This window comes from Colwellia sp. BRX8-4, assembly GCF_014077345.1.
Classification (GTDB): Bacteria; Pseudomonadota; Gammaproteobacteria; order Enterobacterales; family Alteromonadaceae; genus Colwellia_A.
In genome coordinates this window covers 173,015-230,685 of the sequence record NZ_JACGVS010000004.1, presented here as the reverse complement: position 1 = coordinate 230,685, position 57,671 = coordinate 173,015, and the positions used below count along the sequence as shown (strand labels likewise).

The following is a 57,671-nucleotide window of genomic DNA, read 5'->3' as shown; positions in this document are numbered from 1 at the left end:
ATATTTAAATTATGGAACGATATTACTAATGACTAAATTTAATTGCTCTGTAGTCGTTACTGGCACATTATTAAGTTCAGCTTTGAAATCACCTGATTTAATACCAGCGCCGCCTGAAGCAGAAACGACTGCATAAATGTGTACCACATCGACATCACTCAACTTAGCTTGTGGCGTCATTGCACTTGCATCATTAAGTACTATGGTTATGGGTAAATCACTCGCGACTAATTTAACGGCGGCAAGAGGCATACGCCCCCGAGAAGTATCTGCAGATATAGCATAAATGAAAACCGTTTTATCATCACCCACTGACAGCAAGGTTTGTATTTCATCGCTTAATGTGACGTTAACCGTTAGCTTGGGACCAGCAATACTTGGTTCGATTTGACTGCTGGCATCGTCGGTCATATTGGGTTGGGCAATACGCTTTTTCGCTTCATCAATAACTTCAAGCAATGCTTGCTTATTGACATTCTTTTTATCTGAATCAACAACACGTTGCCAATGAGAAATAGCCACTTGATACTTACCAGCAACAAAACTATGCATACCGAGTAATATATTTGTGGAAGGATCACTCGGGTCTATCGCTAAAGCCTGATCAATAAATCCTTGCACCCTTGCATCAATTTTTTGCTCGTTCTTATAGTAAATCGCTTGGGCTTTAGCACCAAACACATCGGCTTGCGGGCCTTCAATACGTAAGACTTGGTCATAAGCTTTTACTGCACTGTCAAATTCACCGACGGTGACTAAAGATTGACCTAAAGCGTACCAAGCATCTGAGTTGTCTGGTTCGGTTTTAGTGACATCCATTAAGCGTTTTAATTCATTAATAGTTTGTTGTTCCGCATTAGCCGATTGCTGCATTGGCTCTTGAGGCGTCATTGTTGTCAATTTTTCATAAGTGCCTATTTCAGCATATAGATAAAAACTAAAAGCTAAAATAAAAACAGACAAGCCAACAGGCCAAGCCATAGCTAATACTTTCGTTTCTTGTGGCGTTTTATCTGCAAGATCTTGATTTTCCATGTCTTGCAATAAAGTATTATCGAGCTCTGTTAGTAAATATTGGTAATTCTCATCATCAATATTATTTTGCTGAAAATCTTTTTCTATCTCAGCTTTATGTTCGTGGTATAAGCGCACATTAGTTTCGTCACGCTGAGTATCATCAATCGAGATGTTGTTTTGGTGTTGTTTAATAAATGGTGCCCACACTACTGCTAAAATCAGCAATAAAAAGACAATAATGATAAAGATTAATTCCATGAGACAGCCTTATTTATGCTTTAGAATTTGATCAAGCTTATTTTTTTGATCATTGCTTAATGGTTGTTGGGCATTTTTAACTGGCTTTCGACGAAGAATAATAACGACGACTATCACACCAATAAATAATAGCCCTGCAGGGCCGTACCATAAAAGATAAGTTAAGCTAGAGACCCTAGGGCGATATAAAACAAACTCACCGTAGCGTGACACCATAAAATCAACAATTTCCATATCAGCCTTACCTTGTTGAAGCATGTCATAAACTTCACGGCGAAGATCTGCGGCAATAGGTGAATTAGAATCAGCCAAATTTTGATTCTGACATTTAGGGCAACGTAATTCTTTATTAAGGGCATTAAAACGAATTTCGGTGACCTTATCTTTAAAGACATAAGTATCAACCGGGCTGGCTAGAACAAATGAACTCAGCAAGGTAACAGTCGTTAAAAATACAGCAACTAACAATTTATTGAACATCATTACTGGCTTCCTTTGCTCGTTGACGAAGCTATAAATTCTGCTTCTATTTGAGTGATAAGTGGCTCAAATTCGTTTTGCCAAACTTGTGGAGTTAATGGACCCGCATAACGTTTGCGAATAATATTACTGTGGTCCACCACAAAAGTTTCTGGTGCTGCGTATACACCTAAATTAACACTTAATTTTCCCTCTTCGTCAAAGGCCGAGAATTGATAAGGATTACCTAGCTGGGTTAACCACTTTGCCGCATCAACACGTTGATCATCATAATTTAAACCATAAATAGTAAAACGATTTGTTTTAGACAATTCGTTCAAGTATTCGTGCTCATAACGACACGATGGACACCAAGTTCCCCAAACATTCACCAGTTTTATACCCGGTTTAAAGTCAGCTGTCGTAACAGTTCGATCAGCGTTTAATACCGAGTGTAAACTGAACTCAGGGAATTTTTTGCCAATCAACGCCGAAGGTAGTTCAGTCGGATTAAGCGATAAACCGCGAAATAAAATAGCCCCTAAAGCAATAAACAATATCAGTGGAATTAAACGAATTAACTTACCCATTACGCATTTCCCTGATTATTTGTTGCTAGTTCATCAGCGCTAGCTGTGTTTATTGACTTTTTATTGGTGGTCTTACTGACTTTTTTACGACGGTAGCGCTTGTCTAATATCGCTAAAAACCCACCAAACGACATAAATATTGCACCCAACCATATCCAACGAACAAAGGGTTTGTAATGAACACGAACTGCCCAAGCATTTCCTTCTAAGGGATCACCTAATGCCACATAAATATCACGGAATAAACCTGGGTCAATACCCGCTTCAGTCATTCCCATGGTCTGTACTAAGTATGTGCGACGTTCAGGTTTCAAAAGCGTAACAAAATCACCATTATTGTACACTTCTATCTGACCTTGTTCGGCACTGTAGTTAGCACCTTTCACTTGCTTAATACCTTTAAAAGCGATTTCATAATCGGTATCAGAAATTTGAACTTTTTCATTAATGTGCATTTTTACGTTAGTTTCACTTTCATAAACAGAGACTATCGTTACACCAACGATAGTGATCGCTATCCCCATGTGAGCACAGGTCATGCCCCACTGGCTTAATGTCAGCTTAGAAAATTTCCCTTTGTCATTACCCGAGTTTATTTGATTCGTTAATTCTTTAAGAACGACCAGAAAAACCCAACAGGCTAAGCCTATACCCATACTAACCAAGGGCACAAATTCACCACCGTATAAAAATGGGAAAGCAAGACCAACAATAACGCTGATCACTAGTGGACTCATCATTTGTTTGCGCAATTCACCTTGCTTAGCTTTTTTCCAGCGAATTAACGGACCAATTCCCATGACAACAAAAAGCAAACTCATGATCGGCACAAACACCGCATTGAAATACGGAGGCCCAACAGAAATTTTTCCTAAGCCCATAGAATCAACCAACAACGGATATAAGGTGCCCAATAAAACAGTAACCGTTGCCACAACTAAGATAATGTTACAAATTAGCAGTGCCGTTTCACGAGAATACAAGGCAAAACGACTAAACGTTTGTACTGTACTTGCTCTAAAGGCATAAAGTGTTAATGAACCACCGACCGCAATCGCCAGTAATAATAAAATAAATAAACCACGACCAGGATCTGCGGCAAATGAATGTACAGAAGTGATAACACCTGAACGTACTAAGAAAGTCCCCAATAGGCTTAAACTAAAGGCAAATATTGCTAATAACACGGTCCAATTCCTGAACGTACCACGTTTTTCAGTCACGGCTAATGAATGAATAAGTGCCGTACCAACCAACCATGGCATAAAGGAAGCATTTTCTACGGGATCCCAAAACCACCATCCGCCCCAGCCAAGTTCGTAGTAGGCCCACCAACTGCCTAAAGCGATACCTAAAGTTAAAAATATCCATGCGGCAACAGTCCAAGGTCTTGCCCATCGAGCCCAAGCAGCATCTAATTTGCCGCACATTAACGCAGCAACAGCAAAAGCAAAAGCAACAGAGAAACCGACGTAACCTAAATAAAGCATCGGCGGGTGAATAATTAAGCCAATGTCTTGCAGTAATGGGTTTAAATCGCGACCTTCTGTGGGGACCATTGGCCATAAGCGTTCAAAGGGGTTAGAAGTTAATAGCGTAAACAGCATAAAGCCAACGGCTACCATACCCAAGACAGCTAATACCCTAGCAATAAAGGCTTCGTCGATGCCTTTACTGAATTTAGCAACAGCGGCAGTCCAAGCGGTTAGTGAGAAAACCCACAACAACAGCGAACCTTCATGCCCCCCCCATACTGCACTTATTTTAAAATAATAAGGTAAATGAGAATTTGAATGACCTGCAATATATTTGACCGAAAAATCGTCAACGACAAAGCTCCAACCGAGAATAATAAGACTAATGGCTGTAAAGGCAAACATGCCAAAGGTTAAGGGTTTAGCATAGCCGACTAATCGCTCTTGATGACTTGCCAATCCTACTAATGGAATAATGCTTAAACATATTGCAAAAGCTAAACCAATTATAAGGGCGAAATGTCCTAACTCAGGGAGCATTACTTCAGGGATCATTACTTTCTCCGATTCAGCGTATTTACTGAATACAAAAATTATCAATTAAAGACACCATTAATATGGCGTTTTAGTGAGTTTGTTGTTCAATTAACGGTAAATAGCAAGTTAAAGAAAAACAATTCAAACTAAAAATTTTGGTAATTCTAGCACTATATGGTGAGTAATTTCATTAATGTAATACGAAAATAAATGATTAATTTTCTCATTGCTAGGGCTAGCCTTTACCGACCGATATAGTATGATAATACCCAACTTGGTATTACGATCTAAATCAACTCTTTATGTAGCAAATTACGTTAATATTTGTTCCATAAATTTGGTATTTAAATTATTCAAAAAGTGATTCTTTTGGCAAACTCTCAAAATATTCAACCACCGAACGAACGAACGAATAAGCAAGTATTGCTCTGTGCTAACGAATTAACGTGTATTCGTGAAGATAGAATATTATTTGAAGCACTTAATTTTTCAGTATCTAGCGGTGATATTATACAGGTGGAAGGCCCAAATGGATCAGGTAAAACTAGCTTATTACGTATTTTAGCGGGTTTATCTCAACCCTATGACGGTAGCGTGTTATTCCAACAAGAAAATATTGTTGACCATGGCGATGCCTTTCATCAAAACTTACTCTATTTAGGACATTTACCGGGTGTAAAAGGTGAAATGACCGCTCAAGAGAACCTAGTATTTAATCTTGCCTTGCATGGCAATGACATTTCAACAGCAGAAGAAACGTTAGAAAAAGTAAACTTGTTAGGTTTTGAAGATGCCCTTGCTTCACATTTAAGTGCCGGGCAGCATCGCCGTATTGCACTTGCACGTTTATGGCAAAGTACCGCGCCTATTTGGATATTAGACGAACCTTTCACCGCCATCGATAAGCGTGGTGTCAATACATTAGAGCAATTGTTTCTCGCACATGCTCAGCGTGGTGGCTGTGTTATATTGACCACACACCAAGACTTATCATATCCTGAAGATAAGGTGAAAAAAATCACTTTAGATTACCGATTTTATTAGAGATAATAACATGACAACCGTTCATAATTTATCATATACGTCCGCTTTTAGCTTAATCATCAAAAGAGATCTTACAATTGCTTTTCGTCATCGCGACGATATTATTAATCCACTGTTATTTTTTATCATTGTCGTGACTTTATTCCCGCTTGGTATTGGTCCTGAGTCGACAACTTTAGCGCGTATTGCACCTGGTATTATTTGGGTTGCGGCTTTACTTGCGACATTATTATCACTCGACCGCTTATTTAAATCTGATCACGAAGATGGTTCTTTAGAACAAATGATGCTGAGTCCTCATCCCATATTTATATTAGTACTGGCTAAAATTATTGCGCATTGGTTGGTTACTGGCTTACCCCTTATTTTTATTGCACCGTTACTTGCCGTATTATTACATTTAAATGAAAATAGCTATGGGGCATTAATGCTAACGTTATTACTCGGCACCCCCGTGCTCAGTTTATTAGGTGCTATTGGTGTTGCATTAACTGTCGGTATTAAAAAAGGTGGGGTCTTACTCAGTTTATTAGTCTTACCACTTTATATTCCAATATTGATTTTTGCGACTAGTGCCATAGATACTGCGGCAATGAACTTACCTTACAGCGGACAACTTGCTATAATTGCCGCATTGTTTTTTGGCTCGTTAACCTTAGCCCCCTTTGCTGTTAGTGCAGCATTAAAAGTGAGTACTAACTAATGTGGAAATGGCTACATCCTTATGCAAATCCTGAAGTGTCGTATCGCTTTGTCGGTAAACTATTACCTTGGATTGCAAAGATTACGATCACTTTACTCACTATTGGCATTATCTGGGCGTTAGTTTTTGCGCCAGCTGATTATCAACAAGGTGACAGTTTTAGAATTTTTTATATCCATGTGCCAACAGCTATATTATCAATGAGTATATATTTAGCTATGGCATCAGCGGCTTTTTGTAGTTTAGTCTGGCAGTTCAGGCTGGCTGATGCATCGGCGGCAGCCATGGCACCCGTGGGAGCTGTTATTACCGCTATAGCATTATTTACCGGCGCCGCTTGGGGTAAACCTATGTGGGGAACTTGGTGGATATGGGATGCGCGCTTAACGTCTGAATTAGTGCTACTTTTTCTCTATTTAGGTGTTATTGCTTTACACAATGCCTTTGAGGATAAAAACCTTGCAGGTAAAGCCGCAGGCATTCTATCACTCGTTGGCGTTGTCAATATTCCTATTATTAAGTATTCTGTCGAATGGTGGAATACCCTTCATCAAGGAGCAACCGTAAGTAAAATGAGTGCTCCCTCAATGAGTATGGATATGTTCTGGCCATTTGTTATCTGCTTTTTAGGTATCGCCATGTTGGTAACATTTGTTATTTCTATCCGTTTTCGTACCGAAATATTAGCACGTAATAGTATGCGTCCTTGGGTACGTGAATTGATCACCGCAGAGGGCATTAAATAATGCAGTTTGATAGTATTTCAGCCTTTTTTGATATGGGCGGTTATGCTTTTTTTGTTTGGTTATCTTATGGCGTTAGTGCTTTTTTATTAGCCGCGTTAATTTATAGCAGTCTTAGCAACCATAAAAAGGTTAAACAAAAAATAGCACTTCGTTTACAGCGCGAGAAGAAGTTACGCAAAGCGGCTCAACAAAATTCAGCGCAAGCAGAGCAAACTGATAGCAAGACCGCAGTTTTAAAAAATTTACCCAAAAACTCTAATAAGGTTGTTTCATGAATCCACGTCGTAAGAAACGTTTAACCATCGTTATATCTATTTTAGTCGGCCTAAGTGTCGTTGCTGGATTTGTGCTTTATGCATTAAGTCAAAATATAGATCTTTTCTATAAACCCTCTGAAATATATCAGGGTAAAGATGATACCGGCATAAAACCTATTGACGGCCAACGTCTTCGCATTGGTGGTTTAGTGGTACCTGGAAGTGTTAAGCGTGACCCATCAAGTTTAGACGTGACTTTTGAACTTGTAGATATGAGAATGCCAATAGTTTTTAATGATTCTGACCCTGTCATTAAAGTACATTATGACGGCATACTGCCTGATTTATTTCGTGAAGGCCAAGGTATAGTCGCAAATGGTATGTTAGTTAATGGCAATTTTATTGAAGCCTCTGAAGTATTAGCTAAACATGACGAGAACTACATACCGAAAGAATTAGCTGATGACATGGGTGAAAAGCATCAAAAACCCAGTTACAGTAAAGAACAGTTAGAAAAGAAAACCTACTAGTAAAAAACAAAAACGCTACACCAAGATAAATATTATATTTGTCTTGGTGTAGCGTTTTTTATTGTAAAATTTAAACGATTAATCGTTTAGCTAAGCAACATCATAAGCCGAAATAATACGATCACCGATTTTATTAAGAATGTTAATCTCACCTTCACAAACAGCAATAATCGACTTACCTTTCTTAAAGCTTTCAGGAATAACCACACGCCCTTCTGCAGATTGTAAAAATGATTCAATCTTATGTAAAAGTTCTAGGGAGTCATCACTGTAATAAATCAAGGTTACTATCTTTTCTTGGTAGATTTGCATTATTCACTCTTATTATTGTTGAGTTATAAATTTATCAAGTTAAAGTCACTTATAAACTTTATTGTTCAGCAATGGCTAAAAATAAAAAATCAGTAAACCTTGTATCCAAACAAAGTAACACAGCAAAAAACACAAAGCTAATTATACAATTAAATCAATAAGTTAAGTTAACACTAAGTTAACTCGGAGTTATCTTTAAGCAATTGTTGTATCTTGCTGTAAATTTTAAGTAAAAAAAAACCCTGAGTATAAAACCCAGGGTCGATCAAATTAGATCGTTTAACGCATCCTCAACTAGTGAGATCGGATATCCATGTGGATAAATTTTTTAAAATATTTAGAAACTGTCCAGAGAATCTATATTATTTCCAACTTTTCATTTTATGGCCCTTAAGCGCATAAAATAGAATAAATAAATAACAAGGTAACATCACAATATAACCCCCTTGTTGACCGAGTGATGAACCGCTTGCCAAGCCCCAAAATAGTGGGCCAAATGCCCCTCCTGAAATACCCATAACTAATAATGCCGAGCCCACGCTGGTTAATTTCCCCATTCCAGAGAGTGCTAATGGGAAAACAGCAGGCCAAACAATCGCATTAGCTAAACCAAGCAATGCAATAAGCATCAAGGTATCAGGTAGTTCTGCCCCTCCAAAAGGAACAAGAATTATATTAGCGATAGCGTATGAATTATTGTCACCAAAGACCACACCTAAACTTAACACCAACCCCAGCAGGGCTGAAACAGTTAAGGCTTTTTGTTGAGAAATAAAACGAGGAATTAAAAAGATACCTAATATGTAACCTACCACCATACATATCATAGTGTATGAGGTCATTATGCTGTAATTTTCAACACCTAGAGACAAGGCAAACGTACCTATTGTGTCGCCGGCTATTACTTCAACCGCAACGTAGAAAAAGATAGTTAATACACCTAATGCTAGATTGGGGTGAGATAATGCTTCTTTAATATGTCCTTTGCTATTTGCTCCTTCTTCCTCATCTTCACTGGGTAATTCTGGAAGTGATGATTTTTTCACAGCAAAACCGAGTAAACCAATGAAAATCGCCATACCTAAATAAGGAAGTACCAACGAGTTAGCCATCTCATCAATACTGGCTTGGGTTAGTACTTCGGTTGAATGACCTTCAAAGCCACTCAAAATTAAGGCGGTAAAGACTAAAGGCGCAATAACACCGGCACCTTTGTTTAAAATTCCCATAACACTAATACGTGCTGCAGCAGATTCTTCAGGTCCTAAACGGACAACATAAGGATTAACAGCTGTTTGTAATAAAGTAATACCCGAGCCCATCACTAACTGAGCAAACAAAAACAAAGCAAAAATTTGGGTTTGAGCAGCAGGAATAAATAATAAGCCAGCTACCATCATGGTGGCCATTCCCAAAGCCATACCATTTTTATAGCCTACTTTACGAATAATCGTTGCCGACGGCAGCGCAGTAAAAGTAACGGCAATGTAAAAAGAGAATAATATTAGTGATGCTTGAAATGGTGTCAGCTGGAGTATTTGTTTAAGGTAGGGCATTAATGACCCATTAAGCCATGTCGCAAAGCCTAGTATAAAAAAGAGTACCGCGACAATTGCCATAGGCAGTGCATTACTTTTTGGTTTATCACTTGTTATTATCTGTTCCATATATTCCTCAATATTTATCTTGTTATTATTGTTTTATGATAGGTTAAGTTAGTTAGTTTCTATAAATAGCTTGCCCAGAGATCCATGTCGATTTGACGGTAAAATTATCGTTAAGCTCAACAAAGTCAGCTTGACTACCTATTGTTAAACTGCCACGAATATCACTTTGCTTAATATAATTGGCTGGGTATTTTGAGGCCATTCTAAGCGCTTCATCTAAAGGTAACCTCAGGCCTAAATGAGTATTAGCTACTGCTTGCGCCATATTCAACACCGACCCTGCCAACTCCCCTGTTGTTGACGTTAACTTGCCATTTTTAAGCCGCACTTTTTTACCAACTAAAGTAAACTCAACATCGCTTGTACCTACCGGTGGCATTGCATCAGTTACTAAGAAAACCCTTCCTACTGGTTTAGTTTTCAGCGCTAATTTACAGCTCTCGTAATTAACATGATGACCATCAACAATTAAGCCACAACTTGCTTGATCATTGAGCAAAGCACAACCCGTTACACCCGGCTCTCTGCCCTGTATTGCCGACATAGCATTATACAAATGAGTAAATCCGTCAGCACCCGCTTCTAACGCTTTTTGTGCGGTGTTAAAATCAGCATTGGTGTGGCCTAAGCACACCTTAATACCCAACGAAACCATGCGAGCAATGTCATCAACATTTACCGTTTCAGGGGCAAGTGTCACCAGTATTTGCCCGATATCTTTACGTTCAAGCACTTGCCATTCTTGTGGTGAAATGGCGCGAATGTGCTCTTCGATATGTGCCCCTTTTTTAGCAACAGATAAATGTGGGCCTTCAAAGTGAATACCAATAATACCTGGTGTTTTTTCTGCCATTGCTTCTGCCATTGCTTCTGCGGCCTGTTGCATCACTGATATTTTATCGGTTATAAGGGTAGGTAACATCGCTGTAGTACCAAACTTGGCATGAGCGGCCATGATAGTTTTAATGTTTTTTAATGATGGTGAGTTGTTAAATAGTGCACCTCCACCTCCGTTGACCTGTAGATCAATAAAGCCTGGGACCACTAAACCATCAAGCACATCATCAACGTCAGAGATATTATTATCAAATGCTGTGATCTTTCCATCGGTGATCGTTAACACTTGATGGTCAATAAAATTTTGCCCATCAAATAATTTTTTAACGTAAAGACGAAATATAGTCATAGCAATGCTTGTTCCTTAAATTCTATCAATTAATTGGCTAGGCTTTACTGTAAAGCAAGTTGTTGTTTAGCGTAAATTACTGAACCAACTTCTGGTGGATGCTTTGGCTCGATCAGTTGTCGTTTAATATCTTTATCTAACCAAGGCTTTATTCTTGGTGTTAAGCCACCAATTAATGCAATGGCAGGTGGATTTTGCTTTAATAACTGCCTGGCCACATGGCTAATATATTCAGCGCCTTGTGCAACAATATCTAACGCAATTTTGTCACCTTCTTCTGCAGAGTCAAAAACCAAATTAGCCATACGGGCATAAAAAGCGGCTGGCTTACCAGCAATCACTTCGACTAATTCAACATCATCTTTGACATTTAATAACGCTAATACTTTGTCATTAATGGATGAATGAGGAATTAATCCATCGAGTGATAACAAAGATTGTTTTGCTGCCTGTAACCCAAACCATGCACCGCTACCTTTATCCCCATGAGGAAAACCATGAGCGCCAACAATATAAGGATGGCCATCAACATATGAAAAGCCACATGAACCAGTCCCCGTTATCATCACTGCACCGTCTTTACCATCGTGAGCTCCAAGACAAGCAATAAGTAAATCAGTGGCAAGATACATCTTTTTAAACGGATGCTGCCAGTTTGACATTTGCTCAAATAAAACCGGTAAATTCACCCCAGCAAGACCAACACCGGCAATTATATTACCGAGCTCACTTTCATCAATTTCGGCATTTTTAAGTGCTAATTTAGCCGACTCAGCAATTGAATTTATAGCTTGTTCATAACCGTGCAACGGGTTAGCAGGCCCCGCAATGCCAGTACCTAATATTTTATTATCATTCGACATTAGGATAGCTTTGCATTTGCTGCCACCGCCATCTATGCCTAAGAATATTTCGTTGTTGCCGCTGCTGCTCAGCATGTTGACCTCATGTCTCTATATTTATTATTTTAATCACAATGCTTAATAAACAGCCAGTGTCTAAAATGTAATCTGATTTTATCTTAACGACAAATGACAGCGTTGTCATTTGTTTTTTTAATAAAAATGCTTTTTTTATTTTTCTATTACAAAATAAATAATGAATAGTCTGATTAAGCGGGCTTTATTAACTAGCCCGCCAAGAGCGTAAACCCCAAATTAGTGGTTATTAATCGTTACTGCCCGACCTTTACGTTGTCCATCAAAGCTAATGCTGCGAACGTTTACTGTGCCCTCGATAGCTACTGGCCCTTGGTAACGAGTCCAATTGCCCGCCGATACTTGATACTCAATAGCGATACCAGGAAAAGCAATATTGGCATAAAGCTTCCCTTCTTTTACGATGGCACCTACGGTAGGTAATCGATAAAAAATATTATCATTTTCTAATTTAATTAAGGCTTTTTGACCGATAGTATTCGCAAATAATTGCCACTGTTGATCGCGCAGGGCTTTTTTCTCTGCAGTAAAAAATTTAGTTGCCTGACTGTATTTAGCCCCCTGATAATTATAAGGAACTGCCCAATCAGCTAAGTGCCATGCACGCTCGGCTAAAGCAAAGAGTCGTGGAAATAATTTATATTGCGCCGTATGGTCAGTGCGAGTATTTTCACTCCATAACTGCCCTTGGATACCGAGGAAACGATTACCTAACTTCATCGGGGTTTGGCTATCATCGGCTTGATAAGGATTGTCTTGACGGTCTAACCAAAACTCCGCATGAATAGGTAAATTGTCGGGTATGAATTGAAAGACTTTTTCGGTGTTAGTGTGGCGAGAGGCCCAATAATAACCATGTTCTTTGGGATCAGCTTCATAAGGGAAATCAAAATAAAGTACATCAGGTGATGACAGCACAACTTGCCAATCTCTATTGACTAATTGATGGGTTTTATTATGACCTCCCCACGCTAACGTATCCCAAGCGTTCGACTGAACAATAGCCGGCATATTTTCTTTGCGGGTATGCTCCATACCATCGCTCCAACCTGCGGTTTCTATGTCTAATGCTGATAAAATACCAGCAACACGCTCAATAAAATAAGCACCAAGTTCACTCATTTTTTTAACACCTTTATCGTTATTGGCAATAAAGTCTTTACAGGCTTGAGACTCTATCCAAGCGCCCGCAGTTTCATCTGCGCCAATGTGATAACGCGTTAACGGTTGACCACCATCAGCATGAATTTTCTTAACTTGAGTCATCACTTCAGTCACAAAGTCGTAAGAAGACTCTAAGCAAACGTTGATGGTATTATCATTGTAAAATTGCACGGATGAATAGACCGTTGGGTCATTAGCATCATGGAGGATAAACTGTTTTGCTTTGTCATCTTGCTCAGCTATAGCGTATTTCTTGGTACGCGCTGCCATCGCTTTAATTGCAGCACGTGAATGCCCGGGCATATCTAAAGAGGGGATCACTTGAATATGGCGAGCCGTTGCTGCTTGTAATATCTCTTGATAGTCAGCCACAGAATAATAGCCATTGATTTCACTTTTAGGGTCAATACCCGCGCCCAGTTGTGGTAATAAACAATTTTTATCGTTTAAATCAAAACAGCGCCTGCTACTCACTTCGGTTAACTCGGGGAGCGAGGGAATTTCTAATCGCCAGCCTTCATCATCACCTAAGTGTAAATGTAGCTTATTAAGTTTATAAGCTGCCATTTGATCAAGCAGCGTTAAAATAAACGTCTTATCGTGAAAGTTACGCGCAACATCAATTAACAAACCGCGAAACTCATAATGAGGTTCATCATTAACCGTTAACACAGGTACTTGCGTTGAACCTAAGGTGATTAAGCTTGATAGTGATTGCAAGCCATTAAAAACACCAGCGCCGTCAACACCTGTGATCTTAATATCTGTTGTGGTGATGTCTAATTGGTAACTGCCAATCATTTTGCTGTTGTCTTCAAGCAGTCTTAACGTGACAGGCTTGCCTTGAGTATTATTAGCAATTCCTAAGGTATCTAAGCGAGTAATGGCTACGATAACATCATCTTTGTCGACATTACCATAATCAAGATGAATACCAGAAGTAAGACTAAGCTGAGCATTATTCTTACTATAAATAACCGACTTCGGCGTAGGTATAATCACCTTGCTCACATCGAGCTTTTGCTCACCTAATTGGGTATTTCTTTGATATAAACTTGCCGCATCAAGCCACTGAGTAGAATCTTGGGCGGTGCGTTTAAACTGCTTTTCAACATCAGTGAACGGCACAACATAAGGCAGTACTTCTAATCCTGTTTCACTGTTTGAATATGGCTTGGTACTGGCTATAACGCGTGGCTGTAAATTATTTGCACTGACAATATAGTTAGGTAAAGCATCTGTTTCAGACAACGACCAAAACATAGCTCTAAACAATAAGGTTTTGGTTTCACCTGCAGTAAAGCCTTTAAACTTATCATTCAACAATATTTTATGTAAATCGCCATTAATATGAACAACAGAAAATTCATCACTTTCAAAGGATTGAATAGGCGCAATTTGGCTAAAGTGAATATGCCAATCATTACTAGTTATAGATTGAGTCGCGGTGAAACTTAGCTCAACTTCAAAGCAATTACCGTCGGCGATATTTATATCACACTTATCACTGGGTATATTGGTCAATACTTTATACTTAACATTGAGCGTTTCAGCAATCTTGTCAATATCAGTTTGAGTCGCTTTAACTAAGCGTTTAAGTAATACATCTTGCTGGGTCTTGTCATTGGTCGTAGCGGAATGAGTTGGTGATTTTTCACAGCCGAATAAATTTATGCTCGTTACCAAAAATAAGACAATGAGTTGTCTGTTCATGTTTTTCTTACTCACAAGTTTAGGTTAATCAATAGAATGCCAAAACTTCTTCGGGGTTCAGGCTCCATTGTAATTAGTCGATATTGATGTTTAGTTTTCGCTAAGGCTAATTAACTTCGCGATCCGCTGGGTAGAAAACAAACAACTATATATCGCAGCAAGAAACCCTTTGTCTTTTAATTCTTGGTAGTCTGCATCATTTAAATCTTTAAAGGCTTCTTCATCGATGGAATATAACCCCGTTACCGTGAACTCTTTAGCGTTAATAGGTTTAATCGTTAATGATTGAGAAGAGAGTAAACTTTTATCTACCATTGTATTGATAAAAAGTTGCGTTGCATTAAGCTGTGAATTAGCTCGAGCAAGATTTTCTGTGACTTGTACTAAATACTTTGTTTGCTCACCCGTATCAGTAAACAATGCTTCGCCATCGCTGTCTGATACCGTTTTACTGTCTAAATCAATACCCACAACAAAATTATTAGGTTGTTCAACAGACGACGATAATACAAAAGGGAAGTTAGTCAAATGCTGAGGAACATATAAAGCATTCCAGCCCTCTTTTTTATGAAACAAATTTTCCTGCGGCTTTAAGCCAAGTAACGCAACTAAGTGGAAACGTCCTGTTTCTGCATCCTTAATAAAAACAATAGGATATTCCGCCTGAACTTGCGGCAATTCAAAAACGGAAATAGGGGTAACATGGCTATTAGCACTATGTGCATAACTAGGGTCTACTTTTACTTTCAGTGCTTGATGCTGACTTTTATTGAGTGGCGATAAGTTAGCCATGTATTTCTCCAGTAATATTTATTTTATATTTTTATATTTTTATATTTTTTGAAAACCAAAAGCCCTTACCTTATTCAGTAAGTCTCTATTGGTTGGCAGATTATTTTGTAGCTGTTGTTTTAATTTAGCATTTTTCTTTAAAATGCTTTCAAGCATACGATGTTCATTAAACGTTGAAGCGTTATATTCTAATGCTTGTACGTAGCCCATGCCGTGCAAAACATATTGGTAGCTGTCTTGAATAAAAGGTTCAAAGGTATTTTGAAAATCATATTTACTCACCGGACGATGTTTCCAATTATCGAGTTGTTCTAATAAACTTTCTGGTACGGAATTTAGAGACTTATTTTCTAACCAAAAACTTTCTTGTCGTTGAGATAAAAAATAATGTAACTTAATAAAGTCTATCGTCCTTTTCCAACGGTAGTGAAATGAGTCATTAAATGTTTTTTCAACTGCAGGTAATTGTCGCTTATTACGAGGAAATAATTCACACAGCATATTGGCTGAAGCCTCAATAAGAAAAATAGCTGAAGCCTCTAAGGGCTCAACAAAAGCGGCAGACATGCCTACTGCCACACAGTTTTTTTCCCAAAATTTGTTTCTATACCCTGATGAGATTTTTAACCTTCGCGCTGACAGTTGTTCTGCTTGTGGACCAATATAATCACGTAATGTTTGCTCTGCTTGATCATGACTGACAAAATCAGAACAATAAACATAGCCAGTACCACGCCTATTTGACAACCCTATGTCCCATGTCCAACCCGCAGAATGTGCTGTTGAAATAGTAGAACTACTTATAGCATCCTCTTCATTTTGATAAGGTACTTGTATCGCTATCGCATTATCGGTAAATAAAACGTCATTAATTGGCGTAAACCCGACCCCTAAAGCTTCACCTAACAATAAGCAGCGCCCCCCCGTACAATCTACGAAAAAATCACCTTCAATACGCCCTAACTCTTTTGTCTCAATAGAGGATATTTCACCTAAAGCATTCAAATTTGCGGATAATACATTTGCCGCTAAATGCTTAACACCGAAACGTTCGCAGCTTATCTTTTTTAAAAAATCAGCAAATTTGCCTGCATCTAAATGATAAGCATAATTTAATAAACCATCGTAACCTCTATTAGCTATTGTTTTTGGTGCTAAACCACCTTCACAAATAAGCGCCTGAGGGCTAACAAAATTAGCGTAATCTATTTGCTGATCTGACAAAGACCAATAAGGACTGAGATTAAATTCATCTGCATGGGCAACAGAACTAAACAAGTGATAATAAACAGAGTCTTGACCATTTTTAGCAGGCGTTCGCCAATTAACAAATTTTGTTGCCTGCTTAAAAGAGGCATTACAATAATTAATAAAGTCATGTTCTTCGATATCTAAATCAGCCAATGTTTTTCGCATGGTTGGCCACGTACCTTCACCGACGCCCACGGTTGGAATATCAGGTGATTCAATAAGAGTAACCTGCACTGCATCTGACTTATTCGAGCCAAGATGCTTTGCAAGTTTAGCCGCTGTTAGCCAGCCAGCAGTGCCTCCCCCAACAATAACAACTTGATTAATCATTCCATCATCCATTCAATAACACCTTTATACTTTGTTAAATCCAAATTCTTTTACTTTTTCAATGAGATCGCGTTGTTTGGGTAATTGATTTTTCAATAATTCACTTTGTCGATCAACATTAGAAAATAATTTTTCAGCTTTTTTAACATCTGGATAAGCCGAAAGATTGCCTGATAAATCTGTTTGATAATGCATGCCATACAATACATACAAATAACTGTCTAAGTTAAAGGGTTCCCATGCATGGTCAAAGTCGAACTTTGTCGGTGGTTGATTTTTCCAGAATTCGAGTCTTTGTTTTAACTTATTTGGTATTGTGGTTGGCTCACAATTATCAATCCAATATTGCGAATCTCTGCGCGCTGAAATGCAATAATGTAACTTAATAAATTCAACCGTTCGTTCCATACGAATTTTAAAGTTTTGATTAAACTGTTGCTCCGCATAAAGCATTTGCTTTTTGTCACGAGGAAATTGCGCTGCAATCATGGTAGCTGCCGCATCAAACAAATAAATAGCGGAGGCTTCTAGTGGTTCAACAAAACCTGCAGACATGCCAATGGCAACACTATTTTTATGCCAAAATTTCTGGTGGTAGCCGAGCTTTATTGGAATTTTTCGAATAACCAGATCGTCGGTATAATCTTCGCCAATATAGTCGATGAGCTGTTGTTTAGCTTTTTCATCACTAATATATTTGCTACTAAAAACATGACCTACGCCGCGCCTTTCTTGTAGGCCAATATCCCAAATCCATCCAGCTTCTTGTGCTGTCGATAAGGTGTGTGTTTTGATTGGTTGCTTTTTATCTGCATAAGGAACTTGAACAGCAAAAGCCGTATCATTAAAAAGAACATCGCTAATATCATGCCATTCAATATTATAAGTTTGCTTAATAATAAGCCCTTTAGAGCCACTACAATCGATAAAAAAATCTGCGGATATTTGCTTTTCTTCACAATGATCTGTTTCAACATGTGTGATAAAGTCATTTTCATCCAAGACGATGTTCGTCACATTAGCACTAACAAATTTCACCCCTAAATTATCAATACAATGTTTTTTTAAAAAGTTAGAAAATTTATTGGCATTTAAATGGTATGCGTATTCTTGTGCAGCACTGTATTCGGGCATAACGATTTGCTTAGGCGCTAAACCTTGGTCACAAATTCTTGCCTGAGAAGCTACTGCTTGGTCATAAGGTAATCTAGTCGTTTTATTTTTTAACAACCAATAGGGAGCTAAATTAAAGTCATAAGAAGAGTGACTTACCGTGCCAAGTGGATGGTAATAACTTGATTTTTCATTCTGTTTAGGTGTTGTAGCCCAATTTATAAATTCAGCTCCTTGCTTGAAGGTTGCATCACACTCACGAATAAAGTCAGTTTCACTCACGCCTATTTTATGTAATGTAGCTCTTAAATTAGGCCATGTCCCCTCTCCAACACCAATAATAGGAATATCTGGTGATTCAACGACAGTGACCTTTATGCCATTTTCTGCTTTGCAATTTAAGCTTTTAGCCAAAATAGCAGCACTTAACCAACCAGCGGTTCCGCCGCCAATAATTAAAATATCATTATTAACTGTAGTCATTGTGAAAGCTCATCATGTAATGAAGGGTTGAAAGGAGTTCATGTATAAAATTGAGGCTCAATAGATATTTAGGAAAAATATATACTAAGCCTAGAATAACGATGAAAGGAAGTAAAACCTATCCTCTCATCGAAACAAATTACCCGTTATAAGCGGTAAGATACTTTTAAGAATACGTTGCGACCATTATCTGCCGCTAAACGCATAGCGGTGAAACCCTCACCAAATCGTTGAGTAGTCGTTTCTTCGAATAAGTTAGAACCTTCAACACTTACATCTAAGTTTTCAGTGGCATGCCAAGTAACATTCGCGTCAAAAAAACCATGGGCATCCCACGCAGTGTTACCACCGATACCGGTAGACGGAGCGATAAATTCGTCACGGTAGGTGTAAGCAACTCGAGCTGAAATAAGGTCAGTTTCATAGTAGGCACTTAAGTTATAACTAAGTTTAGACATCCCTGGTAATGGTCTTTCAACAATACCCCCGCCATCAGCGCCTAAATTCTGTAAACCAAAGCCTTCAGTATAAGTAATGTTAGCTGACCAGCCAAACTCACCCATTTGCTGTTGGTATTGACCTTCTATACCTTGAAGTTCACCACCTAAACCTTGACCGGGTTCACGTAGAATATAATCTACCCCATTGACATCAACAGTAGACTCGTTAGCACCGTTAATAATAAAAGAACGAATATCTTTAGAGAACAAGGTTGCTGATAATAAAGATTCTTCGTTAAAGTACCATTCTAAACCAATGTCATATTGGTTGGCACGATATGGGTCAAGCGCAATACTACCACGAGCAATGCTTCGAGTAGTCTCGTTAACGCTAGCCGCTGGATTTAAGAACGAATAATTAGGACGACTCATTACTTTAGCAGCAGACAAACGTAATATGACATCTTCATGAAGATTTAGTGCTAAGTTAAAACTAGGTAACCAATCTGAGTAATCACTGTCTTCTGTAACGATTGTAGCGGTATCTACATAACCGTAATAATCAGCAGAGGTATCAGTAGCCACATAGCGTAAACCGAAATTACCGCGATAATTATCGCCACTAAAATCAGCTTGTCCGTATAAAGCAAAAATATCTTCTTTAATAACACCGTAACTGTTTGTGTTTAATGATGAACCCGTTTTGTGAGCATCATAATGCGCTCTTAATTGTGCACCATCTGCACGCGCAATGTTTGTTGGAGTACCCGAAAGTAACCCTGCACCAGAGTGATTAAAATGACCATCCGCAAATGTGGCTTTAGTGATACCTGTAGTCAAGCTATCATCAAACGTCCATGCATCTGAGTAACTTGTAAATTGATGATCTCGTAACTTAACACCGGTTTTAAAGTTAGAAATTGGGCCCCACTCAACGTTAAAATCAACATCAAACTGTGCGAAAGTCTCTTCGTCTTTACGATAGCCAGCAGTAACAGCACCACTACTTAAAATGTATTCAGAATGGTTACTTGGATCTGTACCATTAGGAGAAAGCAACATCGCATTATCGCCGCTCATATCGAAATCAATAGAGGTATTACTGTTACTTGAAACCCAACCAGCATTGTAGTTACCACCGTCACCACCTGTTGCTTCAGTAGAACCAACTTTGGCATTGATTGAATAGGTATCAGCCGTATAATCAACTTCAAATGCGATGACTTCGGTATCCATTTCAGCATTACGGGTATTCTGATCATCAAGTGGTGCACCAGAATAGTTACCATTTAGCGCAAAACCATTAGTCGGAGAGAATTTAGTCGCTCCAGTAACTTGGTCATTAAAGCCGGTTGGATCTGTACCCGCAATAATTAAATAGTTTTGGTTACTGTTAGCAGAATCAAGATCAACTTGAAAGTAATGCACATTCATTGATAAATCTTCAGAGGGTGAATACTGAACAGTTAGATCAACCGCATCACGTTCACGAGTTTGCGCGAATTCTGAAATACCTGCACCCGCCCAACCATCATCCATATAGTTTTCTGCTTTGTGCGCACGCCCAACAGTTTCTAGCGTAGATAAACTCGCTAAAACACCAAAGTTTTCTTGATCGTTTTTCCAGCTATACATGCCCGTTAAGCCTTGACCATTTTCGTCAGAAAGGCTGTTATCTTGGTATTCAGCAGATAAAAACAAGGTGTTAGAGTCTAGTTCTAAAGGCTTACGAGTGCGCACAACGACAGTACCACCAACACCACCTTCATCAAGGCTTGCTGTTGGCGATTTATAAACATCAACACCAGCGACAAGTTCTGGTGGTAATAAATCCATATCAAAAGAACGCTTTGCTGCTGCTTGTGAAAACCATCCTGTTGAAGCAACATAGTTACCATTCATACTGATTTGGGTTAATTCTGAGTTAGTACCGCGGATAGAAACATCACCACCTTCACCAGCAAAACTTCTGGCAATCGTTACGCCAGGTATTCTTTGTAGTGACTCTGCAATGTTTCTATCGGGAAATTTACCAATATCTTCTGCAGAAATTGAATCAACAACCGCGTTAGAAAATCTCTTTTGATTTAATGCTTGTTTCAAAGAACCACGAATACCGCGAACTTCAATTACTTCAGTTTCTTGCTCGGCAGCTTTAACTTCTTCAGCAGCCATTGCGAATGGTGTAGCACCGCCCGCTAGCACTAGAGCGATTGAACTCGCTAACATGCCTTTTTTAAATTTTTGAATTGACATCGACTTTCCCTTACACACGTTTTTTTTAAATATAATAGTTATGTTTTTATAACCCTACCAAAGACAGCGCTGTCTTTTTAATTCATGACAGCGTTGTCATAGGTCGGGTAAAACATTACACAATAAATGACCATCTGGCTACACTTGATTACGATTTAATCAGCACCTTTAATGCAACGAACTGTAAACAATAGAGTTTTATTTTAGTTTTTTTGTAAACACCCTGTATTATTTTCGTACACACAAGCAATTATTATACGTTTTTAGCACTGCTTTATTCATTTAAAGTAACGTTTAATGAATAAAGAATTACTTTAGTGAATACTATAATTTAATGTCATTAATGAAGTCTAAAAAGGTAATTTTATTAATTTTCATTGTTTCAAAAATAGAAACGCTGACAATTTATCAGCGTTTTAAAGTAAAATTAAAGCTTTATTATAATAGTTCATCAAGTTAAGCGTAGAGCAATCATGACTCGGCGAAACATTACCGCTTTGGAGCTCTTTATGAATACTTTCTGCTAAGCCCTTACCTAATTCAACGCCCCATTGGTCAAAAGAGCATATTTGCAGCACAATACCCTGCACAAATATTTTATGTTCATAGAGTGCAATTAAGTTGCCTAACGTCTTAGGATCTATACGTTTTAAAAGAATAGTGTTGGTTGGACGATTCCCTTTGTGCACTTTATGAGGAGCCACCTTATCGATGTAATCAGCTGTCCGTCCTTTTGCTTTTAAATCAGCACGAACTTGCTTTTCATTGACGCCGGTCATTAATGCTTGTGTCTGTGCAAAAAAGTTCGACATTAACGTTTCGTGATGACCAGACACCGGCGTAACACTGGCAACCGAACCAATAAAATCAGCTGGTACAACATTATTACTTTGATGCAGGTACTGATAAAAGGCATGTTGACCATTAATACCCAGTTCACCCCATATAGAAGGTACGGTGGCATAGTCAACTTCATCGCCATTCCACGAAACAGATTTACCATTACTCTCCATTTCAGCTTGTTGTAAATAAGCAGAGAGCATATGTAAGGTTTGATCGTAAGGAAGGATCGCTTGAGATCTAGCTCCTAGAAAAGTGGTATTCCAAACGCTGAGTAAAGCCATTATTGCCGGCATATTTTTTTCTAGTGGTGCACTTTGAAAGTGTTCGTCCATTTCATTAGCGCCATCAAGCAATTCTATAAATTTATCAAAGCCCAGATCTAACGCTATTGCTAAACCGATTGCTGACCATAATGAGAAGCGCCCTCCGACCCAATCCCACATCCCGAAGATGTTTTCTTCTTTAATGCCAAACCCCATGGCATTTTCTTTATTCGCTGTTACTGCAACAAAGTGTTTACCGACCGCATTATCATCAAACGACGATGCGGTAAGCCACCTTATTGCTGTTTTAGCATTTGTCATAGTTTCGGTCGTGGTAAAGGTTTTACTGGAAACAATAAATAGCACTCTTTCTGGGTCAAGCGGACGAAGTATTTCTACGATTTGCGCGCCATCTACATTAGAAACATAATGAACATTAATGCTTTTATCACTGTAGTGTTTTAACGCCTCGGTGACCATCTGTGGACCAAGGTTGGAACCACCAACACCAATATTAACCACATCAGTAATACGCTTTCCTGAATAACCTAACCACTTACCTTCACGAACATGATTAACAAAAGCTTCCATTTTCTGTAACTGTACTTGAACGCTGGTGGTGACATTCTCACCATCAACAATGAGAGGCTCTTTGCTTTTACGGCGTAAAGCTGTGTGAAGAACAGCACGGTCTTCTGTTTTATTGATTTTTGCACCAATAAACATTTTTTCGCGCCATTCAACGACTTTACATTCACTAGCCAGATTGAACAGTGTATCCATTGTTTCAGTATCAATGAGGTTCTTTGAATAATCTAACAGTAATCTAGGTAACTCTATAGAAAACTTGTCAAAGCGTTCACTGTCTTGAGCAAACAGATCATTCATGTGCTGAGATTGTTTCTGTTGAGCAAGCTGAGTCAGCTTTTTCCAACTACTGAGTGTTTGACGACTTGACATAAATATTCCTATAGTGCATTAATTTAACCCTTCAATGTTGTACCATATTTGATAATGACAGCGCTGTCAATTTGAATTTTTATCCTTTATTTCTATAGATTAGTATAAAGGTTTGAGTTATTTTAAAATAAGTAGTTGCCGCCGTGCCAAAGAAACAATATTCTGTTGCGCTGCAGTAGGGTTACATAACAAGAATAATACACAAGGCTGTTTTAACCGATGAAAGCTACAATAAACGATGTTGCCAAACAAGCGGGTGTTTCGATAAAAACCGTTTCAAGAGTAATGAACAATGAATCATCTGTACGACAATTGACTCGAGATAAAGTCATGGAAGCCGTAAATGATTTACATTATCAGCCCAACTTAGCGGCACGAAACTTAGCGGGTACTAAGGCATACAGCATTGCTTTTATCTATGATAACCCTAACGCATATTATGTCATTGATATGCAAAATGGTATTTTAGCGGCTTGTAAACAACAAGGTTTTGAATTACTTATTCATCCTTGCCAAGCAAAATCAGTACATGTACTTGATGAAATTGCCGACATGGTTAGAAAGACACGAGTCGCTGGTTTAGTGCTCACTCCACCTTTTTCTGAAATGCCTGAATTTGTCCAAAAAATTATCGACCTAAATGTTGATGTTGTTCGGATAATGTCTGGCGATGTAGCACCCGATGAATTAGCCCCCTGCATTATGGTAAATGACCATGCGGCTTCGGTAAGTATTACTCAACACCTCATTGATTTAGGCCACAAACACATTGGTTTTATTGCCGGTGAAGCAGCACATATGTCAACTGTTGAACGTTTAAGAGGTTATAAACAAGCCTTGTCTGACAATGGCATTGCACTTGATGAGCGGTTAATTATTAATGGCGAGTATTCTTTTGAATCTGGCGTACTTGGCGCAAAGCAATTAATGTCTGAAGATATTCGCCCAACTGCTATTTTCTCATGTAACGATGAAATTGCGGCGGGTGCTTTGTTTGCCGCTCGGTTAATGGGGATATCAATACCTGATCAACTTTCTATTGCTGGTTTTGAAAACTCGCCCTTCTCTCGCCAAACATGGCCACGTTTAACGACAGCAAATCAGCCGAACCAAAAAATCGCTGAAGATGCAGCCAACTTATTGATTGCAAAATCGCGTAAACAAACCCCTCAAAATAGTGTTCATCATTACACACCAAGATTGATTGTCCGTGATTCAACCGGTAAACATAGCTAATTGTGAATTGATAATTGCTCATTGAGTTAAATCTTAGCGCAATATATAACCCGCAACAAACCGGCCTTTCAATGGATAGTGTTCATCATTACACACCAAGATTGATTGTCCGTGATTCAACCGCTAAACATAGCTCATTGATAATTGCTCATTGAGTTAAATCTTAGCGCAATATATAACCCGCAACAAACCGGCCTTTCAATGGATAGTGTTCATCATTACACACCAAGGTTGATTGTCCGTGATTCAACCGCTAAACAGAGTTAATTGTCAGAAAACACTAAACTTTATCGACTAGCGTAACGCTTTAACGATAAAGTTTAGTTTGATTATCACTTGCAGCCTATGTTGATAAGCAAGTATGAAATATTACTTTTGTCTAAATGAATAAACGCCAACTTTACCCTCCGCGCCTGCCGCCAAAAACATCATCTTATCGCTCGCAAGGGTATAGAAGCCTTTATCGTCTTTTTTACCTTGTGGGTTTGCTAGTACTTGCCACGTTTTTCCTGCGTTAAGCGAAATATCACTACTGGTTTTTCCTGTAGCAAGACAAATATTTCCCTGACAACTCATTGCTGAGCGCAAGCCATATTGCCCAGCATTGACTGACTGCCATTGGTTATCGGTAAAAGTTGCCATATTAGGGTAACTTGCAGGACGCTGTTCATAGTCTCCGCCAACAACAAAAAGTTGTTGCTTGGCATTTAATGCTAAACCATAACCACCGGCGGTTTGTGTTTTAGAGTACAGTGGCACACGATCACGTTGCCATGTTTCACCAAAATCGACGCTGCTATAAACTGATGCTGAAAATCCACCCGTAGTAAGCCAAGCTTTACCTTTGTCACCAACAATTAAGGTATTACCACTGGCCGCAAAAGCGGCTTCTTTTTCAACAAATTTCGGGATATTACTCTGCTCGATACGGCGCCACGTTTTGCCACCATCACTGGTTTTTTTTATAACATAAAAGCCATCGACAGGATCTCCCATCAACAAACCATTATCACCATCCCAAAAAGCGATGGAGTCAAAAAAGCCATCTTTATCTTCATTTTGATAAAGTAACTGCCAGCTATCGCCACCATCAATGGTTTTGTAAAGTACAGATTGTTCTCCACTGCCAACCCCCATAACAATAGCGGTATGCTTATCGAATAAGGCAATATCACGAAAACCTGTTTTTATAGGGCTATCTACTGATTTATCCAACCAAGTTTTACCTCCATCTTGACTAACAAAAACAGTCTTATTACTACCACTAACCCACAATGAATTATCGATAACAGCACTTCCGCGCAAAGAAGGTGAACCTGGCAGCACCGTATGTTGCCAAGACGGCAAATCAACGATAGTAGTGCTACTGGCAATTACCGAGTAAAAGACAGTCGTGATACTAAGAGATTTTAAGATACGAATTAAGCGAGTGCTTACTTTAACTTCTGGTAATATTGAAAGAATTGATAGCATGATAATTATTATTTTAAGTGAACATAGCGCTACTATTCAATATTTTCAAATATTTAACAAGTGATAAACATCAAACACTGACAAAGAGGCAAAGCAACAAAATTGTCAGTCATTAAGTTGTAAATACCGCCAACTTCAGCGATAGTAGAATAATAAAAATAGCCGTCATAATACTTAATTGATTAATAAAACAGTAAATTCTTATGCTAGAAGTTGATGATAAAGTACTCGCTGATATACGCCGTGGATTTTCTATTCCGGCTCAGCCAAGTTTATTAATTAAACTACAAAAAATAATGGCCGAAGACGAGCCAGACGTAAATGCGTTAGCCGATATTATTTCACAAGATGTCGGTGTCGCTTCAATTATTCTGAAAACCATTAACTCGCCCCTTTATGGATTGTCGCGCTCAATATCTGACATTCACAAATCAGTACGTTATATCGGTTTGCAGGGAATAAACTCATTAGTAACCAACACCTTGATTAAACGTAGTTTTGACCAACAAGATTGTAGTATCGCTTTAGAAGAGTTTTGGGACAGTGCCACACATATTGCCAACACTTGTGTTCATATTGGCAAAACGATTAAAGAAAAAACCTCAAAAGATAAGCTCTTTTCTCTTGGTTTATTTCATGATTGCGGCATTCCGATTATGGCAATGAAGTATAGTGACTACAGCGATACTTACCAACTTGCTTACAGCACCCCAGATAAAACACTCCCCATCACTGAAGACCAGGCTTATGGTGTAAACCACGCAACCATTGGCTATTACGTTGCCTCTTCTTGGCGATTACCTAAAGATATTTGCGAATTAATTTTAATACATCACGACCGTGATTTTCTCAAAATGAATAATCCACGTGGTCAAGAAGTTTACTATGCAATATTAAAACTGGCAGAAAACCTAGTACACAATCATAAGCACTGTCGAGACTCTGCTGACTGGCCTTATGTACAAGAAATGATTTTCACCTTACTCGACATTGATGAAGACAACTATCAAGATTATCTTGAAGACAGCGAGTCATTCGATGTAAAAGCTGATTAACCCTTGAAGCTACCTTAAATAAGTTTGTCAAATAAGCCCTTGGTTAAGTGCAATCAATACCGCCCGTGTTCTGTCTCGGGTATTAAGTTTTGATAATATTGTTGATACATGATTTTTAATTGTGCCCTCAGCAAGAAAAATACTACTAGCAATTTCTTTATTAGAGAAACCACCCGCCACCAACTTTAAAATCTGTTGTTCTTTTTCAGACAAGGCTTCAATAACTTTAGATTCATTCAAGCCTTTATTTAATTGTTTCATCACCACGGGCTCAGCCACAAAACCACCATTGGCCAGTGTTTTAACGCCATTAACGAGTTTATCTAAGGAAACATCTTTAAGTAAAAAACCATTAGCACCTGCTTGTAAGCTTTGCATAAACAGTTCGCTATCATCAAAAGTTGTTAACATTAAAATAGGCAAGGTACTGCCTTGGCTTCTTAGAATTTTAACTAACTCAATACCATTCACTTTTGGCATTCTAATGTCGAGTAACAACACATCAGGCGTTGGTTCACTGGCCAACATTTGTTGAGCGTGTTCGCCGTTTTCGGCCTGCCAAATAATACTTATATCGTCACTTAACGAAAGTAGCCCTGCAATTCCCTGTCGAACTAACTGTTGGTCATCAACAAGCGCAACATTAATCATAACAATCCTCTACTTGTATTTTTAAGGTGAAACCACTGTCATTTACAATAAGATCTACCTTGCCAGAAAAATCAATCAATCGTTCATTCATGCCAGCTAAACCACTGCCAAAGTTTTCGTTATTCTTGTTGGTAACCGTGCCATTGTCAGACAAGTTAATGACTAAGCTACTGCCCATTTTTTCACAGGCTAAAGTAAATAGGTTCGCTTTGCCATGTCGAAGCGCATTACTCACACCTTCTTGTAAACAAAACATCAGCTGTTGCTTTAGTTGCAGTGAATTAATATCAATGGATGATTTCACAGTTAACTGACAATTAGGCAATTGATTAATGAGGTTTTCAAGCGACGAAACAAGATCTATTTGTTCTTCTTCACGCATTTCTTTTACCACTTGTCGAACGTTGCTTAGCAGTGTTTTAGCCAGTTGTAAGTTTTCTTGCAGTAAGGGTTTAAATTCTTCGGAAACTTTATGTTTAGCGACCTCTAAATTCAAAGACAACGCCGTTAGCTGATGACCAATAGCATCATGTAAGTCTCGAGATATTCGTAATCTTTCTTGCTTTTTCGATGAAGCTTTCAGCATAAATCGTGTTGCTAACAACTCTTGATTAATAGCCGCTAACTCTTCTTTAGCTTTTGCTTCACGCAAGATTGTTTCTATGGCAGAGAAACCAAAAACTTGTAGCATAAAATAGATAATGACCTGAAAAAATCCAGAAATAAAACTGCCATCATAAACAATAGTAAAATGAGCGACTGTAATAAAAAACATCAACAACAATGCTTTTTTTCGGGTAAACATTGATGGTAACTGCGTCGCAATCAACACTAACAAAATAGCGGCAACATTATAAGTATCTGATGAAATTAACAATAATACCGTAACTACTTCAACCACCAGTAGTCGTTTATTTATCTTCGACTCTGCCCTTTTATCAGAAAAAATAATCCATGCAAATGAAAGATAAAAAATAATAAATGCCAACAATTTCAATACAAACGTCTGACCAAAATCAAGATTGACTAAAGACAAATAGCAAATAACTGACCAAGTAATAAAGCCAGAAAAATGTAGTAGCCAGTCTTTGCGTAAGTGCTCTGGTAATGGTGACTTCAACATAAATAAATACCTAGATAAAATGTGCAGTCTAAACCGTTAACATGCACATTTAAAACTTCATAATCATATGATTTTAAAACAAATCAATCGTAATTGCTGTGTTTTCTTTCACCATAAATTTAGCTTCTTTATATTTCGGCGCACCAAACATGCCGACATTATTACTAAAGCCATAGCCTTCTTTTGGGATCCCCATCATATTAAAATCCATTTTGTTATTGTCGTTTTCGTCTTGATACATTTTTATCGCATAGTCGCCATCAGGTACATTTTCAAAAATAGCGATTTCCTTGCCATTTTGAGCTTTAACTTTTGCATAAAAACTAGCTTTATCTGTCTTATAATCTTCTTCTGAGGCATATAAAGCGATTAAAAGGTGGCCTTTCCCTTGCTCAATATCACTGATATTGACCGTTAAGTCAGCGGCAACGGCATGCTGGCTTAATAATAAAATCATCGATAATGCACTTATTACAGAAAGCGCTAAACTGGTTACTGACAAAGAGATTAATTTTTTAAAAATCATAATGATTCCTTTATTTATATAAATTGAAAGAGGATAAGTAAATTTGTTTATTAATTCATGATCAGTGTAAAGCTAAAGCTTTTGTTAAACAGGTGCCAAAAGTCATCATTTTCACAGCAGTAAAACATGACTTCTGGCACCTAAAGGTTAAAGGACATTATAAGAATATTGTTGGTTATGAAGATGAACAAGGTAACGTTGAAAGAGTGCGAGAATCACAATAGGTGCGATAACAGAGAGTGCGATATTACCTTTAAACAACCAAGATAGAACGAGCGATATCAGTACGGCGATAAATAAGTAAGCTGATTTTTTATTAATGTTTATCCGATCTTTAGTTTCTTTAATCTGTGTTTTATTGATCCCAACAAAACCATGATTTGAAAAGAGCATGGTGGTAATACCAACAACAATCATCACAATAAAAATGGCCGACTCTTGCAACATGCTATAAAACGATAAATACCACCATTGTTGAAAAAATGCCGCTAAACCACCTAAAATCAAATAAATATTCGCTGATAGTATTAAACGGCTCATCACTATTTTAAGTTTACTGATTAACACTAACTGACAAATTCCCACCAATGCAGCTATTTTAAAAGCCAATAACCAGCTTTCATTGGATGTTTCGGTTTGCCAAAAACCAATCATTGAAAAAAGTGAAAGCGGGAGAAATTGTAATAAAGCACTGAGTTTATTTAACATACGGGCTGCCTTGTCGTTGAGTGATTAACTATTTACTTATTTTAAATAATAACGTTTCAAAAGCTAAAAAAAAGGTGCCAAAAGTCATGATTTGCTTATAAAAAAAATGACTTTTGGCCGAAGAAGAAGGTATCAGCACCGATACAAAGCACATTAATCATCAACACCACTAATGTGTGCCTAAGGGGGGATTAGTCACGTAAAGCTTCGGTAACAGGTAAACGCATCGCCTTTATTGCTGGTAATATCCCGCCTGATAAACCAATCAATAACGCTAACGACATTGTTTTAATCATCAACAAAACCGTAATATCAAAATTGAACATCATTTGACTCAAATTACTGGCATTTTGCGTGGCAGCCGTCCAGCCATCAAAGACAAAATATAAAGGTAGTATGCCTAACACCCCACCAACAAAAGCAATGAGCAAGGCTTCACAAAGAATCGACATTGAAATTGCAAAAGGACTAAAACCTATCGCTTTATGCGTAGCTATTTCCTTAGAGCGACTTGCTATGGCGGCATACATGGTATTAAGTGCAGCCACTATTGCGCCTAACGCCATAATAATAGCAATAGGAAAACCTAACCAACGAATTAAGCGTGTTAAGTTACTGGCTTGATCAGCAAAGAATTGTTTTTCTGTTAACACTCGAATGTTTAACCTAGGGTCGTCCTGCCACTCTTTTTCTAATTGTGGTAAATCGCTAATATCTTTTAATGCTAAGCGGATAGACTGTAGCGTATTTCCTCGACGATAATCACTCTGTACCATGCCAATATCAGCCCACAATTCTGATTCAAAAACACTATTACCATCAGAAAAAATCCCGCTGACTGTCCACGCTGCTCCACCTAAGGTGATAACTTTGCCAACAATTAACTCTGGCATTCTACGCGTTATTGCCTGACCAACAATTAGCTGACGCACACCCGTAGCGAACATTTCACCTTTGACTAAACGAAAATTAGGGCGAAATTGTTGAGTCGATTTGCTGATACCTCGCAACGCTAAACTTTTCGTTTCTATTTCTTGATCTACGGTATCTAGATTAGAAATATAAGTCACTTCAGCATTAACAAACATTTCAGCCGATACTTGCGCCAGCCCTTGTTCATCTTTAATAATTTTTTGATTATTCGCTAAAATATTAACTTCTACTGGAAACATCACACTTTGCAATTCTGAAGAGGCTCCCGCGCGCATCACTAATACGGTATTATCTAAACCAGTACGTTCCAGTGTTTTCATCATTCCCTCAGTCATTGCCAGAACACTTAAAATAACGCCAGCAACACAAGCAATGCTTAATATACTCACCATAGAAGCAATAATACGCTGCGGGAAACTTTTAAAATTAATAACCGTTAACGCTTGTGCTTGTTTTATATTGATAAACCATGAATGCTGCGCCTTTAATGAAATATTCATGCCTTGTCTCCTAACGTTTTGCTGATAACAAGTTGTTTAATCGCTACCGCCGGAAATACAGTGCAAAAAGCGGCAGCAGTATTTACCCAGGCAAATACGGTTATATAATGACTTGGCGCAATCGATATACCCGGTAAAAAATCATTAAAACTCTGGCCGACCAATGCTAGAGATAAAGAGGCAAGAATGCTGCCCGCCAAAGCGCCTAAGCCAATTAATAACAAAGCCTCTAGGTAAACACCTTGAATTAAACGTGTCGCTGAAAACCCTAAAGCTTTCATCATTGCGCTTTCATTATTACGCTCACGAATAGTTTGGATCATGGTATTGCAAACAATCAGTAATAAAGTAGAGAATACCGCAATAACCACAAGGTTAATGACCATAGCCATATCAACAAACTGTTGTGCTTGTTCTTTAATAAAAACCTGTTCAGTCGTGGTACGGGTTGGATTGTTGGTATGTGAGAACAATAAATCGATAGCAACAATAACGTCATCTACGTTGACATTTTCAGTTATTTCAGTCGATAACCACCCCAAAGAATTATTAGCATAAGCACGGCCTTTATCAAAATAAGCATGTTGGAAAAACACTTTATTATCAGCAGATGAATGCTGAGCTGTTTGGTAAATGGCAGAAACGGTAAACGACCAATTAAATGAACCACTTTTATTCATCCAAATAGAAGAGCTTAATGGCACGGTATCACCGATTTTCCAACCATATTTATCAGCAAGTCCCTGACCAATAACAATACCTGTGCGCGTTTTTTTCCATTGCGCTAGTTGCTCACTAGGGATTATATATTCATCAAATAAATTGAAATAATGATGGTGGTCAACCGCAGTTACGGGTAGTTGATTTTTTTCATTTTGAAAGTACCCACCAAACCAAGATGCATAACTCACTTGTTTTACGCCCGGTAATGCCGCAATCTTTTGTTGAGTGTTAATGGGGAGAGATTGTGTCATTGATATTTTATGACTGGTCATTAAACGGTATTGATTACTACTGCTTACATTAGCCGTAAGCGCCTGATCCACTCCAGACAAGGTCGTCAATAAGAAAAAAGCCACCATGACAGAAGTACAGGTTAACCAAAAACGTACTTTTTTACGAAAGCTGTTCCGCCAAACTAATATCAGTAGGTTCATCTGCTTTCCCTCATATGACAGTTATGTTCTTCGCCAATATAAGACTCTAAATTAATCACTCTACTTGCGTAGTCAGCTGCTTTTTTATCATGTGTAACCATAACAATGGTTTTACCAAAATCGCGATTAAGTTGGTCAAGTAATGCCAGAATTTCATTGGCTGTTTTTCGGTCTAAATTTCCCGTTGGCTCATCACATAATAATATATGTGGGTCACTGACAATAGCGCGTGCAATAGCAACTCGCTGCTCTTGCCCACCAGATAACTCTTTGGGGAAATGACTAGCACGCTCACTCATGCCAACGAGCTCTAGCGCATAACTAGCATGCTCTTGTCGTTGCTTTTTATTTAACGAGGTTAACGCGAGTGGCAGTTCAACATTACCCTGCGCGCTTAACACCGGTAATAAATGATGTGACTGAAAAACAAAGCCAATGTTTTCAGCGCGCCATTGGGTTAATGCCGATTGCTTTAAATGATCAATACGCTGTGTACCAATAATCACTTCACCTGATGTCGGTTGATCAAGGCCGCCCATTAAATGCAATAAGGTGCTTTTTCCTAAACCTGATGGTCCCATTAATGCGACAAACTCACCTGATTTAATCGTTAAGTTAAAATCGTGGTGAACGACTACCGTGTTTTTACCTTTCTGGTAACTTTTGTTAATATTTTTTAATGTAATGTTATAGCTATTTTTCATCATTTTTTCCTAAAATCTGCAGAGAGGCTTTCATTAAAGTGCGGCTATATCTACGTGGTTATTTGAGCTACTAGGGAAAACATCTAACGAGCGTTGATCGTTTTTCATAAAGCTAACCTTCACCCCCATATCAGGTAAAATCCGAGGATCTGCTGTTAACAATTTCACCCTGACTTTAATGCTCGCTTTTTGACGATCTGCGGTAGGTATAACAGCAACGACTTCACTGCTAATACTCCACTGCGGATATGCATCTAATCTAGCGAATACTTTTTGTCCAGGATAAACGCGATTGATATAGCTCTCACCTACTTCAACTTCAATTTCTAACGAGCTCATATCAACAATAGTGCCGACACCGGTACGAATAAAACCACCACCAGAAGATCCCGCTGAAATAAGCTCACCCACTTGGGCATTTTTACTGATCACGACACCATCAAATGGCGCGCGAATTTTATGCTGATTTAACTGATACTGCGCCAATTCAACTCGTTGCTTTGCGGAGTCAACCATGGCTTTTTTATGACGTATTTGGATGGCGAGTTGTGCATTTTTAAAGGCACTGTCTTCAAGTAATTGCTCACTGATCAGCTTTTTGCTGGCCAGCGTCTGATCACGCTTAAATCGCTGATTTTGCTGTTTGAAAAGTAAAGTGAACTCGTCAAAACCCGCTTGCTTTGCCGATAATTCCGTTAAAGCAAGTTGGTATGAAATCGATGCTTGCTTATCATCAAGTTCGGCGAGTATTTCTGATTTACTTACCCTTTGTCCTTCCTCAATATTTAAGCGGTTTAGCTTACCCGTTACACGAGAAGATACTGTGGCTATGCGCCTCGCAACCACATGGCCGCTCGCATCAAGTACGCTGTTATTTATGGGTTCTGCTGTATTTACATCATGGGTGGTAGGGAAATGTTGTTTAATATCGACGTTAACTGACTCATTTACTCGTTTGTTATCAGTTTCAAGGTGATTAATAATTTCAGCAGCACTTGTTGGAAAAAACAGTGTCTGACCGACAAAATATAAACTTGTGCTGAGTAACGTAACAATCAAGATACTAGTATAGTTACCTGATAGTCCCGCAGCTTTAGTTTGCGGAGATCTATCAATAGTCAGCTCAGAAAGTTCGAAAGGGGTTTTACGTGTTATCGGCATTTTATTCTCCTACAAAGTTTGTAAAAGAATAAAAAAAAGTGGCGTCAGACAACAGTGCCAAAAGTCATTGTTATCAGAAAAGCTATAAATAATAAAAGCGTAAATAGGATGAAAACGTTATTCATCTATCAATAATGAATGAATAACTTGAGGTTAACCGAGTGAGTTAACGTGTGGTGAATCTTGCCCAAGACAATAATAATTCGCGAAAGTCTTCTAGCCCACAACTTGCTGACTCTTGATCGTCAAAGTCTATATCATCAGCACTGAGTGCTTCAGGTAAAGCTTCAATACCATTTAAGCTCGCGTTAGCGGCAATCGAAACATCTTTTTCAATGATTCTAACCGTGTACTCACTGCCAACAATTTCCTGCTCTTGTGCACTTGCGTGCTCGGCTTTATCGATGAGCGTTAACAACGCGGTTAATTTTTGTGGATCGTTACCTACTTCAACTTCAAGCCAAGGGCCAAAAACTTCATGTTCAAAAGAGAACTTTGCTTTTGCATAGCGAGTAGTAGGGTCGTTTATAAATTCGTATTCCATGGGATAACTCGGAAATTTTTTGATATCTTTATTATAGAATATTTATCGCACAAGGGGGAGTTAACATTTACTCTTATCCCCCTCGATGAAACGATACGAGTGATAAACTATAATGGAATTTTTTTATCGGCAAAGGCTTTGGCGATAGAAAAACGCTTGCTTGACCGTTCGCCCAATTTAACCAGCATCAAATAACAAAACGGTACCAAAAACAAACTGGTAAAGGTTGAAAACAACAAACCTCCAATAATGGCAACCGCCATCGGGTAAGCTTGGCTATCACTTGATGCTAATGCTAACGGCACCATACCAATAATAGTTGTTGCAACTGTCATAAATATTGGCCGAATACGGCTAACACAAGCGTCGATAATCGGCGTCATTATATTCTCAGCGTCTACTTTTAACTTGTTGATTTGATCGATGAGGACAATACCGTTATTCACCACTATACCCATTAAAATCAACATACCGATCAGGCCTGTTTCACCCAACCCCATGCCTAAAATAGCAAAGGTCCAGTAAACACCAATAAAAGCTAAACCAATCGAAGACAAGATAGCGATTGGCATTAATAGTGATTCAAACAGCGCTGCCATAACAATAAAAATAAGCGCTAAAGCAAGCATCATGTTCATCATCATGTCTTTCGCTGCTTTTTCGTCTTGCGCAAATTGGCGTCCTAAGTTCCAATCATAACCCGAAGGAAAAACAATATTCTCCATCACTTCTTTAATTTTCATCGAGGCTTCAACACGGCTTAAGTCAGCTAAATTAATAGAAATTCCTAAGGTGGTTCTTCTGTTTGAGCGCGTAATTTGTTGCATTATCGGTTGCGTGTCAAAAACAACGAGTTGCTGTAAAGTAATAACTCTGCCGTTACTCTCATAAATAGGTAACTCTTTAATACGTTCGAGCGGCACAGCCTGTTCAGCGTGATAGACCAAGCGAATATCAACTTCACCTAGCTTAGCATCACGAAACGAACGCAAGTTAGTCCCACGCAGTGCACTCGAAATACGACTAGCGATATCTTGGGTGTTTAAACCTAAACGTGACACTTTTTCTCGGTCGATACGCAGTACTAACTCCATGTTTTTATCTTCGTTATCGATGCCAACTTCAGCAAAACCTTCAACATTACTCAACTGACTGATCACAGATTCGCTCAATTGTATTAAACGCTTGGTTGAGCTGCCGTTTAAAGTAAGTTTGACCAAATTTTCTTTTTGTTCTGACCAGTCAAATGATGGTTCTGCAATGGCCGTATCGGGGAAACCTTTTTTAATCTCTGCTTTTAAATCATAAAGTGTTTTTGAATAACCATCGTTAAGTTTTATGCGAGACATGGCAAAATCTGACCAAATCCGGCTATTGACTTGTGTAAACTCGAAGGCTTGTTGATTATCGTATAAGTACTGCTCCATCTCATCGACTAATTTACTGACATCAGCTAACTTTTGTTGCCCTTGGATATGATAGACAATATTGATTTCTTTGACAGTTTTACCCTTTTCGCCATTAATATTGACCATTTGCTTGGTTAACACACCACTAATGCAAAGTAATAAAATGAAAACCCCGGTTGTTTTAGGGTGAGTCAGTATTCTTGTTAAATTAGGACGATACCAGCGATCTAATTTTCCTTGGGTAACAACTGACGACAAGGCCTTTTTGTTAACACGACTAAGCATTAATGGAATGGCGGTTTTTGAAATAATTAATGATGCCAATAAAGGTAAACAAATCGCCACGGCTATTTGCTCAACTAAGATGGTAATAAAGTTTTTTTCACCCATCAGCAAAGGCATAAATACAATGGTGGTGGTGAGTGTGCCACTGATAATAGCAATACTGACATTATCAACACCATGAAGAATTTTGTCTATTGAGGTTAAGGCTTTATCTTGTTGTTGAAGGATACTCTCACAAATAACGACGGAGTTATCAATCAGTAAACCAACGGCAATAAAAAGCCCCGCCAGTGAGAGCATGTTTAAGGTGTAGCCCATAAAATACATGCCAGCTAAGGCAAAACTTAACGAAATAGGCACAGAAGCAACAACAATAAAAGTAATGTGGCTATTGCGCAAAAATATAAATAAAACAATAAAAGACAAGACAATACCTAAGGCGCCCGCCTTTAACAAATCACCTAATGATTCTTGAATTTCTTCACCGCTGTTATCTTTAATTCCAATGGTAATCGCTTTAAAGTCATCTTCTTGGCGAAGCACTTCAATTAAAGCAACAATGTTATTTGTCACCTCGACAACATTAGCATCAGACTCTTTAAAGACTTCTAAGCCAACTGACTTCTTTCTATCTGTTCTAATTTCGCTATTCTTAGGAGGAGCGGTTAAACTCACTGTCGCTACTTCACTTAACCGAACACCCACTTTAACTTGAAAGTTTTTAATGTCGTCTAAACTGTGATATTCACCGTCAGGAGAAACTCTGAACTTTCTACCTCCATTGAGAATAGAGCCTGACTTCACTAAAAAATTACTGTCACGTAGATCTTGCAATAACTTTGCTTGATCAACACGATTCATCGCGAGCTTAATACTGTCCAAATGAATTTCTATATGGGGTTGAACAACGCCACGCATTTCAACTTTACCGACACCTTGAAGCCTTTCTAGCGGGTTTTTCAGTTTTTTATCGATAAAGTCATAAGCGGTGGAGAGATCTTTATTACCCGATAACACCAAGCTCATGATGGGTAGATCTTCAGTAGAGAACTTTTGTACCATTACGTTTTGCACGTCTTCAGGTAAAAGATGGCGCACCATATCGACTTTTTCTCGTACCTCTAATATTTTACTATCGAGATCACTACTAAGATCCATCATTACCTGAATAGAAGCACCGTTGGCCCGACTTCTTGACTGCATTTCAGTAATACCGCCTAAAGTCGAAACGGCTTCTTCTATCGGCCGGGTAATTAAGCGTTCAACTTCTTCAGGTGTGGCGCCGTTATACGGCACATTAATAAAAGCCATCGGAATATTCAGTGATGGCCAGCTTTCTTGTGGCAATAATTTACTGGCGACAAGCCCAGTAACAAAAAGCGACAACATCAACATAGCCGTGGTAACAGGCCGCCTTATCGCTAAAGCGGTTAACCAAACAGTTACTGGTAAGTCAAAAATGCTTTGCTTAGCTGTTTTCTTTTTAGACGTTGAATTTGTCATCTTACGCCTCGGCTACATTATTAGACGATGCGCTATTAGCTTGCTGGCTTTCAAAACCATCATTGTCAAGTTCATCGCTTTCGACAATATAGGTTTTTCGGTCAAACAAGCTATACAAAACAGGAATTAAAAGTAACGTTAGCATTGTTGCAACCAGTAAGCCGCTCATTACCGTAATGGCAAGAGGTGCTCTTAATTCAGAGCCTTCTCCACTGCTAAATGCCAACGGCGCTAAACCTAAAATAGTGGTTAAAGATGTCATAATAATCGGGCGAAAACGTGAACGACTCGCTTCCATAATAGCAGCAAGTTTATCAACACCTTGATGACGTAACTGATTAATTCTATCGACTAAAACAATGGCATTATTCACCACAATACCCGTTAGCATAATAATACCTATGAGTACGATAACGCTGATATTGGTCCCAGTAACATATAAGCCTAATACCGAACCTAACACGGCTAATGGAATAGAGAATAAAATAATAAATGGATTTAATAACGACTCAAATTGTGAAGCCATCACTAAATAAACAAGGAATACCGCTAACGCTAACGCCATCATTAAGGAAGAAAAAGAGCTTTCCATTTCTTCATTTTGCCCTGCGACTCGTGCTTTAATATTAAAAGGTAAATAGAGTTCTTTCACTAGATTTTCGGCTTTGGCGGCCGCTGCAGATAAGTCGCCATAAGCCAGTGATGCCGAAATAATAGCAACACGACTTTGGTCAATACGGTTGATTTCATTAGGGCCAATACTTTCGGTAATATCGGCAACGGCGGCTAGTGGTAATGATTTGGCCTGCTGCGAGTTAACCGTTAATTGACGAATAGCTTGTGCTGAATTTCTCGCGTTTTCATCGGCGCGCACTAGGATATCAACTTGTCGGTCTTGTAAGTTGTATTTACTCGCCACCGAGCCAGCAATTTTAGTGACTAACTGATCGGCTATATCAGACGCTTTTAACCCTAAACTTGCTAAGCGCTCATTATCAAAGCTGATTTTTAACTCAGGTTGACCGGCGCGTAAACTATTGTTTAGGTCAATAAACTGATTATCCATCGACATTGTTTGCATTAATTGGTCGCTGTATTTTTTCAAAGCCACCAGATCGTATCCTGACAAAATAATTTGCAAAGGACGCTCTGTTGTAAACATTTCTGTTTGCGCTATTTCAGCGGTGACATCAGCCATTTGAGCAACTTTCGCGCGAACCACAGCTTTAACTGATTCAAGATCATCACTGCTGTAAAGTGCCACTAACAGTTGTCCCCAGTTTTCACCGCCTTTACTGGCTGAGCTCATCATTAAGCTACCGCTACCTGCTAACGAATAGCTGTGCTTGACTCGTTTATCTTCGGCAATAGTCGCAGCAAGGTCTTTTAGCCGTTGATCAGTAACATCTATGGGCGTTCCTTGTGGCAAGGTTAACTCGATAGTAAATTCCGACTTTGCCACTTCAGGAACAAGTTCAACCGCAATTTTTGGTAATAAACTGCTGACCGCCAGCGCAAACACTAAACTAAGTGCCACTAAAATAGCTCTATTTTGCAAGGCGACTTTTAATAACCGACTGTAGGCTGACGCTAGTTTTTCAAAATAATAACTAAAAGCTTTATGTGCCGGTTTAAAAATAAAGCTGACGACCTTAGTGATTAAATTAGTAATCAATAACAAGGTTTTGGTTAATAATAAAGGTAAGTAATTAAAAACCAATAAAAGCGGAAAGGCCAAAATGTGCACGACGATATTAACGACTTTCTTTCTTCTAGTTAGCGGCACTTTATCGGTTTGTTTTTCTAATGAGTCATCATTATTATCATTTGTAGGCATTTCTTTATTTTGGCTAAATTGACGTGATGCCAGCATAGGAATTAAGGTTAGCGCCACGATTAAAGAAGCGAGTAACGCAAAAGTCACCGTCATCGCTTGGTCACTGAATAATTGCCCGGCAAAACCGGTCACAAAAGCTAAAGGAAAAAACACCGCTAAAGTGGTCAGTGTAGAAGCAATAACAGCGCCCGAGACTTCATCGGTACCCTTTATTGCCGCTTCAATAATACTGGCGCCTTTTTCGCGATAGCGCGCAATATTTTCTAGCACGACAATCGCATTATCAACTAATAAGCCAACCGCTAAGGCAATGCCCCCTAACGACATAATATTAAGACTAATGTCATTAGCAAACATTAAATTAAAGGTCGCGATAATTGAAATAGGTATCGCTAGTGAAATAATAATCGTATTGAAAAAGTTACCCAAGAATAAATATAAAATCAACATGGCAAGTAATCCGCCAATAATAGCCGCACTTTTCACTTCGTCTACCGCATTGACAATAAATTCAGATTGGTCATAAATAACCGTAAAAGTCAGTGCTTCGGGTAAAGTTTCTTCAAGCTCGGCTAATTTTTTATTTACCGCTTTTGCTACGGTTACCGTATTAGCATCGCCTTCTTTATAAATGGCCAGTTCTATCGCTTCATTATTATTGATACGAGTAATATCGGTGCGTTCTTTTTCGCCATCAATAACTTGTGCTATGTCTTTAAGATAAATAGTTTTGCCATCGGCTTGCTTAACAATCATATTGCCAAGTTGCTCGAGTGAGACGAATTGGTTCACTGTTCGAACTAAATACTCTTGCTGACCATCGTAAACACGACCTGCCGACATATTAATATTTTCACTTTGGATACGTGCAACAATACTTTGTGCTGTTATACCTCGGCGCGCAGCTTTTTCTTGATCAAATACAACCTGTATTTCTTGCTGTAAACCGCCACCAAGCTGCACAGCGGCAACACCTGAAATAGTTTCCAGCTGTCGTTTTATTTCTTGCTCAGCAAAAGTACGTATCTTTTTTAATGCCCGAGGATGCTTATTTTCAGTGGACAGCCCTAAACGTATAATGGGGTCTAGTGCGGGGTTAAAACGTAAAATAATGGGTTTATTAACATCTTTTGGCAAGGCAATTATGTCAAGCTTTTCACGGACATTCTGCGTCGCAAAGTTCATCGCCACGCCCCATTCAAACTCAATAACAACATCGGACTGTCCAGCTTTTGAGATAGAATGAACCTTGCGTATCCCTTTAACAACACCAACTGACTCTTCAATGGGTTTACTGATCAATTGTTCTATTTCAGCAGGTGCGGCGCCGGCGTTATCGGTTCTTACGGTTAACGTTGGATAAGAAAGATCGGGCAACAAGGCAACAGAGAGTCGAGAAAAACCCACCATGCCAAATAACATCACAGCGAGGGTAAACATCGCTACTGTTACCGGGCGTTTAACCACAGTACTAACAATACTCATGAATAATAATTCCTTTAGATTTAATGATTAGGTAAAAGCTAGTTCACAACTTATTAGTCTTGTGTTGCTTGATTATCAGCATTTTCCTTAACGGCGTTATTATCAGTAGTTAGTTCAACGTTCTTCTTTTGGGTTTCTTCTTCACCTATTATTTTTACAGCACTATCAATTTTCAAACCTTGCTGACCGACAATCACTACCGGTTCAAGGGCATTTAGTGGCGTTAATATTTCAACAAAGCCATCTTGTTCAAAACCGGTAACCACTGTAACTTTCTTAGCTTTATTATCTTGAATAACGAATAAGCTGGTTTCAGTGTCGGTAACAAGCAAGGCATTTTGTGGCACAATTTGCGCGTTATCATGAACATCAAGTGTTAGTGACACTTTGGCAAACATCCCTGGTTTTAAGACATGGTTATCATTATTAACTTTTAAGGTCACTTTAAAAGTCCCCGACTCGGTATCAATGATTGGTGAGATTAAGCCAACCGTTGCAGGAACTTCTTTTGCATTTGCCGGAAAGTTTAAATACGCTTGTTGACCAACATGAACATTATTCATTTCAGATTCGGGTAAATAAACAACCCCTTGTAAGGTATCGAGCGCAACAATGGTAAACATTTCACCACCAACATTAGCGGTCATATTGCCTTCTTTCACCATTCTTGAAGCAATAACACCTGATATTGGCGCTCTTACCTTTGAATCACGTACTTGTATCGCCGCCACTTTTTGTTGGTTTTTTCTTGTTTTCACTAAAAACTCAAGCTTCTCTAGATCTTTAACCGATATCAGTTGTTCACCATCTATTGGTCTACTGCGGTTAAATTCGGCAACCGCAGAATCGACATCTATAGTGGTACGTTCAAGTTCTAATAAATAATTTTCAGAATCAATTTCAGCTAAAATTTGTCCTTTGGTAACCGACATTCCCTCTTCAACTAATATCTTGTTAATCATGCCTGTGACTTTATTGGTGACTTTGCTTTCAGCTTTTGCTTCAAGCACAGCAGTTGTTCGATAAGTATTAGTGATAGTTCTATTGTCAACAAGAGTAGTTTCTACGGGCACCTGATAAACTTTCTTTTCTTTGTCTGCTACTTTTTCTTCATTACAAGCGCTTAACACTGTGACTAAGAATAGTGATAATAATAATGAAGTTGCTAGTGAATTGAGGTGCATAACGGTCCGTTGTTTTATAATTATAATTAATGTCATTTTATCCGGATCGGCAAGTAAGATACAAATAGCTTTTGAGGGTTATTAAACATTCAATTGTAACGAGTTATGATTACTAGCAAGTATAAGAATTTTATCCGTAAAAAATATTTTGAATTATTTATTAAGTCGCCACAGAAACGCTATCTATCGAACGAACATTTTTTTTCAGTATCGACATTAAACACCTACCACTAAAATAATTAAAATAGTTTTAATCACCGCACACTATGGTTTACGATTAATATATAAAGTTTTTATTACTAACAAGGTTGTTGAATGTCTTTTATAAAACTGTATTTTTTAGCGATTTTTACTGCTGTTATCTTCGTATCGCCCGTTATTGCTAATGACAAAGACGAGTCCCCTGTTCGCGGGCTAACTGGCTTTGAGAACATCAACGAAAGTCAGCCTTTATGGGAGTTTGGACTTGGTGGTGGCGCTATAGAAGTCGCTAATTACCCGGCATCAAGCGAGCGAAATTTTATTGCATTAGCCGCGCCCTATGTCGTTTATCGGGGCGATGTATTTCGGGTTGGGGGTGGTGATGGCATGCGTGCAGTTGTTGTTGAAACAAGTGATTTTGAATTAGACCTCTCCTTTGGCGGTGCATTCTCTGCCGACAGTGATGACAATACATCTCGAGCTGGTATGCCTGAATTAGACTTCTTATTTGAAATAGGGCCACAATTAATTTATCGCATTAAAGACTATAAATTTTCACAAGGTGGAGATGCAAGACTCAAAGCTCGCTTGCAAGCAAGAGCGGTATTTTCTACTGATTTTGATCGCATCGACGATCGTGGTTTTGTTATAGAGCCAACCATTTCATACCAACAGCGTGGTGCAATTTTTAAAGAAGTAGGCTTAAATATCGCTTTTAGCTTAACTTTTGCGACTGAAAAATTACAAGATTACTTTTATCAGGTTGATCGCAAATTCGCCAATAGCAATCGCCAACAATATAATGCCAAAGGAGGCTATTTGGGCGCCGAACTTTCTATGGGTCTGTCATTACCCATACGAAAAAATATCCGCGCATTTATCACTGGCTCAGCACAATTTCATCAAGGTGCAGCCAACCAGAATAGTCCTCTTTATGAAGAAGACATTACTTACAGCGTCGGTATTGGCTTTGTTTGGCGCTTATACGAAAGTGACAAAAAAGCGAGTTGGTAACAAACCTTTCAATGACACTAAAACAAATAGCTACTATTGATTAAATTGACTTATAAAAAAGTTAACACTGCTCTAAACTGTAGATAATCAATTACAAAAGGAAAAAAACGATGTTCTCAATTAAAAAATTGTTCTCTTTAATGCTTAGCTTAACCTTGGTTGCTTGTGCTTCAATGGGAGATGGTAGTAAAGCAGAACAACAGCAAGAAATTATAACGATGAAAGATACGGTGCTTAACCAACTTTTTGCTAATAAACCAGATACCCGTAGCCAAATTAATTCAGCGGCAGGTTATGCTGTCTTTTCGAATGCTAATATCAATTTAATATTTATGGCAGCTGGTACAGGCTATGGTGTTGTTAAAAGTAATAATTCAGCTAAATATACTTATATGAATATGGCTGAAGGTGGTATAGGCCTTGGTCTTGGTGTTAAAGATTACCGTATTGTTATGGTATTTCATACGGCACAAGCAATGAATGATTTTGTTAATCAAGGTTGGAGCTTTGGTGGTAATGTTGATGCCGCTGCAAAAGCGGGTGATAAAGGCGGTTCAGTTGAAGGAGAAATGTATTACGGTGATGTAACTGTCTACACTTTTACTGAAAGTGGCTTAGCCCTGCAGGCAACAATAAAAGGCACTAAGTTTTGGCAGGACAGTAAGCTTAATTAACAGCCCAACTCAGTAGTCATTATCCTTAGTTAAATCTGTTATTGATGTAAAGTGCACAATATGTAAATAAACCTTGTGCGCTTTAAGGGAAAATCAACATAAATTAACTTCGGTTGATGGACAACCTTAACTCTGGCTAAATTCCACTTAATTATAAAAACCATCAAGAAGATGAACTTACCTTTTTATCTATGGTCTATTTAGCCGAGTAATAAGTCGTTAACTTGAATGTTTAATAATAAGTGCTTTTATTAAAATCAATAACGTAAACAGGTATATAAAAACGGTATTTACAAGGAGGTTTACAATACAAGGTTATAAGTTTGCTATTTTTTTCTCTATTATTTTCCATATTTTTGTTGTTTTACTGTTAAGTAATACGAAAGACAAACCGATCGATAATTTCACCAAAACACCAAAAATAGTACCTATTAATAGTTTTATCTATTATAAACCGATTGAAAATAAACAAGAAAAAGTCATTTCCGTTGATAGTGAACAGAAAAAAGTAGCACAAAAAAAATTAGCCATTAAAGACGTTGCACAGCAAAAGATAGAAATTAAACCATCAAGTCCTTTAATAAAAGCGATAACTGCTCCGCTAAAAAAACAACAGCCTGAAGAGGTAAAACACCACACAACTTCCCAAAATTTATCTCGCCTTAAAGATAAAATTAATCAGCAAATAATCGACCAAGCCATGCAAAACTTCGCTAAACCTAATACAGGCTCGTTAATGCATGGTTCACCGAGTTATGTTCCGCACTCTTTTGTTGAAGATACACAAAAGAAGAAGATTGGCTCAACAGCTAGTCAGGTGGGGAATGGCTTTAGTGTCAAAAAAGGTGATAACGGTACTTGTACGTTAACTGAAGATTTATCAGTTATTGGCCTTCAAGGCAAAACGACATCACAATTTAACTGTGGTTTATCAAAAGATGAGAAAAACTTTAAAAGCCATATGAAAAATGTCCTTAAAAAGTTAGGCCATTAATAAAAGATTAACCAACCGTAGCAGCTAAAAAGCATCGATAAATGACCATGCCCAATCTATACTTAGGTTATAATATGAGCAGTTGTGCTGTATATCGCAAAGTAAACCTTTCGACTGAGAGTGAAATTCACCTCACTTTTACAATATTATCAACGCACAACAATACCAACATAACTACTACAACTAGACTTTCTATTAGTTATCACTGCGGTGAATAGTACTTATTTAATCAAATGATTCGTAGTAGCTCAAAAATCAGGTAAACTATAAGCAAAATTTTTCCTTGCTAATGATGATAATGTTATTAGCCCATTAGAACTAGAGAGAGTTTTAAATGAGTCTATATTTAGAGTACATTAAAGAAATTGAAAATCGTAAGAATGAGCTAGGATTAGCTCCTCTACCCATTGATTCTGCTGATCTATTATCAGAAATCATTGCTCAAATTAAAGATTCTGCAAATGAGCATCGCGAAGATTCACTTAACTTTTTCATTTATAACACTTTACCAGGCACAACCAGTGCTGCAGGTGTAAAAGCTGAATTTTTAAAAGAAATTATTCTAGCTCAGTCAGTTGTCGCAGAAATTACCCCAACGTTCGCTTTTGAATTGTTATCTCATATGAAAGGCGGCCCTTCAATTGAAGTACTTCTTGATTTAGCATTATCTGATGACGCAGCAGTAGCAAAACCAGCAGCAGAAGTTTTAAAAACTCAAGTATTTTTATATGACGCTGATACAGCACGTCTTGAAGCTGCATTTAAAGCAGGCAACGCACTGGCGAAAGATATTTTAGAAAGCTACGCTCAAGCTGAATTCTTCACTAAGTTACCTGAAGTTGAAGCAAAAGTTGAAATAGTCACTTATATTGCCGGTGAAGGTGATATCTCAACTGATTTATTATCTCCAGGTCATCAAGCACACTCACGTGCTGACCGTGAATTACATGGCCAATGCATGAGCACTCCAGAAGCTCAAGCAGAAATTAAAGCTTTACAAGTTAAGTACCCTAAAGCGAAAGTCATGCTTATCGCTGAAAAAGGCACTATGGGTGTTGGTTCATCTCGTATGTCGGGTGTTAACAACGTTGCACTATTGGCAGGTAAACAAGCAAGTCCATACGTACCGTTTATTAACATTGCGCCTATAGTTGCGGGTACTAATGGTATTTCTCCAATCTTCTTAACAACTGTTGATGTAACTGGCGGCATTGGTCTTGACCTTAAAAACTGGGTTAAGAAAGTCGATGCAAGTGGCAACGCCGTTGTTGATGCAAATGGTGATGCAGTTTTAGAGGAAGCTTATTCTGTAGCGACTGGTACCGTATTAACTATCGATACCAAAGCGAAAAAATTATACAACGGTGACAAAGAGCTTGCGGATATATCTTCAGCCTTTACACCACAGAAAGTTGAATTCATGAAAGCTGGCGGTTCTTACGCGGTAACATTTGGTAAGAAATTACAAACGTTCGCAGCTGAAACACTTGGCGTAGCAACACCACCTGTATATGCCTCTTCAAAAGAAATTTCTCATGAAGGTCAAGGTTTAACTGCCGTTGAAAAAATCTTTAATAACAACGCAGTTGGTGTAACATCGAACACACCATTACATGCAGGCTCAGATGTTCGCGTTAAAGTTAACATTGTTGGCTCTCAAGACACAACAGGTCCTATGACATGTCAAGAGCTTGAAGCGATGGCAGCATCTACTATTTCTCCACTAGTAGACGGTGCATACCAATCAGGTTGTCATACAGCGTCAGTTTGGGATAGCAAAGCTAAAGCTAACATTCCTAAATTAATGGCATTCATGAACAAGTTCGGTCTTATTACTGCACGTGACCCGAAAGGCGTTTACCATGCAATGACTGATGTTATTCATAAAGTATTAAATGATATTACCGTAGACGATCGCGCAATCATCATTGGTGGTGACTCGCATACTCGTATGTCTAAAGGTGTAGCCTTTGGTGCTGACTCGGGTACAGTAGCAATCGCACTTGCCACAGGTGAATCGGCTATGCCAATCCCTGAGTCTGTAAAAGTTACTTTTAAAGGCAAGATGCAAGGCCACATGGATTTCCGTGATGTAGTTCATTCTACTCAAGCGCAAATGCTTAAGCAATTTGATGGCGAAAATGTCTTCCAAGGTCGTATCATTGAAGTGCATATCGGTACATTATTAGCTGACCAAGCATTTACCTTTACTGATTGGTCTGCAGAAATGAAGGCAAAAGCCTCAATCTGTATTTCTGAAGATGAAACATTAATTCAATCACTTGAGCTTGCTAAGAGCCGTATCCAGATAATGATCAACAAGGGTATGGAAAACGAAGCGAAAACACTTAACGGTTTAATCGCCTTAGCTGACCAACGTATCGAAGGAATAAAATCAGGCACTACGCCAGCATTAGCACCAGATGAAAATGCTAAATACTACGCGGAAGTAGTAATTGATTTAGATATTATCGACCAGCCAATGATTGCTGATCCAGATGTAAACAACGACGATGCTTCTAAACGTTACACTCATGATGTTATTCGCCCTGTTTCATACTACGCTGATAAATCAGTTGACCTAGGTTTTGTTGGTTCTTGTATGGTTCACAAAGGTGATATGCAAATTATCGCTCAAATGTTCCGTAATATGGAAGCACAAGGTAACAAGATAGAATTTAAAGCTCCATTAGTTGTTGCACCACCAACTTACAATATTGTTGATGAGCTTAAAGCTGAAGGCGATTGGGAGATTTTACAAAAATATTCAGGCTTCGAATTTGACGATGCTGTACCTAAAAATGCTGCGCGTACTAAGTACGAAAACATCATGTACCTTGAACGCCCAGGCTGTAACTTATGTATGGGTAACCAAGAAAAAGCTGAACCTGGTGACACGGTTATTGCAACATCAACACGTTTATTCCAAGGTCGTGTTGTAGCAGATACTGCTGAGAAAAAAGGCGAATCGTTACTTGGCTCTACACCGTTAGTTGTACTTTCAACGATGCTTGGTCGTTTCCCAACAATCGAAGAGTACAAGTCAGCAGTAGAGGGTATCGATTTAACTCGATTTGCTCCTCCTACGCATGAAATGACGACTAAGTATACTGCTCAAGCAGTACCTATTACAGTAATGTAATCACCGATATAGAGTCCTTAATAAGGGACTCTATTTTAAGCGATACATTAAAATAGACTTAGAAATATAAGGGTTATTTATTTTGGTTGAGTGAGGTAAAACTTACTATCAACTAAAATAAGTAATCCTTTTTTATTTTAATCTTCTAGTTATTAAAAATGGCACAGCCATGCAAGGACTATCCTCACTTAACTGGGTCTGTAATTAAGTGAGCACGTGAGAGAAGTTTACATTGAACAGAAATGCTTCTACTGACTAGCGCATTCAATATTAGCAGATAACGAAGGCATAATTAAATTTGGAAACGACTTTCTGTCATCAAACTTTTCAATACCTTTTAACACTTCAATGGTAAAACCATAAGTGCCACAAATCTCGTAAGACTGTCTCATCATAAAAGTAGCCAGCTTATCAAAATGAGTATCAGACTTAGGGTTAACCACTAAGTGATATTTATTGTCAGAGAGTTTTGTTTGTTCAAACTGAATATTGTGATCAAAATCCCATTGTGAAGCTCCGTTTTCAGAAACAATGTTGGTACAAGCAGATAGAGCAAAACAAGTAATAGCTAAAGTAAATAAACGCATCATAAGTCCTTTTCAAATAATAATTTATAGTATAAAGCAGCTGTACTCTACCATCGACAACCAAAAATGTACTAATGCTGAGACAACATAGCTGCCAAGGTATGGCGATGGTGCTGAGACAGTTCACGGTTCCTAAACATAAAAACCAGCAAAAATGCTGGCTTTTATATGAAGTTAGTCAAGCATTTACAAGTGCTTTTCTAAGAATTCACCCACCACCTTAAATGCTTCTATGCGATTTTCATTTTCATCGAGATAATGTGTACCATTAGCAAACTCAACAAAATCGATATCTAAATCAGCGTCTTTAGCCGCATCATAAAAATCGTCAGATTGGCTAAACCTTACCTGAGTATCATGTTTACCATGAATCAATAATATCGGTGCTTTGATCTGTTTAAGATAGTTAATTGCAGAAGTCGCTTTAAGACTGGCAATAATTTTATCGTCCGTTGGGTTACCAATGGTTTTATCAATAAAAGGTCGTTTAGATTCGTATCTGTATTCATCTTTTGCTAACTCAAGTAAGTCACCAATCCCAGCGATACTGGCAATACATTTAAATTGCTTGGGCCTTTGAAATGCAGCCGTTAATGCCACATAACCGCCGTAGCTAGCGCCAACAATACAGCTATTATTAGTATCAACCAGTTCGGTCTCAGCTAACCAGTCTATCGCCTCATAAATATCATCTTGCATACGTTTTCCCCACTGTTGGTAGCCAGCGGTTTGATAAGCGTTACTAAAGCCAGTGGAGCCACGAAAGTTAACTTGCAGTACGGCATAACCTTTACTGGCAAAGTATTGCACAAACGGACTAAAGTATTGGTAATCTCTTGATTGTGGACCGCCATGAGGGTGAATAATCAAGGGTGGTTTTTTATTATTACTCATTGGCGTTGTTGGCAACGTTAAATACCCGTGCAATGACATACCATCAGATGCTTCAAATTGAAACGGTTGAACACTAGCCAGCGACTTACCTTCTAAATAGGGGTATTGACTGATCCAAAAACCACCTGATTTTTTAGCTAAATCTAACCAAAAAAACTTAGGGGGTGAATTATCTCGCTGAGCAGCTACTAAGATTTTCTTTTTATCTTTGCTCATACTATAAATACTGGCTTGGTATTGCTTGAAACTATTTTTTACAATGTTATAGATTTCAGTGTCAGCATCAGTAAAAAAATGATTCTTACGGTAGTGCTCGAAATAAATAGCACCAATAACTTCATTTCTATCCGCATTAAAAATAGCACCTTCTACATCATAGTTATCATTAGCATATAATAGCTTATCGTAGGCTCCCGACTTAATATCATATTGCCAAAGTGCGTCTCTGTGTAACTTGTGATCAGAGATAACAATCGCCTTATCATCACTAACTAAGATAGGAGAAAAAGTTTCACCTTCGAACGCCTTTTTAGAGTGTAATAACTTCCACTCATCATTATTGTCTTTTCTGTACCATATATTCGTAATAGTACTGTCATAATCGTCAGACCCTACACCCAATACGACATCACCCGCTTTATTGGCAACCCAACTATAAACGTCATATTTATTAACGAATAACTTTTCAAATTTATTTTCATAAATATTAACTTTATAGACAGATTGTCCTTTATCTTTAGGAGAGTACATCTGCAATAATACAAATTCTTTTTCTGCTTTTAATAACGAAACAACTTGTTGAGAGCTGTTTAAATCATACATAGCGATTTCTGCACCCGTTAAACTGCGAAGGTTTGCTGCACGATTTAATTCAACCAACTTACTGCCGTCAATGTTAACCGAAAATAATCGATTAACTCGAAATCTATCACCCCATTGCTTTTTAGAGTAACTCGACGATACCAACAAACGTTCATTATTTGCCCACATAACCGAGTCTATTCTGTCTTTAGACTTTTTAAGGCTAACAAGTTTTATAATGCTATTTGAGCCAAAGTCACTCATCACAACCGACGGACCATCTTCACTGTTAAATATTCCAGCAATATGTTTACCATCTGGTGATACGGTAGGTTCTTGAATTATAGGTAAGTGACCAAACTCCTTGTAGGTTAACGTTTGTTTTTCTGCATGACTTAAGAAGGTCACGCTGAGCAATAGAATAGTGATTATTATTTTTTTCATTACTGCATCCTAGCGACTTGTTGATTAGCGGTAGTTGTCATTATCGATGATACGATAAAAATCATTTACCTATATCTTTACAAATTATTTACAAAATTGCCAGTAAACTTGCCATATTTATAATTCAGGTCGATCCAAACTAATAACGACGTGGGTCATTGAAAAAAAGATGACTGATAATAATGATCAAAAAAGGAAAGTAATAAGGTATATCGCTGAATTTCACTAAATAGCGTTGGTGAATTGGGGCTTAGGTACTTAGTTCAGTAAAGATTAAGCGCTAACTAAAACAATAAGCCATAAAAAATGCCATTCACTATCAATAGTGAATGGCATTTCAGCATAAATGCAAGTTTATCGTTTACTTAAAAACAATGATTATTTCTTTTTCTTTACCGCTTTTGCATTAGGTAAATCAGTAATTGAACCTTCAAAAATTTCAGCCGCTAAGCCAATAGATTCATTTAATGTTGGATGAGCATGAATGGTTAAGCCTATGTCTTCTGCATCAGCACCCATTTCAACGGCTAAACAAATTTCGCCCAACATTTCGCCTGCGTTGATACCAACAATGGCACCACCAAGAATACGGCCCGTTTCTTTTTCAAAGATTAACTTAGTTTTACCTTCAGTACGGCCAGAAGCGATAGCACGACCAGAAGCCGCCCAAGGGAAGTTAGCGACCTCAATGTTTAAACCTTGCTCTTTAGCTTCAGTCTCTGTTACGCCAGTCCAAGCCATTTCAGGATCAGTGTAAGCAACAGAAGGGATACAACGTGGTTCAAAGGTATGTTTCTTACCTGAGATAACTTCTGCTGCACAATGCGCTTCATGAACCGCTTTATGTGCAAGCATAGGTTGACCAACAACATCACCAATAGCAAAAATATGTGGAACGTTAGTACGTAGTTCATTCGTTACATTGATAAAACCACGTTCATCAACGTTAACACCTGCTTTGTCAGCAGCAACTAAATGACCATTTGGCTTACGGCCAACAGCCACTAAAATTTTGTCGTAACGTACCGGTTCTGCTGGTGCTTTTTTACCTTCAAAAGTCACATACAAACCGTCAACTTTAGCTTCAACTGCAACCACTTTAGTAGATAACATAATGTTGAAGTTTTTCTTGTTGAAATTAGTATAAATTTTAACAATGTCTTTATCTGCAGCTGGTACTAATTGATCAGCAAATTCAACCACTGAAACATTAGCGCCTAAAGCTCTGTATACCGTCCCCATTTCTAGACCGATAATACCACCACCCAATACTAACATTTCATCAGGAATGTCATGAAGTTCTAAAGCGCCTGTTGAATCAATAACGCGTGGGTCATCATTTGGAATAAAAGGTAAATCGATAACAGAAGAACCAGCGGCGATAATAGCATTATCAAAAGTAACCGTCGTTTTCTCGCCGTCATTGCCTTCAACTTCAATGGTTTTATCTGAAGTGAACTTGCCGTAACCATAAACTGTAGTCACTTTACGCGCTTTAGACATTCCACCTAAGCCGCCAGTAAGTTGAGAGACTACGCTATCTTTCCAGTCACGAATTTTATCTAAATTAATTTCAGGCTTACCAAAAGTAACCCCGTGTGAAGCCATTGCAGCTGCATCATCAATAACTTTAGCAACATGAAGTAATGCTTTTGATGGGATACAACCCACATTCAAACAAACACCACCTAATGTTTTTCGGCTTTCAATTAAGACTACATCTAAACCTAAATCTGCAGCACGGAATGCCGCTGAATAACCACCAGGGCCTGAACCTAATACTACTACTTGAGTTTTAATTTCGTTACTCATGTTTACCTCAATTAACTTGTTGTTTTGTCATTTATCGCTTTGCCAATATGGAAAGCCACAAATATAATATTATTTATACTTTACTGGGCGGAATTTTACTTAAACTCCTACCAAAGTACCATCTTTAATCGCACCTTCTTTGACCAAAGTAGTAAAAAGTGAGAGGCACTTCTGCCTGCTCACTTTTATCTTAGCGTCAAAGACTCTATCAATTATAAGATCAATTGACGAATATCAGACATTACACTGGCTAAGTGTACCGTAAAGCGCGCGGCTAAGGCACCGTCAATAACACGATGGTCGTACGACATTGATAATGGCAACATAAGTTTAGGCTCAAAATCCTTACCATTCCACTTAGGTTTTATTTCTGATTTTGAAACACCTAAAATTGCCACTTCTGGAGCATTAACAATCGGCGTGAATGCTGTACCACCAATACCACCAAGACTAGAAATAGTAAAACATCCACCTTGCATATCGGTCGCTTTCAATTTGCCATCTCGTGCTTTCATGCTAATTTCTAGAAGTTCGCGAGAGAGTTGATGAATACCTTTTTGGTCGACATCACGTACTACCGGGACAACTAAACCATTAGGCGTATCAACAGCAACACCGATGTGAATGTATTTTTTGAGAATTAAGCTTTCTCCGTCTTCACTCAAACTTGAGTTAAACGCAGGGAATTCACGTAAAGCATCAGCAACCGCTTTTAAAATAAAGACTAATGGCGTGATCTTAAAGCCTAGCTTTTTCTTTTCACAAATAACATTTTGTTCTTTACGAAACGCTTCAACATTAGTGATATCAGCTTCATCAAATTGAGTAACATGTGGAATAGTTACCCAATTACGATGAAGAAATGGACCTGATATTTTTTGAATACGCGTAAGTGCTTTCGTTTCAATTTCGCCAAATTTCGAGAAATCGATAGCCTTAGCACTGACGACCTGTAATCCACCCTCACCCGCAGCAACAGAGCTACCCGCGTTAGCTTTAGGTCGAGACAGTTCGTATTTCACGTAAGACTGTACGTCTTCTTTTAAAATACGACTTTTTCTGCCCGTTCCTTTAACTAAGGTTAAATCAACACCATATTCACGTGCAATACGGCGAATCGATGGCGAAGTATAGATACTGCCCGATGAAGCCACTTTACCCGCTTGTGGGTGATGCGGAACAGGAGCAGCCTTTTGTGGTGCGGGTTTAGCTTTCGGTGCTTCAGCAACTTCTTCAGCAACAGGAGCAGGAGCAGCGACTTCAACTGGTGAGCCACTTGATGTTTCAAGCTTAATAACAATAGCGCCCTGCTTTACTTTGCCACCAACGCTAACCAATACTTCTTTAACGGTACCCGCATGTGACGAAGGCACGTCCATTGTCGCTTTATCTGTTTCTAAGGTGATTAAACCATCTTCAACTTCAATAACATCACCAACACTCACTAAAACGTCGATAATTTCAACTTCACCGTCTTCACCAATATCAGGAACTGCAATATCAATAATTTCACTTTGTGCTGATACCGCCGCTTTAGCAGGAGCCTCAGCAGGTGCAGGAGTTGACTCAACTTCTGCAACCGTTTCTTCTACAGCTTCTGCTGGCGCTTCGTCTGTAGTTTCAGCCGTTTCAGGTGCTGCTTGCGATGATGTCATTTCAGCAATCACATCACCTTCTTTAATTTTATCGCCAACACTGACCAATAATGCGGATAACTTTCCAGCAAATGGTGCCGGGATATCCATTGATGCTTTATCAGTTTCAACGGTAACAATTCCTTCGTCTGCTTCGATTGAATCGCCAACAGCAAAACAAATTTCAATAATTTCTACTTCGTCACCACCAACATCAGGGACTAGAATTTTTTGACTATCTGACATATTAAATCTCCTAGTCTGCTTATGCGTAAAGTGGGTTAAGTTTTTCAGTGTCGATATCAAAGCGTTTAATCGCTTCAGTAACTACTGAACGCTCAACATCACCACGGTTAGCTAACTCAAATAACGCCGCAACAACAATATAAGCAGCATTCACTTCAAAGTGAGTACGTAAATTAGCGCGACTGTCACTTCGACCAAAACCATCGGTACCTAAACAGCGGTATTCGGTGTCTATGTAGGCACGCACTTGCTCTGAATAGTTTTTAATATAATCAGTTGCTGCAATTGCAGGACCATTTTCTTTGGTAATAACGTTAGAAATGTACGCTTGTTTTTGCTTACTTTCTGGGTGAAGCATATTCCAGCGTGCAACATCTTGACCGTCACGGGCTAATTCATTGAATGAAGTTACTGAGTAAACATCACTTGAAATACCGTAATCAGCACTTAAAATTTGTGCCGCTTCACGTACCTTTTCCAAGATAGTGCCTGAGCCCATCAACTGCACGTTAACTTTTGGTTTTTTCGAAGCTTTCTTCGCTGCTACCGTTTCAAGCTTGTAAATACCTTTAATTATTTGCTCTTCAACATTTTTATTTTCAGGCATCGCCGGATGTTTATAGTTTTCGTTCATCAAGGTTAAGTAAAAGAAAATATTTTCATTTTCTTCATACATGCGACGTAAACCTTCACGCACAATAACCGATATTTCATAACCATAAGTAGGATCGTACGTCACACAATTAGGGATCAAACCTGCTTGCACATGTGAGTGACCATCTTGATGTTGTAAACCTTCACCATTCAAGGTTGTTCGACCGGCAGTAGCGCCTAGTAAAAAGCCTTTTGCTTGGCTATCACCCGCAGCCCAAGCTAAGTCACCAACACGTTGGAAACCAAACATAGAGTAGTAGATGTAAAATGGGATTGTTGTCGCATTACAAGTAGAGTAAGACGTACCCGCTGCAACCCAAGACGCCATAGCACCTAATTCATTAATACCTTCTTGTAAAACCTGACCTTTTTTATCTTCACGATAATAAGCAACTTGGTCAGCATCTTGAGGAATGTATTTTTGCCCTTCGTTTGCGTAAATACCCACTTGGCGGAATAAACCTTCCATACCAAAAGTACGCGCTTCATCAGGGATAATAGGCACGATACGCTTGCCTATTTTTTTATCTTTTAATAGTGCATTCAATACACGAACAAAGGTCATTGTTGAAGAAACTTCACGATCACCAGAGCCTTTCAATATTGCGTCAAAGACTTTAAGAGATGGGATTTCTAACGTTTCATCTGCTTGTACACGACGAGCAGGTAAAGAACCCCCTAACGCTTCACGACGCGCTTTCATGTACTTGAACTCTTCACTGTCTTCAGGGAATCGATAGAAAGGCAAATCAGCAATTTCATCATCATTGATCGGCATATTGAAACGATCACGGTAAAGCTTAATAGACTCAACATCCATTTTCTTCACGTTATGAGCAACATTCAATGCTTCGCCTGAGGCACCTAAACCAAAACCTTTTACTGTTTTTGCTAGAATGACAGTTGGACGACCTTTAGTTTCTATCGCTTTTTTATAAGCGGCGTAAACTTTAACCGGATCATGGCCACCACGATTCAAACGATAAATATCTTCATCAGACATATTGGCAACCAATGCCGCTGTCTCAGGGTATTTATTGAAAAAGTTCTCACGGGTATATTTACCACCCTTGGCTTTACAGTTTTGGTATTCACCGTCAACCGTTTCTTCCATAAGTTGTAAAAGTTTACCTGAAGTGTCACGGGCAATAAGGGCATCCCAGTAAGAACCCCAAATAACTTTAACGACTTCCCAGCCAGCGCCACGGAAAGTACCTTCAAGCTCTTGAATAATTTTGCCATTACCACGAACAGGGCCATCTAAACGCTGTAAGTTACAGTTAATAACAAATGTTAAGTTATCTAAACCTTCACGCGAAGCTAAACCAATAGCACCTAATGATTCTGGCTCATCGGTCTCGCCATCACCTAAATAACAGTAAACGCGTTGTGCTGAACAATCTTTGATACCACGATCGGTTAAATATTTAAGAAAACGCGCAGTATAAATTGCTTGTAATGGACCTAGCCCCATAGAAACAGTTGGGAACTGCCAGAAATCTTTCATCAAATGAGGGTGAGGATAAGAAGATAACCCTTTACCATCACATTCTTGACGAAAGTTATCCATTTGAGATTCAGTTAAACGACCTTCCATAAAGGCACGCGCATAAATACCTGGAGAGATATGTCCTTGTGCGAAAATAAAGTCACCACCGTCTTTTTCAGAAGCCGCTCTGAAGAAGTGATTAAAACCGACATCGTATAACATCGCAGAAGAAGCAAAACTGCCTATATGTCCACCTAAGTCTAAATCTTTTTTCGACGCACGAA

The 57,671-nt window shown here is 38.5% G+C and carries 43 protein-coding genes (1 of these 43 cut by a window edge); 11 read left to right on the top strand and 32 right to left on the bottom strand.

The window, feature by feature from the left end; translation table 11 throughout:
- Positions 1-9 precede the first annotated feature (9 nt).
- Genes ccmI through H4J56_RS05735 form a run of 4 tightly spaced genes read right to left on the bottom strand, consistent with a single transcriptional unit; the run spans position 10 to position 4,339 of the window.
- On the bottom strand, positions 10-1,275 hold the full coding sequence (gene ccmI, locus H4J56_RS05750) for a c-type cytochrome biogenesis protein CcmI (protein WP_182258986.1): 1,266 nt from the start codon (positions 1,273-1,275) through the stop codon (positions 10-12).
- Between the two features lie 9 nt (positions 1,276-1,284).
- A complete protein-coding gene (locus H4J56_RS05745; protein ID WP_404842434.1) occupies positions 1,285-1,758 on the bottom strand; it encodes a cytochrome c-type biogenesis protein CcmH in 474 nt (157 codons plus the stop codon).
- Positions 1,758-2,324: a DsbE family thiol:disulfide interchange protein gene (locus tag H4J56_RS05740; protein ID WP_182221798.1), complete on the bottom strand. Its 567-nt coding sequence runs from the start codon at positions 2,322-2,324 to the stop codon at positions 1,758-1,760. Before H4J56_RS05740 ends, H4J56_RS05745 begins: the two co-directional genes overlap by 1 nt.
- Positions 2,324-4,339 (bottom strand): heme lyase CcmF/NrfE family subunit, encoded by a 2,016-nt coding sequence (locus H4J56_RS05735; protein WP_182218292.1) that lies wholly within the window; start codon positions 4,337-4,339, stop codon positions 2,324-2,326. The genes H4J56_RS05740 and H4J56_RS05735 overlap by 1 nt, the downstream gene beginning before the upstream one ends.
- Before the next feature lie 366 nt (positions 4,340-4,705).
- On the opposite strand from H4J56_RS05735, the gene ccmA reads away from it, so the two are divergent.
- Genes ccmA through ccmE form a run of 5 tightly spaced genes read left to right on the top strand, consistent with a single transcriptional unit; the run spans position 4,706 to position 7,616 of the window.
- The gene (gene ccmA, locus H4J56_RS05730; protein ID WP_404842433.1) at positions 4,706-5,380 is read left to right on the top strand and encodes a cytochrome c biogenesis heme-transporting ATPase CcmA; all 675 of its coding nucleotides are present in this window, start codon (positions 4,706-4,708) and stop codon (positions 5,378-5,380) included.
- A gap of 10 nt (positions 5,381-5,390) precedes the next feature.
- Positions 5,391-6,083: a heme exporter protein CcmB gene (gene ccmB, locus H4J56_RS05725; RefSeq protein ID WP_070375829.1), complete on the top strand. Its 693-nt coding sequence runs from the start codon at positions 5,391-5,393 to the stop codon at positions 6,081-6,083.
- Positions 6,083-6,829: a heme ABC transporter permease gene (locus H4J56_RS05720; RefSeq protein WP_070375828.1), complete on the top strand. Its 747-nt coding sequence runs from the start codon at positions 6,083-6,085 to the stop codon at positions 6,827-6,829. The genes ccmB and H4J56_RS05720 overlap by 1 nt, the downstream gene beginning before the upstream one ends.
- Positions 6,829-7,104: a heme exporter protein CcmD gene (ccmD, locus tag H4J56_RS05715; protein ID WP_182218286.1), complete on the top strand. Its 276-nt coding sequence runs from the start codon at positions 6,829-6,831 to the stop codon at positions 7,102-7,104. The genes H4J56_RS05720 and ccmD overlap by 1 nt, the downstream gene beginning before the upstream one ends.
- Positions 7,101-7,616 (top strand): cytochrome c maturation protein CcmE, encoded by a 516-nt coding sequence (gene ccmE / locus H4J56_RS05710; RefSeq protein WP_070375826.1) that lies wholly within the window; start codon positions 7,101-7,103, stop codon positions 7,614-7,616. Before ccmD ends, ccmE begins: the two co-directional genes overlap by 4 nt.
- Before the next feature lie 90 nt (positions 7,617-7,706).
- On the opposite strand, the gene H4J56_RS05705 is transcribed toward ccmE, so the two are convergent.
- From H4J56_RS05705 to pgi, 10 genes are all read right to left on the bottom strand, one after another.
- Positions 7,707-7,928, bottom strand: coding sequence for a TIGR02922 family protein (locus H4J56_RS05705; protein ID WP_070375825.1), 222 nt, complete (start codon positions 7,926-7,928; stop codon positions 7,707-7,709).
- Positions 7,929-8,290: 362 nt separating this feature from the next.
- Positions 8,291-9,583, bottom strand: coding sequence for an N-acetylglucosamine MFS transporter NagP (gene nagP, locus H4J56_RS05700; protein WP_070377171.1), 1,293 nt, complete (start codon positions 9,581-9,583; stop codon positions 8,291-8,293).
- Between the two features lie 64 nt (positions 9,584-9,647).
- Positions 9,648-10,781, bottom strand: a complete 1,134-nt coding sequence (nagA, locus tag H4J56_RS05695; RefSeq protein ID WP_182230182.1) for an N-acetylglucosamine-6-phosphate deacetylase — start codon at positions 10,779-10,781, stop codon at positions 9,648-9,650.
- A 44-nt stretch (positions 10,782-10,825) separates the two neighbouring features.
- Positions 10,826-11,719 carry an N-acetylglucosamine kinase gene (gene nagK / locus H4J56_RS05690; protein ID WP_182258985.1) on the bottom strand — a complete coding sequence of 298 codons (894 nt, stop codon included), beginning with the start codon at positions 11,717-11,719 and terminating at the stop codon, positions 10,826-10,828.
- 219 nt (positions 11,720-11,938) lie between these two features.
- Positions 11,939-14,596, bottom strand: coding sequence for a family 20 glycosylhydrolase (locus H4J56_RS05685; protein ID WP_182258984.1), 2,658 nt, complete (start codon positions 14,594-14,596; stop codon positions 11,939-11,941).
- Positions 14,597-14,686: 90 nt separating this feature from the next.
- Positions 14,687-15,388: a SapC family protein gene (locus H4J56_RS05680; protein WP_182258983.1), complete on the bottom strand. Its 702-nt coding sequence runs from the start codon at positions 15,386-15,388 to the stop codon at positions 14,687-14,689.
- 39 nt (positions 15,389-15,427) lie between these two features.
- Positions 15,428-16,981: a tryptophan halogenase family protein gene (locus H4J56_RS05675; RefSeq protein WP_083278020.1), complete on the bottom strand. Its 1,554-nt coding sequence runs from the start codon at positions 16,979-16,981 to the stop codon at positions 15,428-15,430.
- A gap of 12 nt (positions 16,982-16,993) precedes the next feature.
- Positions 16,994-18,565, bottom strand: coding sequence for a tryptophan halogenase family protein (locus tag H4J56_RS05670; protein ID WP_070375820.1), 1,572 nt, complete (start codon positions 18,563-18,565; stop codon positions 16,994-16,996).
- Positions 18,566-18,711: 146 nt separating this feature from the next.
- Entirely contained in the window at positions 18,712-21,261 is a 2,550-nt protein-coding gene (locus H4J56_RS05665) for a TonB-dependent receptor (protein ID WP_182213613.1), read from the bottom strand.
- A 416-nt stretch (positions 21,262-21,677) separates the two neighbouring features.
- A complete protein-coding gene (gene pgi / locus H4J56_RS05660) occupies positions 21,678-23,327 on the bottom strand; it encodes a glucose-6-phosphate isomerase (RefSeq protein ID WP_182213615.1) in 1,650 nt (549 codons plus the stop codon).
- 219 nt (positions 23,328-23,546) lie between these two features.
- Between pgi and H4J56_RS05655 the strand changes: the two genes are divergently transcribed.
- Positions 23,547-24,563, top strand: a complete 1,017-nt coding sequence (locus H4J56_RS05655) for a LacI family DNA-binding transcriptional regulator (protein WP_182213617.1) — start codon at positions 23,547-23,549, stop codon at positions 24,561-24,563.
- A gap of 369 nt (positions 24,564-24,932) precedes the next feature.
- Here the strand turns inward: H4J56_RS05655 and H4J56_RS05650 are convergent, their stop codons facing one another.
- A complete protein-coding gene (locus H4J56_RS05650) occupies positions 24,933-26,036 on the bottom strand; it encodes a YCF48-related protein (RefSeq protein WP_182213618.1) in 1,104 nt (367 codons plus the stop codon).
- Positions 26,037-26,239: 203 nt separating this feature from the next.
- Between H4J56_RS05650 and H4J56_RS05645 the strand changes: the two genes are divergently transcribed.
- Positions 26,240-27,091 carry an HDOD domain-containing protein gene (locus H4J56_RS05645; RefSeq protein ID WP_182213620.1) on the top strand — a complete coding sequence of 284 codons (852 nt, stop codon included), beginning with the start codon at positions 26,240-26,242 and terminating at the stop codon, positions 27,089-27,091.
- Positions 27,092-27,118: 27 nt separating this feature from the next.
- Here H4J56_RS05645 and H4J56_RS05640 read toward each other — a convergent pair whose 3' ends face one another.
- The 12 genes from H4J56_RS05640 to H4J56_RS05585 form a co-directional block, all read right to left on the bottom strand.
- Positions 27,119-27,742 carry a response regulator transcription factor gene (locus H4J56_RS05640; protein ID WP_182213621.1) on the bottom strand — a complete coding sequence of 208 codons (624 nt, stop codon included), beginning with the start codon at positions 27,740-27,742 and terminating at the stop codon, positions 27,119-27,121.
- Positions 27,735-28,865 (bottom strand): sensor histidine kinase, encoded by a 1,131-nt coding sequence (locus H4J56_RS05635; protein ID WP_182213623.1) that lies wholly within the window; start codon positions 28,863-28,865, stop codon positions 27,735-27,737. Before H4J56_RS05635 ends, H4J56_RS05640 begins: the two co-directional genes overlap by 8 nt.
- Positions 28,866-28,938: 73 nt before the next feature.
- Positions 28,939-29,391, bottom strand: a complete 453-nt coding sequence (locus H4J56_RS05630; protein WP_182213624.1) for a DUF2141 domain-containing protein — start codon at positions 29,389-29,391, stop codon at positions 28,939-28,941.
- 147 nt (positions 29,392-29,538) lie between these two features.
- Entirely contained in the window at positions 29,539-30,099 is a 561-nt protein-coding gene (locus H4J56_RS05625; protein WP_182213626.1) for a hypothetical protein, read from the bottom strand.
- A gap of 191 nt (positions 30,100-30,290) precedes the next feature.
- Positions 30,291-31,532 (bottom strand): FtsX-like permease family protein, encoded by a 1,242-nt coding sequence (locus tag H4J56_RS05620; RefSeq protein ID WP_182213628.1) that lies wholly within the window; start codon positions 31,530-31,532, stop codon positions 30,291-30,293.
- Positions 31,529-32,689, bottom strand: coding sequence for an ABC transporter permease (locus H4J56_RS05615; RefSeq protein ID WP_182213630.1), 1,161 nt, complete (start codon positions 32,687-32,689; stop codon positions 31,529-31,531). Before H4J56_RS05615 ends, H4J56_RS05620 begins: the two co-directional genes overlap by 4 nt.
- Positions 32,686-33,393 carry an ABC transporter ATP-binding protein gene (locus H4J56_RS05610; RefSeq protein ID WP_182213632.1) on the bottom strand — a complete coding sequence of 236 codons (708 nt, stop codon included), beginning with the start codon at positions 33,391-33,393 and terminating at the stop codon, positions 32,686-32,688. Before H4J56_RS05610 ends, H4J56_RS05615 begins: the two co-directional genes overlap by 4 nt.
- Positions 33,394-33,426: 33 nt before the next feature.
- Entirely contained in the window at positions 33,427-34,554 is a 1,128-nt protein-coding gene (locus H4J56_RS05605; protein ID WP_182258982.1) for an efflux RND transporter periplasmic adaptor subunit, read from the bottom strand.
- A 166-nt stretch (positions 34,555-34,720) separates the two neighbouring features.
- Positions 34,721-35,098 (bottom strand): YacL family protein, encoded by a 378-nt coding sequence (locus H4J56_RS05600; protein ID WP_070375813.1) that lies wholly within the window; start codon positions 35,096-35,098, stop codon positions 34,721-34,723.
- A gap of 107 nt (positions 35,099-35,205) precedes the next feature.
- A complete protein-coding gene (locus H4J56_RS05595) occupies positions 35,206-38,295 on the bottom strand; it encodes an efflux RND transporter permease subunit (protein ID WP_182213635.1) in 3,090 nt (1,029 codons plus the stop codon).
- 1 nt (position 38,296) lies between these two features.
- The gene (locus H4J56_RS05590) at positions 38,297-41,617 is read right to left on the bottom strand and encodes an efflux RND transporter permease subunit (RefSeq protein ID WP_182213637.1); all 3,321 of its coding nucleotides are present in this window, start codon (positions 41,615-41,617) and stop codon (positions 38,297-38,299) included.
- A gap of 53 nt (positions 41,618-41,670) precedes the next feature.
- Positions 41,671-42,801 carry an efflux RND transporter periplasmic adaptor subunit gene (locus tag H4J56_RS05585; protein WP_182213639.1) on the bottom strand — a complete coding sequence of 377 codons (1,131 nt, stop codon included), beginning with the start codon at positions 42,799-42,801 and terminating at the stop codon, positions 41,671-41,673.
- 315 nt (positions 42,802-43,116) lie between these two features.
- On the opposite strand from H4J56_RS05585, the gene H4J56_RS05580 reads away from it, so the two are divergent.
- From H4J56_RS05580 to H4J56_RS05565, 4 genes are all read left to right on the top strand, one after another.
- The gene (locus H4J56_RS05580) at positions 43,117-44,016 is read left to right on the top strand and encodes a MipA/OmpV family protein (protein WP_182213641.1); all 900 of its coding nucleotides are present in this window, start codon (positions 43,117-43,119) and stop codon (positions 44,014-44,016) included.
- Between the two features lie 110 nt (positions 44,017-44,126).
- Complete coding sequence (locus H4J56_RS05575) at positions 44,127-44,690, top strand: YSC84-related protein (protein WP_182230187.1); 564 nt, start codon at positions 44,127-44,129, stop codon at positions 44,688-44,690.
- Positions 44,691-45,390: 700 nt separating this feature from the next.
- Positions 45,391-45,684, top strand: a complete 294-nt coding sequence (locus tag H4J56_RS05570; RefSeq protein WP_182258981.1) for a hypothetical protein — start codon at positions 45,391-45,393, stop codon at positions 45,682-45,684.
- A 334-nt stretch (positions 45,685-46,018) separates the two neighbouring features.
- Positions 46,019-48,826: a bifunctional aconitate hydratase 2/2-methylisocitrate dehydratase gene (locus H4J56_RS05565; protein WP_182213647.1), complete on the top strand. Its 2,808-nt coding sequence runs from the start codon at positions 46,019-46,021 to the stop codon at positions 48,824-48,826.
- A gap of 248 nt (positions 48,827-49,074) precedes the next feature.
- On the opposite strand, the gene H4J56_RS05560 is transcribed toward H4J56_RS05565, so the two are convergent.
- The 5 genes from H4J56_RS05560 to aceE all read right to left on the bottom strand — a co-directional run.
- Complete coding sequence (locus H4J56_RS05560) at positions 49,075-49,413, bottom strand: hypothetical protein (RefSeq protein WP_182213649.1); 339 nt, start codon at positions 49,411-49,413, stop codon at positions 49,075-49,077.
- Between the two features lie 186 nt (positions 49,414-49,599).
- Positions 49,600-51,552, bottom strand: a complete 1,953-nt coding sequence (locus tag H4J56_RS05555) for a S9 family peptidase (RefSeq protein WP_182213651.1) — start codon at positions 51,550-51,552, stop codon at positions 49,600-49,602.
- 378 nt (positions 51,553-51,930) lie between these two features.
- Positions 51,931-53,364, bottom strand: coding sequence for a dihydrolipoyl dehydrogenase (gene lpdA, locus H4J56_RS05550; RefSeq protein WP_070375807.1), 1,434 nt, complete (start codon positions 53,362-53,364; stop codon positions 51,931-51,933).
- A gap of 212 nt (positions 53,365-53,576) precedes the next feature.
- Positions 53,577-55,244, bottom strand: a complete 1,668-nt coding sequence (aceF, locus tag H4J56_RS05545; protein ID WP_182244588.1) for a dihydrolipoyllysine-residue acetyltransferase — start codon at positions 55,242-55,244, stop codon at positions 53,577-53,579.
- A gap of 19 nt (positions 55,245-55,263) precedes the next feature.
- On the bottom strand, positions 55,264-57,671 hold the 3' portion of the coding sequence (gene aceE, locus H4J56_RS05540) for a pyruvate dehydrogenase (acetyl-transferring), homodimeric type (protein ID WP_182213654.1). 280 nt of this gene lie beyond the right edge of the window; 2,408 of the gene's 2,688 nt are visible here — the last part of the coding sequence; its start codon lies beyond the right edge, outside the window — the gene reads right to left on this strand; the stop codon is at positions 55,264-55,266.

Bases quoted from the DNA above. Each gene is read 5' to 3' on its own strand.
- ccmI (WP_182258986.1), bottom strand. From the start codon at position 1,275: ATGGAATTAATCTTTATCATTATTGTCTTTTTATTGCTGATTTTAGCA.
- H4J56_RS05745 (WP_404842434.1), bottom strand. From the start codon at position 1,758: ATGATGTTCAATAAATTGTTAGTTGCTGTATTTTTAACGACTGTTACC.
- H4J56_RS05740 (WP_182221798.1), bottom strand. From the start codon at position 2,324: ATGGGTAAGTTAATTCGTTTAATTCCACTGATATTGTTTATTGCTTTA.
- H4J56_RS05735 (WP_182218292.1), bottom strand. From the start codon at position 4,339: ATGCTCCCTGAGTTAGGACATTTCGCCCTTATAATTGGTTTAGCTTTT.
- ccmB (WP_070375829.1), top strand. From the start codon at position 5,391: ATGACAACCGTTCATAATTTATCATATACGTCCGCTTTTAGCTTAATC.
- H4J56_RS05720 (WP_070375828.1), top strand. From the start codon at position 6,083: ATGTGGAAATGGCTACATCCTTATGCAAATCCTGAAGTGTCGTATCGC.
- ccmD (WP_182218286.1), top strand. From the start codon at position 6,829: ATGCAGTTTGATAGTATTTCAGCCTTTTTTGATATGGGCGGTTATGCT.
- ccmE (WP_070375826.1), top strand. From the start codon at position 7,101: ATGAATCCACGTCGTAAGAAACGTTTAACCATCGTTATATCTATTTTA.
- H4J56_RS05705 (WP_070375825.1), bottom strand. From the start codon at position 7,928: ATGCAAATCTACCAAGAAAAGATAGTAACCTTGATTTATTACAGTGAT.
- nagA (WP_182230182.1), bottom strand. From the start codon at position 10,781: ATGACTATATTTCGTCTTTACGTTAAAAAATTATTTGATGGGCAAAAT.
- nagK (WP_182258985.1), bottom strand. From the start codon at position 11,719: ATGCTGAGCAGCAGCGGCAACAACGAAATATTCTTAGGCATAGATGGC.
- H4J56_RS05685 (WP_182258984.1), bottom strand. From the start codon at position 14,596: ATGAACAGACAACTCATTGTCTTATTTTTGGTAACGAGCATAAATTTA.
- H4J56_RS05680 (WP_182258983.1), bottom strand. From the start codon at position 15,388: ATGGCTAACTTATCGCCACTCAATAAAAGTCAGCATCAAGCACTGAAA.
- H4J56_RS05675 (WP_083278020.1), bottom strand. From the start codon at position 16,981: ATGGATGATGGAATGATTAATCAAGTTGTTATTGTTGGGGGAGGCACT.
- H4J56_RS05670 (WP_070375820.1), bottom strand. From the start codon at position 18,565: ATGACTACAGTTAATAATGATATTTTAATTATTGGCGGCGGAACCGCT.
- H4J56_RS05665 (WP_182213613.1), bottom strand. From the start codon at position 21,261: ATGTCAATTCAAAAATTTAAAAAAGGCATGTTAGCGAGTTCAATCGCT.
- pgi (WP_182213615.1), bottom strand. From the start codon at position 23,327: ATGTCAAGTCGTCAAACACTCAGTAGTTGGAAAAAGCTGACTCAGCTT.
- H4J56_RS05655 (WP_182213617.1), top strand. From the start codon at position 23,547: ATGAAAGCTACAATAAACGATGTTGCCAAACAAGCGGGTGTTTCGATA.
- H4J56_RS05650 (WP_182213618.1), bottom strand. From the start codon at position 26,036: ATGCTATCAATTCTTTCAATATTACCAGAAGTTAAAGTAAGCACTCGC.
- H4J56_RS05645 (WP_182213620.1), top strand. From the start codon at position 26,240: ATGCTAGAAGTTGATGATAAAGTACTCGCTGATATACGCCGTGGATTT.
- H4J56_RS05640 (WP_182213621.1), bottom strand. From the start codon at position 27,742: ATGATTAATGTTGCGCTTGTTGATGACCAACAGTTAGTTCGACAGGGA.
- H4J56_RS05635 (WP_182213623.1), bottom strand. From the start codon at position 28,865: ATGTTGAAGTCACCATTACCAGAGCACTTACGCAAAGACTGGCTACTA.
- H4J56_RS05630 (WP_182213624.1), bottom strand. From the start codon at position 29,391: ATGATTTTTAAAAAATTAATCTCTTTGTCAGTAACCAGTTTAGCGCTT.
- H4J56_RS05625 (WP_182213626.1), bottom strand. From the start codon at position 30,099: ATGTTAAATAAACTCAGTGCTTTATTACAATTTCTCCCGCTTTCACTT.
- H4J56_RS05620 (WP_182213628.1), bottom strand. From the start codon at position 31,532: ATGAATATTTCATTAAAGGCGCAGCATTCATGGTTTATCAATATAAAA.
- H4J56_RS05615 (WP_182213630.1), bottom strand. From the start codon at position 32,689: ATGAACCTACTGATATTAGTTTGGCGGAACAGCTTTCGTAAAAAAGTA.
- H4J56_RS05610 (WP_182213632.1), bottom strand. From the start codon at position 33,393: ATGAAAAATAGCTATAACATTACATTAAAAAATATTAACAAAAGTTAC.
- H4J56_RS05605 (WP_182258982.1), bottom strand. From the start codon at position 34,554: ATGCCGATAACACGTAAAACCCCTTTCGAACTTTCTGAGCTGACTATT.
- H4J56_RS05600 (WP_070375813.1), bottom strand. From the start codon at position 35,098: ATGGAATACGAATTTATAAACGACCCTACTACTCGCTATGCAAAAGCA.
- H4J56_RS05595 (WP_182213635.1), bottom strand. From the start codon at position 38,295: ATGACAAATTCAACGTCTAAAAAGAAAACAGCTAAGCAAAGCATTTTT.
- H4J56_RS05590 (WP_182213637.1), bottom strand. From the start codon at position 41,617: ATGAGTATTGTTAGTACTGTGGTTAAACGCCCGGTAACAGTAGCGATG.
- H4J56_RS05585 (WP_182213639.1), bottom strand. From the start codon at position 42,801: ATGCACCTCAATTCACTAGCAACTTCATTATTATTATCACTATTCTTA.
- H4J56_RS05580 (WP_182213641.1), top strand. From the start codon at position 43,117: ATGTCTTTTATAAAACTGTATTTTTTAGCGATTTTTACTGCTGTTATC.
- H4J56_RS05575 (WP_182230187.1), top strand. From the start codon at position 44,127: ATGTTCTCAATTAAAAAATTGTTCTCTTTAATGCTTAGCTTAACCTTG.
- H4J56_RS05570 (WP_182258981.1), top strand. From the start codon at position 45,391: ATGCAAAACTTCGCTAAACCTAATACAGGCTCGTTAATGCATGGTTCA.
- H4J56_RS05565 (WP_182213647.1), top strand. From the start codon at position 46,019: ATGAGTCTATATTTAGAGTACATTAAAGAAATTGAAAATCGTAAGAAT.
- H4J56_RS05560 (WP_182213649.1), bottom strand. From the start codon at position 49,413: ATGCGTTTATTTACTTTAGCTATTACTTGTTTTGCTCTATCTGCTTGT.
- H4J56_RS05555 (WP_182213651.1), bottom strand. From the start codon at position 51,552: ATGAAAAAAATAATAATCACTATTCTATTGCTCAGCGTGACCTTCTTA.
- lpdA (WP_070375807.1), bottom strand. From the start codon at position 53,364: ATGAGTAACGAAATTAAAACTCAAGTAGTAGTATTAGGTTCAGGCCCT.
- aceF (WP_182244588.1), bottom strand. From the start codon at position 55,244: ATGTCAGATAGTCAAAAAATTCTAGTCCCTGATGTTGGTGGTGACGAA.